Here is a 57671-nt window from a genome sequence, read left to right on the forward strand (position 1 = left end):
CTAGGGGCTATTTAATCGCGGCGCGAGGTTTGTAACCTAGTGGGCTCGATAACTGCTCCTGCGTTATTCTAATGACTTACATCCATGTAGGAATAAGTAAAAGCCGAGCAAAGCTTCCGCGTCCTGCTCACGCCCTTTACCTACATCCATGTAGGCAACAAAGAGTAAATAGCCCCTAGGAAGAACCCTTTGGGCAGCGCCTGTTTGGCATTAATGCTACGTTATCGCCTATTTGTGGGGAACAACCACACTATATAGGCTCTGCCTTGCCTAAATACCAAACAGACAGCTGCAAATTTAACCTTAAAAGATCAACAGACCCTAGTATTAAGTAAGAAAGTACAAGTAAGGAATAAATTTCAGTAAAAGCCACTTTATATAAATATAAAATGGCTTTGTTAGGTTGGATTTAACGCAGGGTGAGCTGCTGGTTTATTTCTTCAAAAATGCCGGCATCGTCTATGGTTGAAGGAATTTGTAGTTCGTCGCCATCGACCAGTTGACGTAAATTTTTGCGTAGTATTTTACCTGAACGAGTTTTTGGTAATCGCTCTACGCTTACTATCGTTTTAAGGCACGCTATAGCGCCTATTTGGTTGCGTACTGTTTGCACAAGCGCTTGCTCTACATCGGTAGGGGAGCCGGTAAAGTCGTTTTTAAGTACGATCATGGCCATCGGTAATTGGCCTTTTAGTGTATCGGTAACCCCAAACACCGCGCACTCTGCAACGGCAGGGTGGGATGCGACTATTTCTTCCATTTCGCCAGTTGAAAGCCTATGGCCTGCTACGTTTATAACATCGTCTGTGCGGCCCATTATAAATAGGTAACCATCATCATCTATGTAACCACCATCGCCGGAAAGATAATACCCCGGGTACTGAGTCAAATAACCGGTTTTAAAGCGCGCTGTGTTTTGCCAAATGGTGGGTAAGCAACCTGGCGGCAGCGGCAATTTTATAGCCACCACGCCTTGCTCGTTTGGTGCGCATTGCTTGCCTTGCATATTCAATATTTGCACATCAAATCCTGGGGTTGGCACGGTTGAGCTACCTGGTTTTGTTACTAATTCTTCTATGCCTACGGGGTTACATGCTATAGCCCAGCCAGTTTCTGTTTGCCACCAATGATCGAGTATGGGCAGCTTTGTTTTTTCTTTAAGCCAGCTATACGTTGGCGGGTCGAGCCGCTCGCCTGCTAAAAATATGCGCTTTAAACTACGGGTGTTGTATTGTTTAAAGCCCTCTGCATTTGGGTCTTCTTTTTTAATGGCTCTAAAGGCGGTGGGCGCTGTAAATAATGCATTTACTTGGTACTGCTCTACTACACGCCAAAATGCACTGGCATCAGGTGTGCGAACTGGTTTGCCTTCGTATAATATTGTTGTACAGCGATAAATTAGCGGGGCATACACTATGTATGAATGCCCAACTACCCAGCCTATGTCTGAGGCAGCCCAAAACACGTCGCCGGGCTGCATACCGTAAACGGTTTCCATGCTGTAGTGCATAGCAACGCCATGGCCGCCGTTTTCGCGTACTACGCCTTTGGGCGTACCTGTGGTGCCTGATGTATATAAAATATAAAGTGGATCACTGCCACTTACAGGCACTGGCTCCACTGCAGTGGCTGTTTGCATTGCTTCATCCCAGTTAATATCCCTTAAGGGAATAAGCGTGGCAGCTACTTGTTCGCGTTGGTAAATAACGCAGTGATCTATTTTATGATTGGCAAGAGCTATGGCGTGATCAATCAGCGGTTTATATTCTATTACGCTATCTATCTCTACACCGCACGAAGCGCTTAGTATGAGTTTAGGCTTTGCATCGTCAATGCGTATGGCAAGTTCATGTGCTGCAAAGCCGCCAAATACCACAGAATGTATAGCACCTAATCGGGCGCAGGCCAGCATGCCAATTACAGCTTGGGGGATCATGGGCATATAAATAACAACACGGTCGCCTTTACTAACGCCTAACGATTGCATTACACCGGCAAATTTAGCTACCTCTTGCTGTAGCTGGTAGTAGCTATACTTTTGCTGCGTGTTGGTAACGGGGGAGTCGTAAATAAGCGCGGTTTGCTCGCCAAAGCCGGCAATAACGTGTTGGTCGAGCGCTAAAAAACAGGTGTTTAGTTGGCCATCATCAAACCAATGGTAAAGGCCGTCAGTGTCTTGTGTGTAGGCGTGTTCAGGCTTTTTATACCAAGGTAGGCGCTTTGCTTGTTCAAGCCAAAATTGTGCTGGGTTTTGTTTAAAGCTTTCGTATTGTTGTTTATATGGGCCTAACATCATGGGCTCCTAATACTAAATGTGTGTGAGAGACCTTACAAAATGTAGGCTTTTTTTTAACCGATAGGTATTCGACTATGGTCGGCTAAAAGTTAATCAACAATTTGGGGTTAAAAATACAAAATTGACAATACAAAGCGTGTAGCTCAGCATGGCGAGCAATTAAAATAAGTGAAAATAATTTATGAGTAACACAGTACGAGTAGGCGTGGCGGTTATTATTATGCGCCAAAACACTATTTTATTAGGTGAGCGAATAGGTGCACATGGTGCAAATACATGGGCAACGCCTGGCGGGCATTTAGAGTTTGGCGAAAGTGTTGAGCAATGCGCAATACGCGAGGTATTTGAAGAAACAGGGCTAAATGTGAGTAAAATTACTAAGCTTGATTTTACTAACGATATTTTTAGTGCTGACAATAAACACTACATTACTTTATACGTAAAAGCCGATTACGAAGGCGGCGAACCTGTGCTAAACGAGCCAAATAAATGTATGCAGTGGCGTTGGTGCGATATTAATAATTTACCATCGCCACTGTTTACATCACTTAAAAACTACTTAACGACAACAACCCTTACGGCTTAGTTGACGGGCTTAATACTAATTTTTTAAAGCTCACTTGGGCATAATCACCATTTTGTTTGTCGGTGGCCCAATCGCCAGTGCCTAAACAACCTGGGTACCAAATACCTTTAGCACTTTTGGTGCTACATTGGTTATAAGCACCCGCTTTAAAGTAATGCCAATCGGCAGCATAGCCATTGGGGTGATCTTTTTCATCTACTTTGCCATAGGCATCTATGTTATTGCCCAAGTTAATTGCGTAGTTAACGTCTTTTTTGCCTTGTGCGCTAAAGGTTAAGTACATCACGTTTTTATGTACGTTTACTGTGTAGCTAAAGTCTTCGCCAAGCGCGATGCCCGCCACACCGGGATCGTTTGGGTTTTCCCACGTGTTACCCCAAACAGGGTATGTAATGTCGGTACGGTTAGGATCTTTTTTTGGTAAGTTACGTTCGTAGTTCCAAAAAACAGATCCGGTTTTATGGCCAGGCCATTTTTTATAATAAATTTTAAGCGGTTCGTTACCCCAGCCAAAACCCAGTTTTGTATCTATTAGGGCTTGATCCTTACCTGCGTGAATTTGCCCTACTACCACAGAATAAGCGGCTTTTTTATTAGGATCGTTAGCGCGAAGTGCAACATGATCAACCTTTAGGGTGGCTTCCATTTTCCCGCCTACCGAGCCAAAACGCTCCGATAGCGGGTGTACAGCTAAGGCAAAGTTATTTTTTGAATTTTTAGTTTTTATTTTGGTATTTGTGCCGCGGATCATTTGTCTTAACTCACTGCGGGTATTGGTTGAGTTGGCGCTAGTAAGCGCTTTATTTGGCGAGGTAAATACCATATAGCCTTGATCATCAAGGTAGAAAAAATCAGGGTGTGCGTAGGTTTGAATCTCTTCAACATCGATTGTATCTATTTTTCCATCGTTATTAAGATCGACAGGAACGTTAATTTTCCATTGTGATAAATCAAATTTTGACGCAGGTACTGCGACATTACTATCAACAGGTGTAGTAGTACTGGCACAGCCCATAAATAACAAAGGGGTAACAGCAGCCAGTGCTGTGAGTTTAAAAGTAGATGTTAGATTTTTCATTGTTGTCTCTGTGTGATGATTTTAAAATGAACGATATTAACGTCGCTTAACTTTAATCTAACATACCAATTTAAAATATCAACATTACCAATTTTGTATTTGTGTAATTTTTATGGTGCTATTTTGGTTATACCAATGTGGTTTTTTGTTGATTTTGTTTTTTACGTTTTTTATTTAGGTGTTTGCGCTGCGCTTTTTTTACATGTTTAACTATGCACTTTGTCATAAGGGGCATAAGTTCTGGCGCAAAGTTATGACCCATCCCCGGAACTACTCTTAACTTGGCTTTTTTTATAAGGCTTGCCGTTTTTTTGCCTGCACTTACGGGTATTACCACATCGTCGCTGCCATGAATTACTAAAGTGGGCGTTTTAATTTTACGAATTAAATGTTGTCTATCTTTACTCGCGGCCATAGCAATCAGTTGGCGTTTGTAGCCATTTGGATTATGCGCGCGTTCTACAATTTGCGTTGCATGATGGCGAAGTGCGTCTTCTGATTGAGGGTAAGCGGGGCTGCCAATAAGTTTGTTAAGTTTAATGTTGTAGTTTATTGCCTCATCACGGCTGGATGTTTTGGGCTTTAATTTGGCAAGCTTTATAAATAGGCCAATGCTTTTGGCACTCAGCCTTGGCAGGCTAGAGCTTGACATAATCGTGGTTAAACTTAGCACCTTTTTTTTATGTTGAGCTGCAATTAGCTGAGCAATCATACCGCCCATAGAAGCACCTACAAAATGCGCTTTTTTTATTTTAAGCGCCGCCATAAGCGCCAATACATCGTTTGCCATATCATCAAGTAAATAGGGCGTTTGCGTGCGTATGGGCAGGCGTTTACTTAACCACGATTTAAATAAACTCGGGCTAGGGTGATGCTCTAAATGGGTAGATAGGCCAGTATCGCGGTTATCAAAGCGTATAACCCTAAAGCCTTTTTTTACTAAGGTGTAGTAAAGCGAGTCTGGCCACACGGTCATTTGTGCGCCTAAACCCATAATAAGTATGATTGCGGGGGCTTTTTTATCGCCTTCGTCTTGGTAACTGAGTTTTATACCCTGAGGTGTTTTAATTAATCGCATAGCCAACTAGCAATGTTTACGTTGCTAAAATTATAGACCCTGTTTATTACAACTTGTTGGCAGTAGCCGGAAGCGGTAGCTGCCACTTGGTTAAAATAGCTTGGTATTCACCGTTTTCTTTTAGCGTGTTAAGTGCATGGCTAATAGCGCTTGCGGTCTGTTTATCTAAGGTTTTGTTGGCACTAAAATATAATTTTGAAGGGTAGTCAGTTAAATGAATTCGCTTAGTTATTAAATTGGGATTTAGGCCTGAGTGCTTTAGCTCGTTTTTTAACGTAAGTGTGTTGGTTAATACAAAATCGATGCGTTTTTTATAAAGCATTTGCCATAGTTGTTGATAGTAGCTTACAAGAACTAGGTTTTCACCTTCAACAAAACCGGCATTCTTTAAATAGTTTGCACTAGAATAGCCACGTATGGTGGCTACTTGGTAAAATTTTGCGTGGTTGAGGTGGGTAACTTCGTCGGTACGGTTTTTTAAACTAACTAAATACGCATCAGCGAAGTATGATTCACCTAACCAGGTGTATTGGCTTGCCCTAATGGGGGTTTTCAAAAGAGACAACGCTATTGCATTTGGGTTGTTTTTAAGCATTGTAAAAATACGCGCCATCGGGATTATTTCAAACTTGGCGGATAGCTTTGTGTGTTTAATGGTGGCTTTGGCTAAATCGATTAATGCGCCGTCAGGTTGGTTATTTTCATTTATAAAATGATAAGGCGGCAGGTCTTCTGCGATAAAGGTAATGGTCTGTGCGTTGCACATAACGCTATAAAGCATAAACATACAAATACTTATAACAACACGCACAAATATAACCCACATTTTTATTATTATGTGCTCTAGTTTAAAGAGTGTTGATTAAAAGGTATACCATTAATGTTTATTTATTGTGAGTGGCTATGCCGATTATTTACTTTTTATAAACTGTGTGGGTGTGCAATAGTGCCAACGTAAAAAGGCGCGATTAAACGAGCTTTGATCTTTAAAGCCTAACAGGTTAGCGAGTTCGCTAAGTGGGAGCGTGCCAATTAACGTGTGGGAGCGGTTTTTTCTTTCTTGTTCGAGCAATTGCGCAAAGGTTACATGTTGTTTTTTTAAATGACGTTGTAGCGTGCGCGGTGTTACGTTTAATGTGCTTGCAACACTCATAAGCTGGCAATTTTGTAGCGTTGTTTTAGTAGAAAGTATTTGTTTAACTTTTTCTACAAGGCTTTGATGGCTTTTAAAGTGCGATAACTGCTGCTGTGAAAGCTGCTTAAATGTAGCATTTACAATGGCGTTGTCGGTTTTAAAGGCAAGCTTTAAATAATTGCTCGGAAAATTTATTTGATTGTGCGCTTCACCGCTTATAACGGGGCATTTAAACCATTCTTCTAACTGTTGTGTGTGCCTTTTAGGCCAATTATGTATAAAGCTGATACTGCTTGGACAAAGCGATGCGTTTATTAACTGGCGAATAACGCTTACCCAAGCACTCATGTTTCGTAGTACAACTTGTTCATTACAATGAGGATGGGCATGCCAGCGAACCGTGGCGGTGTCTGCAGTTTGCAAAAACTGCGCTTTACCAATATCTGCCACTAAGCTGTCGTAATTTAACAGTGCCTTTATAGCGCTACTTAGGGTATTGCTCGATTCTATTAAATAGCCCAATATACCGTAATCTGCGGGGCGAATGTGCATACCTAAAGTAAAACCAAACAGCGGATCGTTTAGCACTTTTTGGCCGTACACAAGCAACGCATTGTAACTTTGTAAGCTAATACGCGGTGCTAGTTGCTGACTACGCTGGCGACTAAATTCAGTAAACCCGATGGCATTAAGAGCTGTATTAGAATCAATGCCTTGGGTTTGCAAGTAATCTAAAATGCTTGAAAAGTAATGATCAGCCAGTGTATGCATTTGTCGTCTAAAGCTAAAAAATGGTCGTGTATGAGCAAGCTTGCCATGTTCAATTTTTATATGCTAGTTACATGAGTAATTATCTTCGCTGTAACCAATGATCTTTATATCAATAAAACAAACGCTTAATGCAGAACCTTTGCAAATAATAACCACCTTGTTGGATCATCAGCAGTTAGATCGTTTTTTTAATGCCAAGTTTGAGCTAATACAAACACAAAATAGTGGTGAGCTAAAAGGTGGTAAAGGCGCCATTAGGCAAGTAAAAATGGCAAATGCCACGTTTAATGAGCGTATAATAATGGCTAACCCCAGCCATATTTGCTATCAAATAATCGGTGATAAGCCTGTGGCACACCATCAAGGTGATATTTATTTAGTTGCTAATACAGGCGCTAAAAGTAGCACTACCGAGCTTACTTATTGTATACGCTGTAAAGCGCCGTGGTGGCTGCCAAATGCTTTGCTAAAACACCTAATTAGTAAAGATATAACCCAGGCATTAATTAAACTGCAGTATTACTTTATGGCGGGCAAAGTATGAACTCAGAAATTATTTTACTTGCCCTAAGTCCTGTGTTTTTAGTATTTGTGTGCTTTGAATTTGGAAAATTTAAGCGCTATTACAATATAAAAGATAGCCTAGCAAACACTGTTTTAGCCTTGCTGCACCAAGGCGCGGATGCAATAGCATTGCTGCTACTTATGCCATTTTTTTATATGCTTTACGAATACCGCTTATTTGATATAAAGCTAAGTGTATTAAGTGTTGCTTTTGCATTTTTGCTGCAAGATTTTTTGTACTATTGGTTTCATCGTGCATCGCACCATATTCATTGGTTGTGGGCGGCCCATGTGGTGCACCACAGCTCCACTAAAATGAATTTTACCACTGCATTTAGGCAAAGCATAATGTACCCAGTAGCCGGCATGTGGGTATTTTGGCTGCCTATGATACTGCTTGGCTTTGACCCTTTAACCGTATTTAGCGTAGTGGCCCTTAATTTGGCGTATCAATTTTTTGTGCATACGCAAATCGTAGGCAAGTTAGGCTGGTTTGAAAGCGTATTTAATACGCCATCGCACCACAGGGTTCATCATGCAATTAATAAGCATTACCTTGATAAAAACTTTGCCGGTGTGCTTATTATTTGGGATAAATTATTTGGCACATTTGTAGAAGAAGCCAAAAATCAGCCCTGTAAATACGGCATCGTAGGGCAGCTAAATAGCAATAACCCACTAATAATAACGTTTCATCAGTGGGCTCATTTATTAAGAAGTACCTATACGGCGAAAGGGTTAAAAGCTAAATGCAAAGTGCTATTTGGCTACCCAACTAGTAGTGTTAAAGTTAAAAACGAGTGATTTAGCCAAGTGGCTTTTTACTTCTTGGCGCGCCGAGTAAAATAAACATATGGCAAATACAAATAGATAAAAACGCACTTACCCCTAGCGCACCGCCATAACCATCAAGCTTTGGGACTAGGTATTCAAATAAAAACGAAAATAAAATAGATGAGCTGGTAACGGTATAAATACCAAACCTATGTGGGGCACTCATGCCTATAAATGTGCCGCCAAAAAATACGACTGAGTATAAGTCAGGGTTTAGGTTTAAAGCAGTTAATAGTAAATAAGCAATAATAGAAAGCGACGCCGAGGCTCGTATGCCGTCAAAACGATTATGTTTGGCTAAGTAAAACGTTAAAAATGCACCTAATAAGGCTATAAATGGGTATTCTAAATTCATAAAACCACTCCTTTAGCCAACATAAATAAAGCCACGCTTGCAAAGGCAACACTGCCAAGCTTACCGCCAAATCCGGTAAACATATTTATGGTAAGCACATATAAACTGGCGCCAATAACTGAAATTATGGCTATCTCCCAATAACTTGTAATCAAGTGCGTAGAGCACATGCCGGCAAAGCTACCTGCGTAAATAGCCGCATAAGGGTGGTTTTTATAACGCGCAGGAAAAGGAATAAACGAGCCAATAAGCCCCGTTAGCGCCGCCGAAATAACTAAAGGCAGAGCAAAAGTAGTGTGCATGGCAAAGCAGGCAACAAAGCCTAAAAAGAAAGTTATAAACTTTAAAAATAAGAATTTAATCATAGTGGCGCATTTTAAACTAATCCTTTTACGCTTTCTAACTATCTCTAATAAATAAAATGTGGGAGCTAGCGTTAATTGTTATTAAGACTATTTTTTAAGCTTTGGTGGTATTAACTATGCTTATTTTTGGCTGTTAATGTTTCATAAATTATATTTTATGTATAATAGAGGTTATTAATATACAAATTTAAAAGATTAAAGGTAATTTATGTCTAACTGTTTGCACTTGGCTATACCCGCGGGCGATCTAAAAGTGGCTAAAACGTTTTACTGTGATGTGCTTGGCTGTAAAACAGGGAACAGCGAAGAAGGGCGCTGGGTAGACATAGACTTTTGGGGTAATGAGCTCACATTACACCAAAGCGAAGAGCGCCTACCCACTGTGCGCCATGATGTAGATATGGGGGCTGTGGCGGTACCGCATTTTGGTATTCACTTATCAGAAGACGAATTTAACGGTTTAAAAAAACGTATAGAAGATGCGGGGCTTGAATACCTAGACAAACCTTATCGTCGTTTTGTTGGTGATGAGTTTGAACAAGAAACCTTTTTTATCGAAGATCCAAACGGCAACGTGCTTGAAATGAAAACCATGGTAAACCCTGAGGTTTTATTTAAAAAAGCATAAGCAATATTTATTTAAAAAAAGGCCACTTTTGTAGTGGCCTTTTTTGTACCTATAGGTGAAAATAATTACACCGTATGAGTGATATTTATTCACTCTACAGTACGGACTTTAAAACGTAGACTAACACGCAACTCTCATACTTTATGGTTGTTTATGTTGCTGTTAAAACTCACCTTTGCGCCGATACTTTTATTTTTTATTCACTATGCCCAAAAACGCTTTGGCAGCTTTGTAAGTGGTATTATTCCTGGGTTACCTATCACATCAGGCCCTATTAGTTATTTCATTGCGCTTGAGCAAGGTAAGCTATTTGCGAGTAATTCAGCTGTTGCGTCGCTGTATGGCATGAGCGGTATTGGCTTATTTTGTTTTTGTTATGCCGCCATGCTTGCAAAATATGGGGTCGTTAAAGCGCTGTTTGCTGCATTAATACTGTGGTGTACTTTTAGTGCATTTACCTTGTTATTCCCGGTGAGTATTGCCTTTGCATCGCTGCTTTCGCTAGGAACATTATGGGTGCTTGCGCTGGCCTCAAGTAAGTTAAAGTTTGCGCCCGATGCTAAACCTTTTATCGCGGCCTGGGAGCTGCCTGTAAAAATGCTATTGGTCAGTTGCTTTATTGTTTTAGTTACGTTTTTATCAGCAAACATAGGCGCTATGTGGAGTGGCTTGCTATCTACCTTCCCGGTGATATTAGCGGTAATGGGCAGTATTGCGCATGCTAGTAATAAAAAATACTCAGCGTATAAGGTGCTTAACGGTGGCATTATTGGCTCGTTAGGTGGTTGCGTTTTTTTTGCTGTAATTGCACTGGCGCTTAAGTTTGAATTTGTGATTTGGCAGGTATACGCTGCGGCTGCAGTGTGCTCAACTTTGTTTACCATTATTATGAGTCACTATGTAAACCGTAAACAATTTGCAAAGCCGGTTACGGTTTAATAGTAATAAGCTATATCGCTTAAAATTAGCCATCTACTAATGTGAGTGGCTTAACTTTTCGTTGTAACTTTTCATGGTACATGGCAGTGTCGCCCGCTTTTAAAATTTCATCAATAGAGTGGGGCGGTTCACTAAATACGGCGGTTCCCACGCTGGCTTTAATGGCAATAGGGTCGTTGTTGTGATTTATTGTGAGCCTATTTAAGGTGGTTTTTAAATGATGAGTTTTAGGGCTTACCTGCGCATTTTTATAAAAGTGCGCTAGCACTACAAATTCATCACCGCCTAAACGCCCTACAGCATCGTTGCTGCGAACACTACTTTTTAAGCAAGTGGCGACTTTGCATAAAGCATCGTCACCTACGGCGTGGCCGTAGGTGTCATTTATTTGTTTAAAGTCATCTAAATCTATATACATTAAGCACAATACACCGCCTTTTTTAGTGTGTAAATCTATAAGCGAAGATGATTTTTTAGCCCAGCCTCTGCGGTTTAAAATACTACAAAGAGGGTCGTAGTCGGCTTCGGTCTCGGCGCGCTTTTGTGCGATTCGCATTCGGCTAATACGCCTTGATACCGCAACGGCTAACAAAAATGATTCAACCGCAAATGCTAACACAAACCCATAACGCTGCATAAACGGGCTTTGGTTAATAAGCAGCACCCTAAAGATCATACTGACTAACACAAGGCTAAGCGCTACAAAAACGAGTGTTGCTTCACGTACCCCCTTGAGAGCTTGCATAGCTGCCAGTGTAAAAATAACAGCCACAATAAAGAGTGAACAATAAGACATTACATACCCTGCTATTGTCCAAAAAAACAGGTTCGTAAATAGCATTTTAAGTACTGCACTTAGCATGACAGCACAGGCTAATGCTTTGAGTAACTTAGTTAATTTAGGCCAGCGTTTGTTTGTTTCTAGCAAAGCGAGCATAAACCATGTGGCACTTAGCACAGTTAAACCAATACTGAGCAGATATAAATTAAAAATAACGCCAGATACATGCTGTGTTACAAATAAATACAGTTGCCCTTCTTGTAATAAAATAAAGCTGCCAATACAAAAAATATAAATGCTGTAGAGCTTAAATACACTTTCGTTAAGCCTGTGCCCCATTATTAATACATAAAAAATAAGCGTTATGCATAGCCCATAAAATGATCCCATAATCAGCGAATGTTGCTGCGTTTTTTCAAAATAAGTATGGGTGTGTTGCCATTTAAATCGCGGTGTGTAATTAAGCTTTGACTCTAATGTTATTGTGGCTGTAAAGGTACCTGAGTCCATTAAATAGGCGACTTGGCCTGATTTTAATGGCGCTTTTATCGTATTTTTTTGCCGCCAAGTAAAGCTATCAAGTCCTGGGCGCAAAAAACTGAGTACGCCAGCGTTTTCAAGTGAGCAATTAATTTGGTATTGATTAACACCGCGCTGAGCTGTCAGTTCAGAAGGAGTATTTACCTTTAGCACAGAGGCCGGCGTGGATGAATTTAAGTGCTTTATTTTGCATACATCGGCAGCATGAGAATCAAAAGTAATAAATAATGCGAGCAAAAGAATAAAAATAAAAAAGAACGCTTCTTTATTTTTAGGTGGGAAAAAAGTCAATCTATTACTTTCATAGCTCATAAGCGGATCCAATTTTTTACTACTTTTTTATACTAGCAGAGCCGCACTATTTAGCTATTAGTTTACTGTTTAATAAGGTTTAAAACTGCGCGATTAAAATCACTCTTACATGTGTAAGTGCTCTATGTACAAAATAACACGCTCAACAACTCAACTTTAAACGTAGTGTTTATAATTAACCAATAATATCGATATTAATGTTTTTAAATGATGATAGTAAACTGTGTTCATCGGTTAGCAAAACTAACACCTTATAAATTTACACAGGATAAAACGCATGACACTACTACAAAAAATATTAAACTCTAAAGCAGGCGCAGCAGCACTTATTTTACGTGTACCAGTGGGTTTAATTTTAGCAGCGCACGGCGCGCAAAAATTATTTGCTTGGTTTGGCGGTTACGGCCTTGAAGGCACAGGGCAGTGGATGGCAAGTATTGGCTTAGAGCCTGGATACTGGTTGGCTTTAATGGCAGGCAGCGCTGAATTTTTTGGCGGTATTGCATTAGCACTTGGTTTATTAACACGCCCAGCAGCCATAGTTACGGCGTTTACAATGTTGATTGCTATATTTAGTGTACACATTAACAATGGTTTATTTATGGCTAACAATGGTTACGAATACGCACTTACTTTATTAGTTGTAACTGCTGCGCTTGCTGTACAAGGGGCTGGTAGCTTTTCGGTTGATAGTGTTATTGCTAAAAAGCTAGCTGATAAATAGCTCCAGGAATTTATAGTTAAAAAATAGCGGCTAATTTAGCCGCTATTTTTGTTTGAGTTGAGGGTTATATTATTTAGTCAAAAAAGTTAAAGAGTAGTTGTACTGCTTTTGCTCAAGTAAATATTCTTTATGGGTACTAGGGCTCCACGAATCATCGCCGCCAACACCCATATGTTGATGATCAATATGGATATGTAAGCAATCATCAGCTACTAGCTCATTAGTGTGCTTTGCTTGCGATAACATATTTTGTGAGTACTCACTGGCCGCAAATAAAAACGCACCAGTTACGGTTAAATTATTAACGCTTAGTAATTGGCAATCACTACGTACGCCGTTATCGGTTGGGAATATATACGGTGTATGTAGCTCATTTAAGCATAAGCTGTAATAACCTAAACGCGCAGCTGCTTTGCGATCTGGGTAGTTTTCAAATGGGCCTAAACCAAGCCAATCTACTAGAGTATCGCTTTGTTTATTAAGCGTTGTGCTTAACCCTATACGCGGCATGGGCGGCAAAGCATCGTTTAGTTGCACATCAACATTTAAGTTAATTGCACCTGTATTATTAAGCGTATAAAGCCATGTAGTTTTTGCTTGTACTGCGCCATTAAATCCATAACTAAATACACAGGTAATACGTATATCTACTTTTGATTGCACAACTTCAAACAAGTGACATGTACGCTGCCACTGGCCAAGACCCGCTCTTAGCCAGCGCGCTTCCCATGCGTTAGGGTCTAAGTTGTCTACTTCGCTTACGCCTATGTCGTTATCAAGCGCTGCGCGGTAAAAATTATCAACTAATGGGCTTTTAATAACTGGGGTTTTATTGTGTAGCCATTGCTCAATAAGGCCTGTTTGACTATTAAACACTAGTTTAAAGCTATCGCCTTCAATACTAAGCTGTGTGTTAGTTTCGCTAATATTTAGAGCACCATGTGCTGAGGCTACAAAAGTGGGCTTAAATGTATCAGCGTTTAAACTTTGGCTATTTATAAGCTTAAATTGCTCGGTGTTTAATACATGCTCGGCACTTGCAAAGCTTGAGTCGTTAATCAATGCTACATCTAAATTAAGGTGATATTGCGCACCGGCTTTAAACACCGTTTTTGTATTAACAGTGATTGTTTGCGTGCTTTGTGGAGCAATATTAATAACTTGCTCGCCTTGCTCTATACATCGCCCATTTTCTATTAACTGCCAAACCAGCTTTTCGTTATCTGTGTGTCTAAATACATAATCGCTAAATACATCAATGCTGTATTGGTTTTTAGCTTGCTCACGCAGCGTAAATTGTAAATGCTGCTGGCTGTATTTAGCTTCAAACAAGCTTGGATGCGGCGTGCGATCTGGAAATAATAAGCCGTTAATACAAAATTGGCGGTCGTTTTGTTCATCACCAAAATCGCCGCCGTAGGCCCAGTAATGCTCTCCGTTTTCATCGGTTTTAGATAAACCTTGGTCTACCCAATCCCAAATAAAGCCACCTTGCAAACGCGGGTACTCTCTAAATGCTTGCCAGTAATCGTCAAAGCTACCTAGGCTGTTACCCATTGCATGGGCGTACTCACATAAAATGAGTGGGCGCGTTTCACCTGGAAGGCTTAACCACTTTTTAATAGAGTATTTAGGTACGGCGTCATCGGCAACATGCGTATCTACACGGGCATACATGGGGCAGATAATATCGGTTGCGGTGGTATTTGCGCCGCCACCTTCGTATTGCACTGGGCGCGACGGGTCAAAGCTTTTTGACCAGCCATACATAGCATCGTGATTTGCGCCGTGCCCGCATTCGTTACCCAATGACCAAATAATAATAGAGGCGTGGTTTTTATCGCGCTCAACCATTTGTGTATAGCGCGACATAAATGCACCAGCCCATTGCGGATCGCTGGCAAGCCTACCCATAGGAAACATGCCATGGGTTTCTATGTTTGCTTCGTCTACTACGTATAAACCTAGTTCGTCACACAGCTCGTAAAAACGCGGGTGGTTAGGGTAGTGAGCAGTACGTACAGCATTAAAGTTATTTTGCTTCATCAGCTTAATATCTTCAATCATGTTGGCGGTGCTAACTGTGTGGCCGTTTTCAGGGTGGTGTTCATGGCGATTAACACCGCGAATAAGCAGCGGTTTGCCGTTTAAGCAAAGCTGCCCGTTCAGCATTTCTACTTTTCTAAAGCCAATGTTGTAGGCTTCAGCCTCTACGGTGTTGCCTTGTTCATCTAACAGGCTTACAACACAGCGGTATAAATAAGGGGTTTCAGCGGTCCATTTTTTAGGGTTTTGTATATCAATTGTTTGAAATACAACATCGCTCCAGCCGCCTTTTTCATCAACACGTTTATTGTTAGTGCTTTGGATTTGCGGCTCACACAGTGCTTGTTCACCATCAAAAACCTGTACGGCTACTTGGTAGTTATTTGGCGCATCTATTGCCGTTTTTATATGTAGTGTTGCATCGCGATAACAGGCGTCTAAATCGGGGGTTATAAATACATCGCGTATTTGGTGCTGGGGTTTAGTAAGTAAATTAACATCGCGGAATATACCGCTTAGCCACCACATGTCTTGATCTTCTAGGTAACTGCCATCGCTCCAACGAATTACCATAACCGCAATGCGGTTAGTGCCTGCAACTAGTAAATCGCTTAAATCAAATTCACTGGGTAAGCGGCTATCTTGCGAGTAGCCCACCCATTGGCCATTACACCATAGGTGAAACGCCGAGTTTACGCCTTCAAAAATAATATGATTACGCTGCGCTAATTGATCTTCCGTAATAGTAAACTCAGTGCGGTAGCAACCTGTTGGGTTATCGCTTGGTACAAATGGCGGGTTTACGGCAAAGGGGTATTTAACATTACAATAAATAGGTTTATCAAAGCCATGTAATTGCCAGTTAGAAGGCACTGGAATACGTTGCCAGCCGTTGGCGAGTGTTTCACTTAGCAATGACTCATCAACCGCTTCGGGTTTATCAAATAATTTAAAATCCCACTGACCGTTTAAATTTTGCTTTTGTGATTGCGTGTTTGTAAGGGCATGCTCAACCGTTTTAAAACCATTAAGTGGGCTGTGCGCTTTTACTTGATTAACTTGCACCGAAATTGGATTTTCCCAATCGCGACGGTTAATTATGTGCTGAAGTGAGTTCATTTGTGTCCTATTGCATGTGTGGCAATTGTAGTGGCTTAAATATAGCTAAAATAATGCATTGAGGTTATGCTTAAAGCTCTCTTGTATTTATCCAAAACTATCATTTAAATTATGCGCAACACCATTGTAGATGTACTTGATATTGGCCCCGAGTGTACAGAGCGGTTTATTGATGTAGCGGCGCTCGCTCAAGCCCCAGATCTGCACATAACACTAGCAGGGTGTTCTAATTTATCGGGGCGATATTGTGTTGCGCGCTCATCGCCTTTAGAGCACACCCTGTTTTATACATTGTCAGGCCAAGGAAAGCTTACAACAGAACATAACAAATATACGTTGACAGAAAATACGCTGATTGTGTTACCTGCTAAGCAAGGCTTTGAAGTGAAAATTGATGCTCCGCATTGGGATGTTATTTGGTTAAACCTTGCAAATACTCATCGTTGGAAGCACTTAAATTTGACTGAGGCGCTTGTACTTTATGAACAAAAATTAGAGTCATTGCATTTAGCTATGGAGCTTTTATACAGTGAGAAAAGCGCTACTTTACGTGAAGGCGTTATGCCTATTTTAAGCCATTATTTAAACACTACGTTGCAAAGCGAAGCGCAAATAGGCGGGCAAAACAGGTTAACCAGCTTGTTTTTAGAGATAGAAGAACGCTTACAGTTTGATTGGACAATAGAGGCTATGTGCGAACACGTGCATTACTCAGCGCCGCATTTACATAGGTTATGCCAAGCACAATATGGCAAAAGCCCAATGCAGCAGCTAATTTATTTACGTATTAAACGAGCTAAAAGCTTACTACTAAATACCCGCTGGCCAGTTGCTCATATTGCCGCTTATGTAGGGTATCCTAATATATTTAATTTTTCTAAACGGTTTAAAAAATCAGTGGGTGTATCACCAAGCGAATTTAGAAAATAACGTGAGCGGCTCTCTACATTTGAATAAATTTAATGTATTGTGCGCTTTCTTAAATTGCATTTTATAGTTTTAGGTAGGTAATGCGCTCAAACTACTTTTTAGTTGTGATACTTTTAGTGCTTGTGCATAGCTTTATTAGCTGTGACGCTGCTGCGTATCATTTACAAGAAGAAGTAGATCATGCCACGCATATTCACGCTCATAGCGATACCAATGACGATGATGCGCAATCACCTACTGAAATTCATGCCCATCAGCACTGCCACTGTGGCTACTACAGTACAATAAATCATTCTATAAGTCCTGAGCAAAGCCAAGCCACAAATACTGCCTGTTACAATGGTTTAAATTACCCACCAGATGTTCCGCCACCCAATTTTTATAGCTAGATTCTAACTTTAAATACTTTTGTACATTACAGTCTGCGCATAAGCGTTGTTAGGCTAGTTGTGTGCATATTTAGGTTGCTTGATTGCGCTTGTTATTAAAGCAAGCACTGTGATTAAGCCAACTCTGTTTGTTAAAAACGGACCTGCTATATGAATAAAAAAACACTAATGCTGGTGGCGCTACTGTGCGCACTACCAGTTCATAACGTTTTGGCAAAAAAAGCGCCTCAAAACGTATTAACGCTACAACAAGCGCTTAAAAATACCGAGCAGCAAAATGCCCTGCTTAAACGTTACCCGTACCATCAAAAAATATTAACAGCGCTTAAAAACCAAGCTGCGCTTTCGCCAAACCCTGAGCTGAGTTTTGAAGCTGAAAATTTTTTAGGAACTCACAGCTTTAATGCCTTTTCGGGGGCGCAGTACACACTGGCTTTAAGCCAATTAATAGAGCTGGGCGACAAACGCCAAAACCGTATTAATTACGCTACTGCAAATATTAAAGCGCAAACAATTGAGTATAAAAACACTCGGTTAGCACTTTTAGCCACCACCGCTGAGCGTTATTACCAAGTACTAAAATTTCAGGCGTTAATTACGTTAAACAGTGAGCGTAAACACACTGTTGAGCAGGCGCTTAACGCAATTGAAAAGCGTGCTAAAGCAGGTGCTGCCTCAAGTGCTGATGTAACTCGTATGCGCTATGCATTAAGCCAAGTAGATCTAAATATGCTCATGTTAAAAAGTGAATTTGAGCGTGCCCGTTTAGCGCTTAATGAGCTTTGGCAAAAACAGGTATATAGCGATTATTATGCAGGTGATTTAAGTTTCATTGCCCCTCTTAAAAGCGAGCAAGCACTGCTTGATGCGGTTAATAGTGCCCCTGAGTTTGCATTGTTACAACAACAATATGTGCAACAAACTGCCAACTTGGCACTGCAAAAATCTACGGGTCAAAGTGATTTAACGCTAGGCGGCGGTGTGCGTTATAACCAGCAAGCTGACGCCAGCTCGTTTGTGTTTTCGTTTTCAATACCGCTGCAATTAAGCAATTCTAATAGCGGTAATATTGAGGCGGCGCAGCATCAACTTACCTTACTTAATGAGCAACAAGGGCAATTGCGTATACAGTTGCGCCAACAAATACGCACGCTGTATGCGTACTACCAAGGTAAAACTGAGCAGGCACAACTTTTAGCGCAGCACGTTATTCCTCAAGCGCAAAAGCTTATAGAACAAAGCTTAAAGAGCTATCAACAAGGGCAAATATCGGTATTGCAATTGCTAGACGCGCAGCAAGCTTTATTTGATTCTAAACGCGCTCTTATCAACACCCATAGCGAACTATATCAAGTACTACTTACTCTTGAGCGCTTAACTGGCCAATCTTTAATTGAGACTCATCAATCATGAACAAAACACTTATCGCATTATTAGTTACGCAATTTTTTGCATTCCCATTATTAAGTAGCACGGCTATGGCGTCGGCTAATCATCACGCAGAAGGTCATGAAGAAGGCCATGAAGATGAACACCAAGTAAAAGGCCCTCATGGCGGGTTTTTACTCACCAATAACGCGCTTGATTTAGAGCTTAAATTAACTCAGTTTGCTGGTAATACCGAGCTACGAGTATACGGGTATGATAACGAAGATGCTGTGGATATAAATCAGTTGGACGTAACCATAAACGTACAGCGTTTAAGTGAAAAACCACAGCTTATTCGCTTTAAAGCCGAAGATGACTATTTGGTCAGTACCGTAAGCGTGAATGAGCCGCACTCGTTTAAGCTTGATGTAATGGCAAGTTATAAAGGGCAAAAAATTAACTACCACTATGAGCAAGAAGAGGGGCGTACAACCCTAAGCGAGGCAGCAATTGAACGTGCTGGTATTAAAACCGAGATTGCAAAAGCGGGTAGCGTTGAACTAACCGATACTTTATTTGGTGTTATAGCACCCACTGCGCAAGGCAGCGTTGAAGTAATGGCGCCTTACATAGGTTTAGTTAACGATATATTTGTAAGCATTGGTCAACACGTTAAAAAAGGCGATAAACTCGCAAGCATTACCAACCGTGAAACACTGCAAAATTACATCATAAAAAGCCCAATGACAGGCGTTGTTACCGAGCAATATTTAAAGCGTGGTGAGCTTGCTAGTAGCGCGTTAATGCAAATAGTCAATCTTGAAACGGTATGGGTTGAGCTGTCGGCGTTTCCTGAAAATATTGAAAAACTTGCCATAGGACAAAGCGCCAAAGTATACGACCTACATCATCATTTACACGCACAAGGTGAGGTGTTTTTTATCGCGCCTATGATGACGGGCGGACATATTGCACGTGCGCGTATTGCGCTTAAAAATCCTGACGGCCATTGGCGCCCAGGCATGCACGTAAATAGCGACGTTAGTATCGCAAATGTAAATGCTGCAGTGCGAGTAAAGGCTACTGCTGTGCAAGAGTTTAACGGTAAACCGAGTGTGTTTATTAAAAGCGGCAATGTGTTTGAAGTACGCCCTGTAAAACTTGGTGCTAAAAACAGCGAGTGGGTAGAGGTACTTGAGGGGCTGTCGTCAAACAGTGAGTATGTAACGCAAAACAGTTATGTAATTAAAGCTGATATATTAAAAAGCGGCGCAAGCCATTCACATTAGGAGGCAGCATGATTAACTGGATAGTTTCGTTTGCGGTTAAACGCCGCATGATGGTGCTTGCGCTCACGCTTTTATTTGCAGGCTTTGGCGTATATAACACCCAAAATTTAGCGGTGGATGCCGTACCTGATATAACTAATGTGCAAGTGCAAATTAACACTAAAGCACCCGGGTTTACCCCGCTTGAAGCAGAGCAGCGTATAACCTATTTAATTGAAACCGCAATGGCAGGTATACCCAAGCTTGATTACACCCGCTCGATTTCGCGTTATGGGCTTTCGCAAGTAACTGTTATTTTTAACGAAGGTACCGATATTTACTGGGCGCGCCAGCAAATATCAGAGCGCATTCAAAGTATTCGCTCAGACTTGCCTGCCAATATTGAGCCAAACTTAGGGCCAATTGCGAGCGGCCTTGGGGAAATTTTTACTTATTCTGTGCATGCAAATAAAGGTGCGCTCAAAGACGATGGCACGCCATTTAACGCAGAAGATTTACGTACTTTGCAAGATTGGGTTATTCGCCCGCAGCTTTTAAAAGTAAAAGGTGTTACCGAAATAAACAGCCAAGGCGGCTTTGAACGCCAATACCAAGTAGCGCCAATACCTGAAAAGCTACTGGCTTATAAGCTTACGCTTAGCGATGTAATTACAGCACTTAAATTAAATAATAGTAACCAAGGCGCAGGGTTTATTGAGCGTTTTGATGGGCAATACTTAGTACGCTCGCCAGGACAGTTAAAAACCATTGATGACATAGCCAACACCGTGGTTGCAAAGCGTGATGATGCGCCTGTACGCATAAAGGATGTTGCTAGCGTCCGTTTAGGCAAAGAGCTTAGAACAGGGGCTGCCACTTATAATGGCCAAGAAACTGTACTTGGCACCGCTATGATGCTTATTGGCGAAAACAGTCGTGTAGTGGCAAAAGCCATGGCCAATAAACTCAAAGATGTACAATTTAGCTTACCAGCAGGTGTAGTGGTTGAGCCTGTATATGACCGTACAAGCCTTGTAGATAAAACCATCGAAACCGTAAAAACCAATTTGTTTGAAGGCGCAGTGTTAGTCATTGTTATTTTACTGCTATTACTGGGTAACGTAACCGGTGCGCTTATTACGGCAATGGTTATTCCGCTTAGTATGTTATTTGCCATTACCGGTATGGTTGGCAATCGCGTGTCGGGTAATTTAATGAGTTTAGGCGCAATCGACTTTGGTTTAATTGTTGATGGTGCTGTAATTGTGGTTGAAAACTGTTTAAGGCAACTTGGCCTTGCGCAGCACAAACATGGCAGGCTACTTACATTAAATGAGCGTTTAAGTGTGGTAACCGCCGCCACTAAAGAAGTGTTCAGTCCAGCAGTATTTGGCATTTTAATTATTATGCTGGTGTATTTACCGCTATTTGCATTAAGTGGTGTTGAGGGCAAAATGTTTCAGCCAATGGCGTTTACAGTGGTTGCAGCATTAGTTGGCGCACTTATTTTTGCAGTAACCTTTGTACCTGCCGCTATTGCGGTATTTGTACGCGGTAAAGTGAGTGAGAGCGAAAATACGGTTATGCGCGGTATTAAAAAAGGCTATAAACCGTTACTTGGCTTATCGCTTAAGTTACCGTGGGTAATGCTAAGCATTGCTGCTGTGCTTGTAATTACACTTGGCTTTAAAGTGAAAAATATGGGTGCTGAATTTTTACCACAGCTTGATGAGGGCGATATTGCTATGCATGCACTGCGCATTACCGGCACCGGCATTGAGCAATCGGTAAAAATGCAAAAAGAGTTAGGGCAAGCCATTTTAGACATACCTGAAGTTGAAAAGGTATTTTCAAAAATTGGTACGCCCGATGTCGCAAACGATCCTATGCCACCTAACGTTGCCGATACATTCTTAATGTTAAAGCCACGCGAACAATGGCCTAATCCTGCTTTACCTAAAGAAGAACTGGTTAAGCAAATTCGCCATTTAGTAAATGAAGTGCCTGGTAATAACTATGAGTTTACGCAACCAATAGAAATGCGCTTTAACGAGCTAATAGCAGGCGTGCGGGCCGATGTAGCAGTACGTATTTATGGTGATGACTTATCAACATTAAAACAGTACGGGGAAAAAGCTACAACGCTTGTGCGAAGCATTACGGGTGCAACTGATGTACGCCTTGAGCAAATGGAAGGCTTGCCTACGCTTTCGGTTACGCCGCTTCGCGACCATATGGCGCTGTTAGGCTTAACCGTAACCCATATACAGCAAAGTGTAAGTGCTGCAGTAGGCGGTGTACAAACTGGGCTTATTTACGAAGGTGATAAACGTTTTTCGTTATTAGTGCGTTTAGATGAGCGTTGGTCTAGCGATGTAACACAGCTGGCTCGTTTGCCTGTGGCTGTGCCAAAAAGTGCTAATCCCGACCTTGCGTTTGTTCCGCTTGGCGAAGTAGCAACAATTAGTATTGATAAAGGGCCTAATCAAGTAAATCGTGAAAGCGGTAAGCGTAACGTTGTAGTCACTGCAAACGTAGAAGGGCGTGATTTAGCAAGCTTTGTAAGCGATGCACAAACAGCTTTAAATTCAGAACTTAATTTACCAAGTGGTTATTGGATTGAATATGGCGGCACGTTTGAGCAGTTAGAATCGGCAAGTAAGCGTTTATCGCTAGTGGTGCCGGTTACTCTATTGCTTATATTTGGCTTGCTTTATAGCGCGTTTAATTCACTGCGTGATTCGTTAATAATATTTAGCGGCGTACCACTTGCTCTGACAGGTGGCGTGCTTGCGTTATTGTTACGCGACATGCCGCTGTCAATATCGGCAGGCGTTGGCTTTATTGCGCTAAGCGGTGTAGCAGTATTAAATGGTGTGGTTATGCTGTCGTTTATTAAACAGTTAAGAGCCGACGGCCTTAGTTTAATAGATGCGATACAAACAGGTGCACTTTCGCGCCTGCGCCCAGTACTTATGACCGCTTTAGTGGCAAGTTTAGGGTTTATTCCTATGGCGCTAAATACTGGCACTGGCGCTGAGCTACAAAGGCCATTGGCAACGGTAGTGGTGGGCGGTATTATTTCATCAACTTTACTTACGCTATTAATATTGCCTGCACTTTATAAGTTAGTGCATGCAAAGTTTACTAGGCATCAAGCTGTTTAGTTCATAACGTAAAAAGCAGCTGAAACTTCAGCTGCTTTTTTGTTGTTAAGTAAACCATGCAGGTTAATTATATTGAAAAAGATTATCCCAGCGCTTATCCAAAACGGTTTTTGCTTGCTCTAAACTGATTGCGTTATACACCTCATTACTGCACGTGACTAAATGCATACGCTCCAATTTTGCAAGTGCATCGCTAATTTCAAAGTCGAGTTCGCATTTATACTTTGTTTTAAACCACGCCTCTATTTGCTCATCAAGCATTTGTGCGCTTAGGCCATTTGTAGATTTAAGTAAAAACGTATAAGCAAGCAGGGCTTCTTTTATGTCTTCTTCTTCAGCGGCGTCTATAAGGGTATGAAAAACACCGGCGTTATTATCGAGGTTTTTAAAGTAAAGGTTATCGCTAAGCGCTTTCATAAATTTAATTTTACGATTTTTAAATTTACTCCACTCTTTAAAAATAAAGCTGCCAAATACCCCCATACCAATAGCAAAGGTAATAAAGTGCTGCTGGGTCATTTCTACGGCCTCATTTCTAAAACCACCCCAATAAGCAATCAACGCAAATAACAATAAAATGGATGCGCCTAGCTTAGTAATTAAAACCACGGCACCGCCAATTAAAGCCGATGAGCCAATAATCACTTTATCAATAGGGCGCATACGTACTTCGCTATTAGGGAATAGCATTTCAAGGTCGGCTTTTGGTACATTTTGAAACAGCTTTACTATGGTCGAACTTGGTTCAAACCCTAAAGGTATTTTATTATTAGCTTCAAAGTGGGCTTTATCTTTAAAACGAATGAACACCGCCACGCGGTCGTAATTAGTAAAATGCAGCTTTTTTTTACGAAGGCCCCAAAAGCTGGTTATGGTTTCAGTGAGTTGCGACTCGCCACGGCGATAAAAAACCACTTCTTCAAAGTCGTCAAACTCTACCTCAAGGCGCACTTTAAATAGTGACTCTTCGTTTAATGCATCTTGTAAATCTTGATTAGTGATCACTTCAAAGTTAGCGGCGTTTAAAACCTTTGCAAAATCTTTTGCAAAATCACGTTGGCACTGCGCTTTTTGAACATGTGAAACCGGCGCTAAAGATCGCGTGTCACTATTAGGATCAAAAGGGGCGTAGTTATTTTTAAGCGACTCAAGTGTTGCGTGATAATCGTAATGGATAAGGCTTGCTAATAAATCACAAAATTGTTTAAACGATGTTTGCTCTGAGCCGTTGGCCAACTCATCACTACACATATCAACAATATCTTGTTTTCGAAAGGGAATAAAACGTGCATTTTGCATAAGTTTTTACTGCTTTGGTAGGTATTTAACTGCATTGCCACATAATAAAATATCCTTATAAATATTGCTAATTTGTTAACGGCTAAGTGGCTATTAAATCATTAACTGTTTTCAGCGTGTATTAACATAAATATGTAAGAATTAACTCATTGAGCAACGGCTTATCATCACAAGCAAAAAAGGATTTACATGGCTATTCAAAAAAAGCTAAAAGAAAAAACACGACACTTTATTGACTCAAAGCACATGCTTACAGGCATTACGGTGGCGTCGTTTTTAGAGTCCACGATAGTGCCTATCCCGCTTGAGGCTGTGCTTGTTCCGCTTATGCAAGCGCGTCGTGAGAAGCTGTGGTTAATCGCCCTTATGGCGACATTAGGCTGTATTATTGGTGCTTTATTTGGTTATGCACTGGGTTATTATTTATTTGACGCGATAGGTGACTGGGTTATTGAAATGTTTTCGAGCCAAGAGCAGTTTGAAAATGTGAAGCAGCAAATGCAAAATCAAGGGTTTTGGTTTGTAATGACGTTGGGAATTGTGCCTATTCCGTTTCAAATTGCGATGCTCGCTGCAGGCGCTACAAAGTACTCTATAGCTTTGTTTTTATTAGCTTCTGGTATTGCTCGTTCAATTCGCTATTTTGGATTAGCAATAGTGGTGTATTACGCAGGTAATAAAGCTGAGCAAATAATCAGTAAACATAAAACTAAAGCGATGGTTGCTATTACTATTTTAGTATTGGCATTGTGGGGTATAAGCACCCTAATATAGCTTTTAAACTCTAAAGTTAACTACACTACGCCATAACTGCAGCTTGATACCAAAGCTGCAGTTCTATAGTTGAGCTGTGTATTTTTTTGCATTGCTTAGCTTTAGTCTCAGGTCATTTTTATGCTAAAGGACCAAAGCAACAAATACTTTAAGGTACACTTTCATAACGGTTTTTTCTTATATGCTATAGTTTGTTAATAACGTACCAAATAACTACAGCATATGATTGAAACTGTAAAACTTACTGTTAGATTGTCAAACTTTTATAAAATGAGTTGGGTAAATAAGGCGGTAAGTATAGCATTATTGCTTTATATCATTACCTTCTCGCTTTATGCTTTAAATACTTTCCCCCCTTTAAACGTGCAAAACAATGTGTATGGTTTTACTACCGATTTTTGCAATCTCATCGTGCTCGTATTTTTATTTTGGATAGTGCAATGCTCTGAGCTTTCAAAACAAGCGTACGTGTTTTCTACTTTAGGTTTATTGCTATGGAGTATGGGTACAACGGCTGATGTAATAGATGAATTAGTTGTGCAGCCTTATTGGATGAGTGTTTATTTTGAAGACTTATGCAGAACCATGGGAATGCTTTTTACCGCCTATGGGTTATTTAAGACCATGCGTTTTGTACAAAGTATTCATAACCGTTTAGCGCACGAGTTGATAACGGACGATCTTACACAAGTACATAATAGACGCTATTTTTATCGGCATGTTAAAACCGCCCCTAGTACGCCTTACGTTATTTTAATTATCGATATTGATCATTTTAAGGCTATTAATGATGAGTTTGGTCATGATGAGGGTGACTTAGTGCTACAGCAGTTAGCTACTAAGTATAATAGTGCATTTGTTAATAATGCAGTATTTGCTCGTTTAGGCGGTGAGGAGTTTGGCGGCTATTTGCCTACCGGTAATATAAGCCAAGCGTCTGAATTTTGTGGGCAACTAATAGACATTGCACACAATATTAAAGTTAAACAGGTCAAACAGCTTACCGTAAGTATTGGTATGGCGCTGCAAAGCGCTAACGAGCCCCTCGACAAGGTAATGAAGCGGGCAGACATGGCTTTATACGTTGCTAAAAATAATGGCCGAGATCAATATAAAATAGCCCCTTAAGCTTTCTACGCAAATATCCTTATTATTTGCACATTTATTACACTTTTAAACGTTTTCGTAAAGAACTGTCAGCGAGGGTAATACTTTGTAAACTATGAAATTAAAATGCAGCAAAGACGTCATAATAGTGATTTTAATAATAAGGAAACTTTAATGACCAACTCTCTGTTGAAAGCTGCTTTACCTCTAAGTTTAATGTCTATTTTAGTTGGTTGTGGCGGCAGCGACGGCTCAAGTGATACAGGCTACGTACAATTATATAACGGCTCATATAACAGCCCATATACGCGTTTATTTGTAGATGAAACAGAGCGCTCGGGCACCGACTTTGCAGATGTAACCACGCGTCATAATTACAGCACCGGTACTTACGATTTAAGTTTTGAATACTTAGATGCAAACGATAGCTATATTACAATTAGCGAACAAGAAGTATCAATCAAAGGTGATAAAACCGAACTTATTGTTATGAGTGGAAACTTTGATGAGCCGACGTTCACAGAGCTAAGTGTACCCATTTCAAGCGATACAGATGAGTTTAACTTAGGTTTTTATAATATTACCAGCGAAGAGACCAGCTACGATGTTTACCTAGCAACCGATGATGGTGTATTTGAAAGTGCTGAGCTATTTACATCAACACAGTACTTAAGTGAGCTAGATTTACAAACCCTTGATGAGGGCTACTACACAATTTATATCACTGAGGCAGGTAGTACAGATGTAGTGTACGAGTCAGAGTCGGTTTATTTTTATGATGAAGAAAGCTACGTAGCCATGATCCGCCCAAGCTATGCAACAGAAGAAAACGGTATCACGCTTGATATTGTGACTGACAATAACTACGTTACAGCACTAAAACATCAATCAGCGCTTGGACAGCTGCGCTTTATAAATACCGTTGACGATTACTCGCCAGTTAGCTTTAGCACAACCCGTGGCACCACAGTTAACAATACAAATACAGTAGCAAGCGATACCTACACCGATTACGTTGAGCTTTCGCCGAATAGTTACAGCGTTGCAATGTATGATCAGGAAGGCACCAAGCTTGCCGATAACTTTTTAATGACCTTAGAGCGCGAGCAAAGTGCGGTAGGCGTTTTTTACAACGACATCGATAATGGTTTACGTATGATGAGCGTTGAGGAAAACCTAACACCGAGTAGCTACAGCCATACAATTTCGGTTATTAACCTAATTGAAAGCTACGCTGGGCAAACCGTAAGTGAAGTTGACGTGTACTTTACCTTAAATGGCGAAACCGTTGATGATGCCACCAATGTAATTGATGGCTTAGATAGATACGACCAAGAAGAAATTGACGTAGATGATGAAGCTTACACTGTGTATGCCGTATATGAAGATAACGGCCAACAAATAGTGTTAATTCAACAAAGTGATATAGATTTTACCGAAGAAGGTAACTACATCTTAATTTTAGAGCACGATGAGACAACAAGCTCTGGCTTTAAAATGAGTGTAACGCGCACAATTACAGACAGTGTAGACTAAGTAACATGTAACACGTTCTAGAAAGTAAAAGCCCTAAGCATTATTGTTTAGGGCTTTTTTTGAACAAAAACTTACGTAAACTTAAAGAGTTTTAGGTACACTCATTACAAAATAAATAAAAAGAGCGTGCCATGGATGAGTTTTTAGGAATAGTAGGTTTATTTGCATTTGCAATAATGGCCGGTGCAGTTTGCGGTATTATAGCAATTGCACAACTAAGTAACTTAAAGCAAGAAATTGCTCAATTAAAAGCAAAAGTACTCAGTTTAGAACTAGCTAATAACAAGCTAAGCCACAATGAAGGCGAAGATAAAAGCGTCGATTACTCCACAGCCCCAGCAAATAGCAATGAGCCGACTTTTAATCAAGTTAGTCCTAATCAACCTAAGCAGTCAAATCAGCCTCGTGAGCAGGTAAAAACACCAGCTACATCAATAAAGCCTCCCGCTAATGTTTCTAAACGTAAACATAAGCTAGGTGGTAAAAATCACACTCCCTCATTTTTTACTTCTCTTTTTGAAAAATTGCGTAGCGGCTTTGAACAAAACTGGATGACCTGGATAGGCGCAATTGCACTGGCGTTAGGCGGTATATTTTTAGCAAAGTACAGTTTAGAAGCTGGGTTGCTCTCTCCTACGATGCGTTTAACCTTGGGCGGTCTATTTGGTGGTGGCTTAATTGCAGCCGCGGCTTATATGCATTACAAAAATAGTGTATTCGAAGGGTTTAATAACTATATACCTGCAGCACTTGCCACTGGAGGATTTATTACGTGCTTTGCACTGACCTTATTAGCGTATAGTAGCTATAGTCTCATCAGCCCCTTATCAGCCTTTGTTGTACTAGGGGTTATTGCCATAAGTGCGAGCGCTATGGCAATAATGCTTGGCCCGGTATTAGCCGTACTAGGCATTATTGGTGCTTATTGTGTCCCTGTACTGGTCAATACTGGCAGCAATAATTTATTTGCGCTGTATATGTATATTGGTTTTATTAGCTTATCAGCGGCGTTGGTGGCACATAAAGTACAGCGAGCATGGTTGTGGTATCTGCTGTGGGCGGGGCATTTAGGCTGGTATATTGTTGGCTTTACCATAGCTAACAGCAGTACCATTTGGCTTATGGGCACGTATGGGCTATTAAGTGTTATTGGTTTAATTGCCGTACCGCGCTTAGGGTTAAAGCTAGCGGTGGTTGAAACGCGCCCGCATAGTTTAAAACGCCTGATCAACGCACTCCCTAGTCACCCTTTAATGCTTGCCTGTATTGTCCCTTTGCTAATAGCTATGCTTTTTGATAGTGATAACTACCTTCAATGGCAAATAATAAATGCATTGGGCATATTAATCTTATTGTTTTTAGTAATTAAAAATAGCCGCTGGGATTTATGGCTGGGGGCAGCGTTAATTATTGCTGCACTAATACTACTAAGCACGCCGTCATATTATATTGATTTTTCAGACTCTTTATTTATTTTTAAACACCCATATGGGAGCGCTTTATTTTTAGGTTTAGCACTGAGCGCATATGGACTTTATTTTGGTATAAAGTGGGCGCCTAAACGTTTGGCTTTTCATATTACTGCCTCGTTTAGCGTATTTATAATGATTGCCACCTTATACGCTATCATCCCAAACCATGCCTTGGCCGCAGCCTATCCGTTGTGGGCAGTGATACTACTTATAAGTAGCGCCATTTTAATTAAGTGCGCAATGAGTGGCGTAACGCTTTTTCAGCGCTTTTCATATTGGGTGGGAGCAAATGCCAACATCACGCTTGCTATCACTATGTTATTAAATGACAGCGGGTTAACCATTGCATTGGCGATTCAGGTTTTACTTATTAGCGTGTTAATAAACCGCTATCGCGTGCCTATGCCACATTGGCCAATTAAAGCGCTGGTGGCTGCATTATTACTTCGCCTTACACTGTCACCGTGGACCCCAAGTTACGAGGCGCTTAGTGTATTGGGTATGCACTGGAGTTTAGTCGTTTATCCTTTGTGCGTAGTGTTATTTTACGTGGCAGCCAAATGCTTTAGCGCATCCCAGTTAAAAGTTTGGCTAGAAGGCGCAGCGCTGCATTGCTTAGCGTTATTTATTACCACCGAAACCAGCTATCAACTGGTGGGGCATTACCCGCAGTTTGGCTCTTTAAGCTTTTACGAACAAGCTTTACTCACCTGTAATTGGCTTGCACTGGGTTGTGTATATTTACACCGTGCTCGTATTGCTGGTAGCTTAGCTAAATTATACCAAGTGGCAGGTATGGCATTAGCTGGCGCTGCGGGTATTACGGCACTGAGCACCTTACTAAACGCCAACCCATTTTTAAGCTCTATTTATATTGGCGAATATTTTGTATTTAATTGGCTATTTTTGCTTTGGTTAGTGCCCGCGGGTCTCGTGCTTTGGCTTTATACGTTAATTAAGCCGCTGTATACAAAAGCTGCGCCATTTATACTCACAGTAGCGGGTGTATTGAGTGTGTTAGCAATTAATGGCTTTATACGCCAATACTGGCAAGGCCCTTATATTTACATATCAACAGGAGCAAGCAACGCAGAACTTTATAGCTACTCGGTTATTTGGCTCGTATTAGGGGCTATTACTGTGGTGCTAGGGCATTTAAAAAATCAGCTATTAATCCAAAAAATAGGTTTAGGAGTATTAGCTGCCGTTATTTTAAAAGTGTTCTTGGTGGATATGGCTAATTTAACGGGGCTTTTAAAAGCGCTGTCGTTTATTGGCTTGGGTTTATCACTAGTGGGGCTAAGCTGGTTGTTTCAAAAGCTTAGAAGCCGCGTAAAACAAGCATAATTGTAGCTATAAGCTATAAACAAAAGCCCAGCAATTTGTTGGGCTTTTGTTTTACACTTTTGAGCTCAGCCTAAGTACTGTGATTAAGCAGTGCTTTTAGCTTACCTGGCTTAATAGGCTTACTTAAATAATGAATATTAGCGGCTTTCGTTTCTTGTTTAAGTTCCGTATCGCGTACGGCTGTTATAAGTATGGCCGGCACTTCGCTTTGCCATATACCTCGCAGTGTTTTTATAAGCGAAATACCATCGTACTCATTACCTAATTGATAATCCATTAAAATTACATCGGGCGCTGCGTGTTGTTTAGCATGCGATAGTACGTTATCAACATCATCAAACAAGGTGTAATTGGCTTGCCACTTTTTAAGTAAACTGGCCATTGCAGCTAGGTTTTCGGGGTCATCGTCAACGGCCATAATATTAATTGCAGCGCGGTTCTCTACCAAGCTGTTGGCCTTAACTTTTTGTTGTACAAACTGCGTATCACCGTAAGGTACTTCAATACTAAAGCGGCTGCCTTTACCAGGCTCAGAGTGCACATCTAGCTCTAAGCTCAGTAAATCGGCCATACGTTTTACAACGCCTAGCCCTAAACCTACGCCTTTGTTATCACCTGCTTCTATACGGTAAAAGTCGTTAAATATTTTAGCTTGTTCTACTTCGCTAATGCCAGGGCCCGTGTCCCATACTTCTATACGTAAATTATGTTTACGGTTTCTGCACGCTATTAAAACTCGCCCTGTTTCGGTGTATTTAACCGCATTAGACACCAAATTTTGTATAATTCGGCGCAAGTAGGTAATGTCGCTATGCACAATTTGTGCATTTGAACGCACCGTAAGCTTTAAGCCTTTATCGCTTGATAAAATAGCGTACTCGCTTTGCAGTGGCATAAGTATATCGTTTATACAAAAGTGGCGTGGGGTAGGGGTCATTGCGCCTTGCTCTAATTTAGCTATTTCTAGTAAAGCCGACATTAAATGCACGGTCGAGTCTAAACTGTGGCCAAGCTTATTAAAACTATTTTGATTAGTGGTATCAAGTTGTGTTTCATCAATGGCTGCAAGGTACAAACGCGCCGCGTTAAGGGGCTGTAAAATATCATGGCTTGCTAATGCTAAAAATCGCGTTTTACTATCGTTAGCCTGCTCTGCTTCGCGCTTAGCTAAAGTAAGTGCTTGCTCTGTTTTTACTCGGCTATCTATTTGGGCTTGTAAGTCTTTATTGATGGTTTGTACTTCTTGAGTTCGCGCTTCAATGCGGTTTTCAAGATCCATATTAATTTCTTCAAGCGCATTTTGCGTACTTATATGGTTTGTAATATCAGAAAAGCTTGTTACAAAACCGCCATCGGGTAGGGGGTTACCTATCATTTCGTACACTTGGCCGTTACGGCGGTGGCGAATAAAGTGATGCGAGCTGCCATTTTTTAAATGCTGAACGCGTTTTTCTACTTGGCGCTCTATTTCGCCAGGGCCACATTCACCGCGTACTGCGTTGTATCTAATTATATCTTCAATGGGTTGCCCCACTTCTAAAAAGCCATCTGGGTAGCAAAACATTTGGCTGTAGCGTTTATTCCATGCCACCAGTTTTAAGTCTTTATCTACCACCGAAATACCATGGCTTAAATTTTCGAGCGAGGTATACAACAGGTTTTGGTTAAACTGCAGTGCTTGTGTGGTTTCGTCAAAAAAGTTAACCACCTCTTCAAAGGCCATACGCTTACCCGATGAAACCGTACGTATTAGCGCCTGCGCTGAAGATGCCCCTAACACCCCAGTTAACGCACGTTCGCAGTAGGCTATAAATTCGGGTTCGGGGTGGGCATTATTGTCACTTAGCTGGTGCGAAAGTGAAAAGTGCGCCAGTACTTGTTGGCTGCGTTGAATACCTAAAAAGGTTTGCAGCAGTATTTTAAAGTCGTAAACCGTGGCTTTAACATTTTTGTTTAAACGGCGCGATAAAATAGCCTGATCTTTAGGGTTAACAAACGCAGCTGCTTGAATTTTGTCTATCAAGCGCTCCTCTGCCCCTAACGAAAAGCTAATATAACAACCAATGTTAGCAAATAAGGCAATGAGGGTGCCGCGTGTAATAAGTGTTTGCTGAAGCTCGCTATTAAGGGCACTGCCGGCGTCTAAAATTGGTATCATCAAAAACAGTACCCAACAAATAAACCCTGCAAGCAAACCCGCATATACACCATAAGCATGCCCTTTACGCCAATAAAGACCGCCTACAATAGCTGGGAGCAGCTGCGTTACTAACGAAAACGCCACCAGCCCCATACTTGCAAGCGCGCTGCCGTGGCCAAACCATTGCTGATAAAAATAAGCCAATATTAAAATGCCGGCTATGGTAAAGCGCCTGACTAATAAAATTTGCGATTTATAACTGCTGGTAATTAAGTTGCGCTTAAATTTACGGCGTAGCATAAGCGGCAGCACTACATCGTTAGAGATCATGGTGCTAAGGGTAAGTGTAGCTACGACTATCATAGCGGTGGCTGCGCTTAGCCCGCCAATAAACACAAAGGTGCTTAAAAAAGCTTGGTCGTGAATAAGTGGAAGCGCTAATACAAAGCTGTCGGGTGAAAAGCTACTACCAATGCTGGGGTGAATTGCGGCAGTAGCAATAGGAATTATCATTGCGGCGGTGAGTAATAAATACAGCGGAAAAGCCCAGCGAGCGGTAAATAAATGGCGTTTGTCTTGGTTATCTACCACGGTGACATGAAATTGCCGTGGTAAACATATTATGGCCGCGGCAGCCATAAGTGACTGGCCAATAAAGTTAAAACTAAAAAAGTTAAAGTCGCCCCAATGATGCCACATCGACTCTGTGACTTTATCGCCCGTAAGGCTAGGTAAATTAAATAAGGTGTACAGAGCTAATCCAGCAACAGCAACAAGCGCGATGAGTTTGATCATGGACTCAAAGGCAACTGCTAGCATAAGCCCAGAGCGGTATTCGGTAACATCTACCTTACGGGTACCAAAAAATATTGCAAACAGCGCCATAATTAACGTGGCGGTGAGAGTAAGCATTTCGCCAGAGATTTGATTGCTGTTTTGCAAAAGCAAAAAGCTGGTACTGAGTGCTTTTAACTGCAGTGCAATATAGGGAATGGTAGCAAGTAGAGCAATAACAGTGACCAGTATTGCACTGGTTTGGCGCTTACCGTAACGCGCAGAAATAAAGTCGGCAATAGTGGTAATGTTTTGTTTTTTGCTTACTAATACCAGTTTGCGTAAAAAACCTTGGCCAAAAACGAACAACAATGAGGGCCCCAGTAAAATAGGCAAATAGCTCCAACTGCTGGTGGCAGCTGTACCAACCGACCCATAGTACGTCCACGAGGTACAATAAATCCCTAACGATAACGAATACACAAAAGGATGATGGCTAATCCGTTTAGCCAGTGGTGTTGTTTTATCGCCCCAATTAGCAAGCCAAAACAGCACGCCAATATAGCCCAGTGCTACAAAAATTAGTACAGCAGTCATGTTGTTATTAAACCTTATTATTTATACCCATACACAATACCAGAGATAACTTTAAGTGTGCGTGCACAATTTTATTCAAAATTTCAATGCTGATTTTATCTAATTGATTTTAAATGGCTATTTATAGTTTTGTTGATTTATTAGACTAATGTCGCATTTTTACAAAAATGCACTTAAGTTTTGTGATTAACATCCTTTTTTTAAATTAAGTTATTGAAAAATAGTTATTATTTGGTTTTTAAATACAGTTTGACCTGCAGTTTACGTAAACGTTAATAAGCTGTTACGACTATGGTCTCACTTCACTCTTTACGCCGCGTTGCTAAATTAATAACCGACTATAAAAAAACCACTCATTGCAATTATGCAATGCTTAAAGGGGAAAATAAAAATGGCTTTTAAAGATGAAGAACAGGCAAAAGCTTATTGGGCAGAAAACATTTCACTACTGTTTAAGTTACTAGCAGTGTGGTTTGTGGTCTCATTTGGCTTTGGCATATTACTGGTAGATGTACTCAATGAAGTACGTTTTTTTGGGTTTAAACTTGGCTTCTGGTTTTCACAACAGGGCGCTATTTACACCTTTGTAGCTTTGATTTTTGTTTACGTTTTCAAAATGAACACGTTAGATAAAAAATACGGCGTAGACGAATAGGAGCTAGGTAATGGATGTTCAAACACTCACATTTATAATTGTTGGTTTAAGTTTTGCGCTTTATATCGGCATTGCAATTTGGGCGCGTGCAGGCTCTACAAATGAGTTTTACGTGGCAGGGGGCGGCGTACCTCCGCTGGCTAATGGTATGGCAACCGCAGCCGATTGGATGAGCGCAGCGTCGTTTATTTCAATGGCGGGTATTATTTCGTTTGCAGGTTACGATGGCGGTGTTTACTTAATGGGGTGGACTGGCGGCTATGTATTACTCGCTATGTGTTTAGCGCCTTACTTACGTAAATTTGGCAAATTCACTGTACCTGACTTTATAGGCGACCGTTACTACTCACAAACAGCACGTGTTGTTGCTATTTTGTGTGCGATCTTTATTTGTTTTACTTACATTGCTGGGCAAATGCGTGGTGTAGGCGTGGTATTTTCGCGCTTTTTAGAAGTAGAAATTGAAACTGGTGTTTATATTGGAATGGTGATTGTATTCTTTTATGCGGTACTTGGCGGCATGAAAGGCATTACCTACACGCAAGTGGCGCAGTACTGTGTGCTTGTATTTGCCTACCTTGTACCCGCTATCTTTATTTCAATGATGATGACAGGCCACATCTTCCCACAAACCGGTTTTGGTGCCACATTAAGTGATGGCTCAGGCATGTATGTACTTGATAAGCTAGACGGTTTAAGCGCAGAGCTGGGCTTTGCACAATACACCGAAGGCTCTAAAAGCATGATTGACGTATTCGCTATTACTGGTGCTTTAATGGTTGGTACTGCCGGTTTACCGCATGTAATTGTACGTTTTTTCACTGTACCTCGCGTTAAAGATACCCGTATTTCTGCAGCTTGGACACTGGTATTTATTGCCATTGTTTATACTACGGCACCTGCAGTTGCTTCGTTTGCACGCGTAAATATGATTGACACCATTAACGGTAAAGATGGTAGCGGTACAGAGTACGCTCAAGCGCCTGCGTGGATCAAAAACTGGGAACGCACAGGCTTAATTACCTTTAATGATAAAAACGGCGATGGAAAAATGTTTTACACCGCCGGTAAAGTAGAAGATCCGACTAGCGCAAACGAAGTAAAAGTAGACCGCGATATTATGGTACTGGCTAACCCTGAAATTGCTGATTTACCAGCATGGGTAATTGCACTCGTTGCGGCCGGTGGTATTGCTGCTGCGCTTTCAACCACAGCAGGTTTATTACTGGTTATTTCGACCTCGGTGTCGCACGACTTACTTAAGCGGACTTTTAAACCCAACATAAGTGATAAACAAGAGCTATTGGCTGCTCGACTAGCCGCGATGATTGCTATTGTAATATCAGCTTACTTTGGAATTAACCCGCCTGGGTTTGTGGCATCGGTAGTGGCATTTGCCTTTGGTTTAGCGGCAGCGAGTTTCTTCCCTGCAATTATTATGGGGATATTCTCTAAAACAATGAACAAAGAAGGCGCCATTGCCGGCATGATAACCGGTATAGGCTTTACCGCTGCGTATATTATCTTCTTTAAATTTGTAAGTCCTGAGCTCAATAGCCCAGAAAATTGGTTCTTAGGTATTTCACCCGAAGGAATCGGTTTAGTGGGGATGGTCATCAACTTTGTGGTTGCCGCAATAGTGCTTAAATTAACAAAATCGACTCCGCTTGAAATACAGCAAATGGTGGAGGGTATTCGTAATCCAAAAGGGTCAGGTGAAGCACACGCACATTAATGTGTTAAGCCTACTTAAAAATAAAGCACCAAAAGCCCGACTTTAGTCGGGCTTTTTATTTGTTTAAATAATGAGTACATTAGGTTTCGTGTATACTTTTTAATGAGTACAACAATGAGTGTAGAGCAGCAGGAAGTTGCCCAGTTTGTGTGTATGCAGGCGCCGTTTAGCATGCTGCACGACAGTGCGTGTGAGTATTTTGTAGGGCATATTGATAGTGTGTATTTAACCCGAGAAAACCAAGCGCAATGGCTGCAAACGCAAAGTCCAAAGCTATTTTTAATTCGCTCAGGCTTATATGACCTTGTTGATGCAAAAGGCGATGTAGTAAAACGTTTAGCCCAAGGTGATTATTTTGGTTACCCCTCTTTGTTAACAGGGGAAGTGATTCAAAACAGGTTGCAGGTACAAAAAGAAGGTATAGTGTATATGCTCTCCCAAGAGCACTTTGACTTTTTACGCCGCCAATATAAACCGTTTGAGCAATACTTTGTGCGAGCACACGCTAACCGTTTGCTTTCATCGCATTATAAAAGTAAAAACGATAGTTGGTCTGAGCGAAGAATATCTGAGCTAATGACCCGCACTGCAATTACCCTCGCGCCCGATGCAAGCATTAGGCAAACCGCTAAAAAAATGAAAAAGCACGGTGTATCGTCAATTATGATCACCGAACACGCAATATTAGTGGGTGTTGTTACCGACCGCGATTTACGCAACCGCGTACTGGCCGACGAAGTAGACCCGCAAGATGCAGTGAGCACAATAATGAGTGCTAAGCCTAAATTTATATTTGAAAACAATCGCGTGTTTTCTGCGTTGCATTTAATGCTTAAATATAATATTCATCATTTACCCGTGCTCGACGAAAATCATAAACCATTGGGCATGCTTACTAGTACCGATTTACTGCGCCAGCAAAAAAGTGACCCAGTGCAGCTTATTGGCCGCATTTATAAAGCGCATAGCATTGCGGACTTAAAACGTTATGCGGGCGAAATTCCTGAGTTACTGCGCAGCTTTTCATACAACATAGAAGACATATCGTTAATTGGTAAATTACTCAGCGGCTTAACCGATGCGTTAACCTCGCGCCTTATTCACTTATTTCAAGAAGAAAACGGTGCTGCCCCCACCAGTTTTTGTTTTATTTGCTTTGGCTCACAAGCAAGGGAGGAGCAAACCCTACACTCAGATCAAGACAACGGCTTACTACTGCCCGATGACTTAAGCGATGAGCATCAAGCTTACTTTAAACACATGGGGGAGTTTGTTTGTGAACAGCTCGTAGAGTGCGGAATTAGACGTTGCCCAGGTAATATAATGGCCAGCAGTGATGAGTGCAGAATGAGTGTAAGCCAGTGGTGTGAGCGCTTTTTTAAATGGATAAAAAGCCCAACCCCAAGTGCCATGCTTAACTGTAAAATATTTTTTGATTTGCGCTTTATTGAAGGCTCAAACGCTTTGTATAGTGGTTTTTGCGAGCAGCTAAATAGAATATCGCGCGATGAGTTATTTTATGCTGCTATGGCAACCGATATAAGAGCCAGCTCAGTGCCTATAGGTTTATTTAATAAGCTTAAAACGCAAAAAAGCGACAACAACCATAAGTACATAGATTTAAAAAAACGTGGCGTGGTTATTATTAACGACATAGTGCGTTTATATGCGTTAAAAGCCGGTATAAAACGGGCTAACACACAAGAGCGCCTAGATGCTCTACTTAAACATAAACTATTAAATAAAGACGACATATATAACTTAAAAGATTGCTGGCGATTTTTAACTCAGCTACGCTTTAGCACGCAAATAAACGAAGAGGGTTTACCAAGTAACTGCATAAACCCTGATAAACTTACCTCACTTGAACGCCACCAATTAAAAGAAGCCTTTTACTTAGTAAAACAAGCCCAGCAAGCCGCCGCATTTAAATTTGCCCGTGGCAGTTTGTAACAGGAGGTAAGCGCTGTGGTAAAAAAATGGCTCAGTAAGTATATAAAAAGGCGAAATTTATTAAGTCAAAACGCGTTAACGCAACGCTATTTAGTGATTGATTTAGAGCTTACTGGGCTTGATGTAAACCAGCATGAAATTGTATCGGTGGCTTGGGTTAAAATAGACAACCAATGTATAAAAATGAGCGAGTCGCAGCATTTAATAAACAAGGATGTAAAAAGCCTAGATCAAAGCCCTATTTTTCACGGCATTATTGACGACACTGTGGCTAAAGGGCAAAACTTAGAAAGTATATTAATGCAGTTAAGCCGTCATTTTAGTGACCATATTTTGGTGTTTCATAACGCGATACTCGATTGGGGCTTTTTAAAAGCAGCCCTTAAAAACGCTAATATAAGTGCACAACCAAAGCTAATACTCGACACCCTACACATAGAAAAAAAACGCCTTATTTGTCAAGGAGCAGAAATAAAACAAGATGATTTAACCCTAAGTGCGTGTCGCACACGTTATGAGTTACCACGCTATCATTGTCATAACGCACAGACAGATGCACAAGCCACCGCCGAATTATTGCTAGCGCAATGCCACCAAATAAACCTCGGTAAAGAGCTAAAAATTGGTGAGCTAACGTAGGTTGGACAGATGACAGCGAAACCCAACGATTAATGCCTTATTATATAGCACGGCGCTTTATGACCGAGTATTTACTTTTATCATCTGTATGATATAGGTACATTGTGCAATTTATAGTAATCATTATTTAACTAATTACTTTAAGGAACGACGTGAAACTCATCATCACTATTTTTCTACTCTTTTTACCACTCATCACTTTTGCTAATTCAAGCTTACCAGGCAATCGCCACATAGCAGTACAGGGCACTGCTGAGATATTGGCTGTGCCTGATATGGCTCAAATATCTTGTGAAGTTATAAGCTTTAAAGACAAATCACTTGATGCTAAACGTGATGTTGATAACCGAGTGAATTTGTTACTTAAAGGTTTAAGCAAGTATGGTGTTAAGGAAACTGATGTTTCCGCTTCAAGCCTGTTAACTCATAATGATGACGATATGTTTAATATTGAGAGTGGTGCAGCAATTGATACAGGATATGTAGCAACAAGAACACTTAAAGTAACATTAAGAAATATTGAAAAAGTAAATGACTTTATCGATTTTGCACTAAGTGTAAAAATTAATGAAGTGACGAATATTGAGCTTATGTCTTCAAAAGCTGCGCAGTTAGAAGCTGAAGCAACACAAGGCGCAATAGAAAACGCTATAGTTAAAGCAAGCGAGCTTGCTAAAGCGTTTGGGGCAAAACTTGGAAAAATTTACAGTATTAATTCAAATTCTAACCGTTCAAGTTATGGTTATGGCACAGATAGTTTTGAGCGAATAGTTGTGACTGGCTCTAAAGTTACTAGGAATCCATTTGAGCAAGGTAGATACCTGCAAGAAGCTATTACATTTAAATCATCTATAAACGTGGTGTTTGATTTAGAAGTAGATGATTAAGCAAATATTTTTATTCCAAATACACTTTCGTACTGTAAGCTAGCTTTACGTTTTTGATAAATTTGAAGGTAGCCATACTATGAGCGATGAAAGCAACACACTAAAAGCACAAACAGAGGCTAAAGTAGCAGCAGGGCGAAAGGGTAATCCTGACTTTATGAAAGGCGTTGATGAAACCATTGCGCAGGCAAAAGCGTTTCAAGAGGGGGCAAATGCACTTAATTTAGACCAAAAAGCCCCACGCTTTGAACTGCCTAACCAACACGGTGAGCAAGTTTTATTAGATGAGCTACTTGCAAAAGGGCCTGTGGTTATCACTTTTTATCGTGGTAGTTGGTGCCCTTATTGTAATTTACAGCTAAAGGCGCTTCAATCACGCTTACCTGAAATTCACGCATTAGGTGCACAGCTGGTGGCTATTAGCCCACAAGCGCCTGATGGAGCAATGAGCGAAAACGACATACGTAATATGGATTTTGTTGTGCTGAGTGACCAAAATGCGGATGTTGCAGCAAGCTATGGCGTAGCGTGGCAAGTTCCTGAATTTTTACTTGAGCATATGCGTGTAGACCGCGGTCTTGATTTGGAGTCGCTTAATAACGGCAATGGCAGCATTTTACCGATCCCTGCCACGTTTGTTTTAAATAGCGAAGGTAAAGTGACGTGGCGCTATGTCGATGTTGATTACCGCACACGCTCAGAGCCAGAAGATATAATTAATGCGTTAAAAGCACTGTAGTAAGCAATAAAGTAAGCTTGCTTTATACCCAAAAGTAGCCAAGTTAATTAGCTACTTTTGGGTTAATTTAAAGTTTCTAATCGCTCCCTCTTATAAAAATGTTCAAGGTCGATTACAATACAGCCATCTAAAAGGCATTGATGCCTTTGTCTGCACGTAAAGAGAGTGGATTTTATATTTCATGGCAATCAAACTTGCAATAAATGGTTTTGGTCGTATTGGTCGAAATATTGTCCGCGCGTTGTACGAGTCAGGTTTGAGCGACGAGATAAAAATTGTTGCGATTAACGAACTTGCTGACCCTGAAGCTATTGCTCATTTATTAAAATACGACACATCCCACGGTCGTTTTTCTTTTCCTGTAAAACTTGGTGAAGACACCATTAGCGTTGCAGGCGATACCATTGCACTATTTTGTGAAGAAAACCCAGTAGAATTACCTTGGCAAACCCTAGATGTAGATGTTGTGCTGGAATGTACCGGTGTTTATCACTCGCGCGAGCATGCACAATTACACATTACTGCGGGTGCTAAAAAGGTGTTATTTTCGCACCCAGCTGATAACGATGTAGATGCCACCATTGTGTATGGCATTAACGACGATGAGCTCAAGCGCGAGCACACTATTGTATCTAACGGCTCGTGTACTACAAACTGTGTGGTGCCTGTTATTAAAGTGCTAGATGATGCGTTTGGCATTGAGTCGGGTGCTATTACCACTATTCACGCGTCGATGAACGATCAGCAAGTGATTGATGCGTACCATCATGATTTACGCCGTACCCGCGCTGCAAGTCAGTCTATTATTCCGGTAGATACAAAGCTTGCACGCGGAATAGACCGCATTTTACCCAAATTTGAAGGGCGCTTTGAAGCCATTGCGGTTCGCGTGCCGACAATTAACGTAACGGCAATGGATTTAAGTGTTACAGTAAATGCCGATGTAGATTTAAACGCGGTAAATACGGCTCTTAAAGCCCAAGCAAAAGACCGCTTAGAAGGTATTTTAAGTTACACCGAAGAGCCTTTGGTATCGGTTGATTTTAATCACGACCCACATTCTTGTATTATTGATGGCACGCAGACACGTGTTAGTCACAAACGCCTGATAAAGTTACTTGTCTGGTGTGATAATGAATGGGGTTTTGCCAATCGCATGCTAGATACAGCACGTGCGATGATGGCTAAGTAAGCATTTTATAATAATTTAAAAATTTATTTTTCAGGTTCAAGTATCGTTAACTAAGGAGATGTTATGTCGGTCATAAAAATGGCAGATTTAGATTTAAACGGCAAGCGCGTATTAATTCGTGAAGATTTAAATGTACCAGTTAAAGCAGGTAAAGTGACCTCAGATGCGCGTATTCGTGCTGCACTGCCTACTATTAAGCTAGCCCTAGAAAAAGGCGCTAAAGTAATGGTTATGTCGCACCTTGGCCGTCCAACAGAAGGCGAGTACGATGACGAATTTTCACTTGCCCCTGTAGCCGATTACTTAAACGATGCACTTGAGCAAAATGTACGCCTTGAAAAAGACTACCTAAACGGTGTTGAAGTTGCCGATAACGAAGTGGTTGTATTTGAAAACGTACGATTTAATAAAGGCGAGAAGAAAAACGACGAAGCCTTATCTAAACAACTTGCTTCACTGTGTGATGTGTATGTGATGGATGCATTTGGTACCGCTCACCGTGCGCAGGCCTCTACGCATGGCGTTGGCTTATTTGCCGATGTAGCCTGTGCTGGTCCGTTGTTATCAGCAGAACTTGAAGCACTAGGCAAAGCACTAGATAATCCAGCTCGCCCATTAGTTGCTATTGTTGGTGGCTCTAAAGTATCAACTAAATTAACCGTTTTAGAATCGCTTTCTACAATTGTTGATCAGCTTGTAACTGGTGGCGGCATTGCTAATACCTTTATTGCAGCTGCGGGTCACCCGGTTGGTAAATCACTTTATGAAGCTGATTTAATGGATGAAGCAAACCGCTTGTGTGCAGCAGCTAAAGCAAACGATGGCGAAATTCCGGTACCGACTGATGTTGTAGTAGGTAATGAATTTTCAGACTCTGCAGTTGCTACGCTTAAAGATGTAAGCGAAGTAACCAGCGAAGACATGATTTTTGATATTGGCCCAGACACAGCTAACCAGCTAGCTAAAATTATAGCAAACGCCGGCACTGTAGTTTGGAATGGCCCAGTTGGCGTATTTGAGTTTGATCAGTTTGGTAATGGCACACGTGCTATTGCACAAGCCATTGCTAATTCTAATGCGTTTTCAATTGCAGGCGGTGGTGACACTTTAGCGGCAATTGATAAATACGGCATTGCCGATAAAGTATCTTACATTTCTACCGGTGGTGGTGCGTTCTTAGAGTTTTTAGAAGGCAAAAAACTTCCAGCAGTAGAAATGCTAGAGTCGCGCGCTAAATAAATAATTAATTATTTAGCCGCAGTAGGTGAGGGGAAACCCTCACCAACGATTAATTATTAAATACCTCTCACCCTTATTTAATAGTTAATTAAGACGAAACTTTGCAGTTTTAGTTGCGATGGTTCGTGACGCAGTGATTGCGTCAAATTAACACATCCGTTCAAACTAGATGGCAGGAGACTGCTGTCGATAAATTGGAGAATACCCAATGGCTTTAATCAGTATGCGACAACTTTTAGATCATGCAGCTGAACACGGTTACGGCGTTCCAGCCTTTAACGTGAATAACCAAGAGCAAATGCGCGCAATAATGGAAGCGGCTGACAAAACAAACAGCCCAGTAATTGTTCAAGGATCAGCAGGCGCACGTGCTTACGCTGGTGCTCCATTTATCCGTCACATGATTTTAGCAGCCGTTGAAGAATGGCCGCATATTCCAGTCGTAATGCATCAAGATCACGGCACCTCGCCAGGTGTTTGCCAACGCTCAATTCAACTTGGCTTTTCATCAGTTATGATGGATGGCTCACTAATGACAGACGGAAAAACCCCATCAAGCTATGAATACAATGTAGATGTAACACGCGAAACCGTAGCTATGGCGCATGCCTGTGGTGTATCGGTTGAAGGCGAGTTAGGTGTACTTGGCTCACTTGAAACCGGAGAAGCGGGCGAAGAAGATGGTGTAGGCGCAGAAGGTAAACTAACTACTGACCAAATGCTTACCGATCCAGAAGAAGCTGCTGACTTTGTAAATAAAACCCATGTTGATGCGCTGGCTATTGCGTGTGGTACATCGCATGGCGCTTATAAATTTACGCGCCCGCCAACAGATGACATTTTAGCAATTGATCGTATTAAAGAAATTCACGCACGTATCCCTAACACGCACTTAGTAATGCACGGATCGTCGTCGGTACCACAAGAGTGGTTAGAGATCATAAATCAATACGGTGGCGAAATTCCTGAAACTTACGGTGTGCCAGTTGAGCAAATTGTAGAAGGGATCAAATACGGTGTACGTAAAGTGAATATTGATACTGACTTACGTTTAGCCTCTACCGGTGCTATTCGTCGTCATTTAGCGCTTAATCCTTCTAACTTCGATCCGCGTAAGTACCTAGCTGAAGCAACCAAGGCGATGACGGAGATTTGTGTAGCACGTTACAATTCATTTGGTACTGCTGGGCAAGCGAGTAAAATTAAGCCAATTTCACTGGACGACATGCACCTTAAATACTTAAGCGGTGAGCTAGACCCAAAAATTAGATAACGATCTTTGACTAAGTCATAATGCAATAAAAACCAGCTGGCGTGATCTAGCTGGTTTTTTTATACCATAAAGCACGGGATCACTGTTATACCCACACAGTAAAATGGGATCACGGTTTTACTAACCACGCAGTTTTTGGATCATTCATTTACTAACTAGTGCATAGATTTACGCTAACTTTGGCGCTCAGTTAATCAGATCGTATTTTATTTATACAATAGATCAGGTAGTTAGTTATTTGACTAAGTATAACCATGATCCCAAATCCGATCGGCTTAGTAAAAACCTGATCTTTTTTAGGCTACTTAGTAAAAAACAGATCTATTTTTAACCACGCAATGATGTGTCCTAGGGCCTGTTTATCTTTCGAGGTTAAATTTGCAGCAGTCTGTTTGGTATTTAGGCAAGGAAGAGCCTGTGTAGTGTGGTTATTTCCCATAAATAGGCGCTAACGTCGTATAAATGCCAAACAGGCGCTGCCCGAACGGTTCTGCCTAGGGAAAATTTACTCTTTGTTACTCGGTTTTTACTTAGCCCACTAGGTTACAAACCTCGCGCCACGATTAAATAGCCCCTAGATTAAACAAATTATAATCCTGAAAGGTCAACAGGCCCTCGTGTAAACTCAGTTTCGTATGTGGTTTTGCTGCTGTGTTAGTAAAGTAATGATCCCGCCATTATTATCTACCCAGTAATAAAACGGTCACTTTTTATAAATATGTTTTGATTAACCGTAATTTACAAAATAGTTTTAAAAATATGATGTTAATGCGACTTTTCTGTCAGTATTTTGTGTTTTTTTTACCAGGTTTTTAATTTACACGTTACACTTTCATAAAAATGTCATACTTAGTCATAATAATGAAAACTAATTCGATAGCGTAAGAGATAATTTGGAATGTCACGTAAAGTACTAGTCGTAGATGATGAAGCTCCTATCAGAGAGATGTTAGTTTTTGTTTTAGAGCAAAATGGATTTCAAGCAATTGAAGCAGAAGATTACGATTCTGCGATTGCAGCTATGGTTGAACCCTACCCAGATATGGTTTTACTCGATTGGATGTTACCCGGTGGTAGCGGTATTCAAATAGCAAAGCAATTTAAGCAAAGTGAATATACACGCCAAATACCAATTATTATGCTTACAGCCCGCGGCGAAGAAGAAGACAAAGTACGCGGACTAGAAGTGGGTGCAGATGACTATGTCACTAAACCTTTTTCTCCTAAAGAGCTGATGGCACGTATTAAAGCGGTTATTCGCCGCGTATCACCTACCTCATTAGAAGAAGCCATTGAAGTACATGGCTTGCGTTTAGACCCAATATCGCATCGCGTTACCTCAGAGGGAAGCGAGCTTGATATGGGGCCGACCGAATTTAGATTATTACACTTTTTTATGACTCATCCAGAGCGTGTTTATAGTCGCGAGCAGCTGCTAGATCATGTGTGGGGAACAAATGTGTACGTAGAAGATCGCACAGTTGATGTGCATATACGCCGCTTACGCAAGGCGATTGCACCGTTGGGGCACGATCGCTTAGTACAAACAGTACGCGGAGCTGGTTATCGTTTTTCTAGTAAATTATAAGGTAGCGCAGCTAGAGCGAGAGTGCGCATAAATTACTACTCAAAGGTAAAGTGAGTGTATGTATCGAGTTATTAATAAACAGGCGTTAATAAAACGTCTGTTTATCTATTTTTTACCCCTATTACTTATTGGTGTGCTTGTAGGTGCACCATTTTTGCTTTTATTTTTAGGCACATCTTCTCTTTTAGTTTGGCATTATCATCAACTTTATCGCTTAAGTGATTGGCTTTTAAATCAACGTAGCTTTAACCCGCCAGAGGGCGAAGGTGCGTGGGAACAAGTATTTGAAGGCATTTATCATTTACAGCATCGTAATCGTAAAAAGCGCAATGAACTGGCTGATTTAATTCGTCGCTTTCGCGATGGCGCTGAAGCTGTACCCGATGCCGTAGTGGTGCTGCAAAGTGATTTAAGCATTGTGTGGTGTAACCAACTTGCACTTAAGGTATTGGGGCTGCAATGGCCAACCGATCATGGCCAGCGACTTGATAACCTAATACGCGAACCTAAATTTGCCAAGTACATGTTGCGCGGTGAATTTGAAGAGCCACTTGAGCTTGATAACGGGCATATTGTTGATCAAGTGCTTGAGTTTAGGGTAATGCCGTATGCCAACACACAGCTTATGGTGGTCGTACGTGATGTAACACGCCTAAAACAGCTAGAGCAAATGCGTAAAGACTTTGTTGCTAACGTATCGCATGAGCTGCGTACGCCGCTAACGGTCGTTACTGGCTATCTTGAAATGATGGATGGCGATATGATGCCACCGCCTGCAATGTGGAATAAAGCCCAAAATACCATGCTTGAGCAATGTAAGCGTATGGATAGCTTAGTCAATCAGCTTTTATCTCTTTCGCGTATTGAAGGATCGCGTAGACAAGATAACGATAAAGCCATTAATGTACCGCAAATGCTCAATTATATTAAAACCGAAGCGCAATCCATAAACCAAGATAAAGGCCATGAGCTTATTTTTAATATAGATAATCAGCTTGATATTAAAGGCGCAGAAGATGAACTACGCAGTGCGTTTTCTAATTTAGTGTTTAACGCTATACATTACACTAAAGCGGGCGGAAAAATTATTGTCACCTGGCAGCGCAAAGAAGGGTATGCGCACTTTAGTGTGAATGATAATGGTGATGGCATTGCACCAGAGCATATAAATCGTCTAACCGAGCGCTTTTACCGCGTAGATAAAGCAAGGAGCCGCACAACTGGCGGTTCAGGTTTAGGCTTAGCAATTACAAAACATGTGCTAACACGTCATGATAGTCAATTAAATATAACCAGTGAGCTTGGGAAAGGTTCGTGTTTTTCTTTCGCTTTTTCAAAGGATAAGCTTGTTAAGTTGGCAAGCTAAAAACAATAAAAAGTAAAGTCATAAAAGTGTCATTTAAGGGTAATGTAACTGTCATCTACCCGCTTTACAGTAGATGACAGTTAGGAAATGGGACGAACAAATCGGAGAACCCCGCATGAAATTTAAAAACTTAGTTGCCGCAATGGGTGTGGCTGTTACAACATTAGTATCTGCGCAGGCTGTTGCTCTTGACGAGGCAATGCCTGAATATCAAAAAATTAACGGCGTTTCAGGTAACTTTTCATCTGTAGGTTCTGATACTTTAGCCAACATGATGACTTTTTGGGCTGAAGAGTACAAACGTATTTACCCAAATGTAAATATTCAAATTCAAGCGGCAGGTTCGTCTACTGCGCCACCAGCGCTTACAGAAGGCACCTCTAACATGGGCCCAATGAGCCGTAAAATGAAATCAAAAGAAATCGAAGCGTTCGAAAAACGTTACGGTTATAAGCCTACAGAAGTACGCGTAGCAATTGATGCCTTAGCAGTTTTTGTACACAAAGATAACCCAATCGAAGGCTTACGCATTGACCAAGTAGATGCTATTTTTTCATCTACACGTAAATGTGGTGCATCTGAGCAAGTTAACCGCTGGAGCGATGTTGGCCTAACGGGCGACTGGGCTGCAAAAGACATTCAATTATACGGACGTAACTCTGTGTCAGGTACTTACGGTTACTTTAAAAAGAAAGCACTGTGTAAAGGTGACTTCCGTAACAACGTAAATGAGCAACCTGGTTCTGCCTCTGTTGTACAGTCAATCTCATCTTCATTAAACGCGATTGGTTACTCAGGCATTGGTTACAAAACATCAGGTGTACGTACGGTTCCTTTATCTAAAAAAGGCACTAACTACGTAGATGCAACGCTTGATAATGTTGCTAAAGGTAAATACCCACTTTCTCGTTTCTTATACGTTTACGTGAACAAACACCCTAATAAGCCGCTTTCACCAATTGAAGCTGAGTTCTTAAAAATGGTACTTTCTAAAGACGGTCAAAAAATCGTTGAAAAAGATGGTTACGTACCGCTTTCTGCAAAGTTAGTAGAAGCAGAGCTTAAAAAGTTAGGTTTATAATTTAAACCCAACTACAAAAAAACCGCTCAATGAGCGGTTTTTTTGTGTGTAAAATTTTAAAGCGTAAAAAGACTAATTTATTAAAAAGCGATTATAAATCAGTCAGCTTTTGCGCTTGTTCTTTACACTGATTGTAGCTTTCTACACATTTAGCAGAGCACACTTGCTGTTTTAAACCTTTGTCAATTGATTGCTGATCGCAACTATTTTCGCACTGATAGTTTTGTTGTGCGCATTGGTTTAACTCAGGGTTTTTCACTTGATTTTGGCAAGCTGCTAACAATGAAAATGACAGGGCGAGGGCACTCGTTTTAATAAATGTTTGCATGCTTATCCTTAACGTTGAACTGCGCTTTTGTTAAATCTCAACTTGTAAGTTGTCGATTAATCTAACATTGCCTAAAAAGGCGGCAGCTAAAATAACTAATTGTGTATCATCAAGTGTAGCAGCTTTTAATGTATCTCGTTGAGCTATCTCAAAATAATCAGGCTTTAAGCCGGCTTGCTCTAAACTAAGCTGTGCGCTTTGCTCAAGTGCTTTGTAATCGGTATTGCCTGCTTTGATCTGCTCAGCGCAGCTGTTTAGTGTTTTAAATAATGCGGTAGCCGTGGCTTTTTGCTCTGCAGATAAATAGCCATTTCGCGAGCTCATAGCTAAGCCAGACACTTCGCGCATGGTCGGTACACCGACAATTTCAACTGGAATAGATAAATCGCGTACCATGGTTTTAATTACTTGCAGCTGCTGAAAGTCTTTTTCGCCAAAGCAGGCATAATCAGGTTGTACTAAATTAAATAACTTAGTCACTACCGTGGCAACGCCTCTAAAGTGTCCTGGGCGCGTGCCGCCGCAATACCCCATAGATACGCCCGGTACATCTACAAAGCTCTGCTCACCAAGCCCATTTGGGTAAATGGTGTCTACGCTTGGGGTAAACACTATATCTGTGCTTAAGTCGGCTAAGCCTTGTTTGTCTTCGTTTAGCGTACGCGGGTAGCTATCTAAATCTTCGTTGGCACCAAATTGCATTGGGTTAACAAAAATGCTCACAACCACCTTGTCGGCCATTGTTTTTGCCTTTTCAACTAACGAAAAATGACCCTGATGTAAATTGCCCATGGTTGGCACTAAAGCCACGCTTAAGCCTGCTTGGCGCCACGCTTTAATTTGACTACGTAATGATTTAATTTCAGTAATTGACTGCATTATTTAAACTCATGTTCGGCGCTTGGAAATGCGCCACTTTTAACGTCTGTACAATATTTTTTAACTGCATCTGGCATGTTGCCGGTTTCGAGTAAAAAGTTTTTAGAAAATTTAGGAATGTATCCTGCCGAAATACCGACTAAGTCGTGCATTACCAGTATTTGGCCATCCGTTACATTACCTGCGCCAATACCGATAGTAGGGATAGTGACGGCATCGGTAATACGTTTAGCAAGCGCACTTGGGATACACTCAAGCACTAATAATTGGGCGCCTGCCGCTTCTAGGGCTTTTGCATCATCAATCATTTTTTGCGCTTTGTCGTCTTCACGGCCTTGAATTTTAAAGCCACCAAATACGTGCACTGATTGCGGCGTTAATCCTAAATGACCACAAACAGGAATACCTTGCTGCGTTAAACTTTTAATACTGTCGTAAAGCCATTCACCGCCTTCAAGTTTTACCATATTAGCGCCTGCACGCATTAACTCTGCTGCATTTTTACAAGTGTCGCTAACGCTTGAATAGCTCATAAAGGGCATATCGGCTATAACAAAAAGCTCACGGCTGCCACCGCGTACGCAACGGGTATGATAGGCTATATCTTGATTGGTTACGCCAAGGGTATCGTCGCCACCTTGCAGCACCATGCCCAAAGAGTCGCCAACTAAAATAACGTCCACACCGTTATCATGAAATAACTTAGCAAAACTAGCATCGTATGCGGTTAATGCGGTGATTTTGTTATTTTCTGCTTTCATTTTATTTAAAGTAGAAACGGTTATTTTAGACATAATATCCTCGCAGGCATAAGCCTTGGTTAATTACAGAGGTAATTGTTGTAAGTCGTTGAGCGGTAAATCTTGTGCAATAGTTTTTAATGCAATGCCGCTAGGTAAAATCAGTTCTGGGGCAAGTTCTAGTAAAGGGTAAACTACAAACTCACGTTCGCACAGGCCATAATGAGGCACCGTTAAGCGTGGGGTACTAATAATTTGCTGCCCAAACAATAAGGTATCTATATCAAGCGTACGTGGCCCCCAACGTTCGGCTTTTCTTACTCGCCCATGTTCAAGCTCTATGGCTTGTGTTAAATCAAGTAATTGCTCTGGTTCAAGCGCGGTTTTAATACACGCTACGGCATTTACATAATCGGGTTGGTCTTGTGGCCCCATGGGTTTGCTCGCGTAGTAATGCGATACACTTACAAATTCACAATGAGGCAGCTTTTTAAGCGCACAAATGGCGTTATCAAGCTGCTCTTTGGGTGAGTTTAGGTTGGCACCTAAACCCAAATATACACACTGCATACAATTACTCAGACGGCTTTTTAGTGGTGCGGCGGCGTGAGCGCTTACGTGGTTTTGGCCCACCTTGATGACCTAGATTCTTGACCATGTCTTTTTGGCCGTTTATATCTTGGCTTAAGTACTGGGTCCACCACTGGGCAAGCTCACTATGTTGTTGCTCACCGGCATCAACGCGTAATAATAAAAAGTCGTAAGCGGCTTTAAAGCGTGGTTGCTGGGTAAGTCTGTAAGCACGTTGGCCGGCACGTTTATCTAGACGTTGCTGTATATGCCAAATGTCGCGAGCGCCTAATGTAAAGCGTTTTGGTACTGCGATATGCTGGGCATTTTCGCTCAGTACTTTATTCATGGCTTGCGCAAAGGCGTCAAAGTAAGACAGCTGTTCTTGTTGTTTAATTTTAGTTGTGCGCTCAAGCAGCGGAAACCACAGTAAAGCAGCAAATATAAACGCAGGGGTGACTTTTTTATCAGCATTAATACGTTTATCAGTGTTTTGAAACATTTGTTGAATAAACGCGGCTTCTAAACCGTCGGGGTTTTTATCTAAAATTTTATCAAGCACTGGAAATAACGACTTAAACAAGCCGTATTGGCGTAGCATTAAATAGTTAGCTTCGGCTTTACCGTTTAAAAACAGCTTTAAAACTTCTTCGAATAAACGCGCTGGCGGAATATTATCAAGTAGGCTGGCAAGCGCGGTAATTGGCTTTTCGCTTTTTGGCGCTATGCTCATATCAAGCTTGGTTGCAAAGCGTACCGCACGCAGCATACGAACAGGGTCTTCGCGGTAGCGTGTTTCGGGATCGCCAATTAACTCAATTTGTTTTGCTTGAATGGCCGCTAAGCCATTGGCGTAATCGTATATACAAAAATCGTTAATCGAGTAGTACAGTGCGTTAATAGAAAAATCACGGCGCTCGGCGTCTTCTTCAATGCTACCAAATACGTTATCACGCAATAACTGTCCATGTTCGCTTGATTGGCTAATTTGGTTTTTGGCTTCTTGCGCTTCGTGGTGCCCGCGCATGGTAGCTACTTCTATAATTTCGCGACCAAAAACAATATGTGCTAAGCGAAAGCGGCGGCCAATAAGGCGACAGTTTCTAAATAGTTTTTTAACCTGCTCAGGGGTGGCATTGGTAACTACGTCAAAGTCTTTAGGTTGTTGACCTAACAATATATCGCGAATACAACCACCTACAAGGTAAGCGTCGTAACCACCGTCTTTTAAACGGTAAAGTACTTTGATTGCATTTGGGCTAAATTGTTTACGTGAAATACCATGTTCACCGCGTGTTATAACAACCGGTTCATCACTTGTTTGAGTGCTTTGCACATCGGCATTTGGGCCGATTATTTGCCTGCAAAATTGAAAAAGCTTGGAAATAATAATCTGTCTCCTACAGAAATGATGATTGGCTGGTCATCGCAATAAAAAAGCACCTAAATTAGGTATTATAGTGCGGTGCTTTAAATGTATTGTAAATAGCCTCTATTTAGGCGGCTATCATATACCAGCGCGGTATAAAAATTAAGTTGATGGACTGAAATTAAGCCGTTTTTAAGATTTTTATTTGCTTAAATGCGTAAATTTAGTGCTGTTTGGGTGCTGACCTTGCGAAATTTGAATTTCGGGTATGTTGGGCACTGCAGTTAAGCTAAATTCGTTAATAGCCCATGCAATTAATTGCTCTACAGACAAATCGTGCAATTGGCTATGCACAGGTAAATTTAAAAATTCAAATGCATCAATCAGCGCAGGCTTTGGGTTGTCTGTGCTAATAGCGGGCGCGTAATTTTGTTTAGAGAGTTTAAAGCCAGGCTCGGCTACCGCAAGGGGTAAATGCGCGTATTGGGGAATGGGTGCATTAAGCTGTTTAAATAAACTGATTTGCCGTGCTGTGGGCTCGATTAAATCGGCGCCACGCACTACACGGTTAATACCTTGCTCAATGTCATCAATAACCACCACTAGCTGATAAGCAAATAAACCGTCACTGCGCTTTATTATGTAATCTTCATGGGCTAAGGCACTATTAACAGTAATGCTTCCTTGAATTAAATCATTAAAATGGCATGTTGGATGCTGTTGTCTTAGGCGAAGAGCGCCTTGCTCTGTTGATAAGTTAAGCGCTTTGCAGTGACCTTGGTAAATGCCACCTATAGCTTTTATTTGTTTGCGAGAGCAGCGACAACCATATACACAGTGTTGTTGTATCAGTGAGTTTGTTATCTCTTGATAAAGGGATAGTCGCTGTGTTTGATAAACAACGGTTTCGTCCCAATATAGGCCGTAGGCTTGTAAGGTATTTAGAATATCGGCGTCGGCATTTTTTACCACACGAGTGGTGTCTATATCTTCAATGCGGACTAACCATTTACCCTGATTTACTTTAGCATCAAGGTAGCTGCCCACAGCCGCCACAAGTGAGCCAAAATGAAGTGGCCCAGAAGGAGACGGTGCAAATCGACCGCGATAGTCACGCTTTGGCGTGGTAACGGCTGTAGGAGACATAGTTAACTAATTTTAATTAACCGCGTCCAGCTTGTTTTTCTTTTATTTCTGCAAGGGTTTTACAGTCTACGCATAAATCTGCAGTTGGGCGCGCCTCTAAACGACGAATACCAATCTCGATTCCGCATGACTCACAAAAGCCAAAATCATCTTCTTTAATTAAGATAATTGTTTTTTCAATTTTTTTGATCAGTTTACGTTCGCGGTCGCGAGTACGAAGCTCTAAAGAGAACTCTTCTTCTTGCGCAGCGCGGTCAACTGGATCAGGAAAGTTGGCAGCTTCGTCTTGCATATGCGATTTTGTGCGGTCAACTTCATTACGTAAGTCGTTACGCCACGCTTCTAAAATCGCTTTAAAATGAGCACGTTGTGCTTCATTCATATACTCTTCGCCCGGCTTTTCTTGGTATGGTTCTAAACCGGCTTGAGCCAATAAACCATGTCTTTGTTGGTCTGGCATAACTCTCTCCTAAATCCTTAATTTAATGCCTCAGCATTAGCCGGCGGTATAAATAGCAGAATCTTATACCCTAGGCAAATTTATTTTTTAATTAATCGAATTAGCTTCAACCAGTGTGTTGACTAAAAAGGCTCATATTTTAATTTTGATGCTTTATTAATCGTTATTTCGGTATTTAAACTTGCCTAGTTATATGGGCATAAAGTTTAAAAGCAAGTTAATTTTTTATTTAAAGGCCACTTTCTCACTGAGCGTTACTTCACTTGGCGAAATAGATGCCTTGTAAGCGTATACTTCCACGCCTTTTTTAATCGCCTGGTTTAGTAAATCGCTGTATTTTTTATCTATATGGCTTGCGGCACTCACGGTATTGATACCTTGGTGTAAAACAGCGAACAATAATACTGCTCGGTGGCCTTGTTCGATCATTTCTATTAATTCGCGAATGTGCTTTTGCCCACGCACGGTTTGTGCATCGGGGAAGTAGCCTTGTCCACTGTGGGGATCGGTTTCGCTTAGTAAAGTGACTGACTTTACCTCTACATAGCAAGCGGGTTTATTGTCACTGGTAAGTAAAAAGTCGATACGGCTATTTTCGCTGCCGTATTTTACTTCACTTTGTAGCTGCTCATAGCCGTTAAGCTCTGTAATAACTTGATTGTTGATAGCCTCTTCAACCACTTTATTTGCCACGGCGGTATTAACACATATTAACTGTGAGAGGGTGTTTTGAGTAAGCTCTAATGAATGCGGGTATTTTCGTTTACTGTTATCGCTGGTTGAATAAAACGCATTAAAGCCAGGCTCTGCGCAACCTGTCATTTTACCGGTGTTGGCGCAGTGGGCGGTAAATTCAGTTCCATCGTTAAGTGCTAGGTCGGCTAAAAAGCGTTTATAGCGTTTTAATAACGTGGCGGGCTGTAAAACGGGGGTGTATTTCATTTAAATTCCAATGCTAAACGCGGCTAGCACGCTGGTTTATGTTATTTATCTCAAGCTGTTGGGAACTTGTACTCACTATAGTAAACTCGGTGGCACATTTAAGTGTAAGGGTATTCTAACATGAGTGAAAAATTTGTTGTTCAACTGAGCGAACAAGCAGCACCAAGCCATTGGGGCGAAAACGCGACATTATCTTTTAATGAGCAAGGTGCCACGGTTCATTTATCTGAACAAGAAACATTAAAAAATGTTCAAAAAGCAGCGCGAACAATCGCAAATCAAGGTGTTAAACAGGTTGAGCTTGCGGGCGATACTTGGTGCACTGAAAGCCAATGGGCTTTTTATCAAGGCTTTGTAACACCTAAATCACTAGACGGGGTTAAGTTTGTTGATAACGCACAATCAGATCTAAAAGAGCTTGCGCATTTAAAAGCCTCAGCTACGTGGGCAAGAGAAATGGTTAACGGTACTGCCGATGACATTTACCCTGAGAGCCTTGCCGAAAAAGCCGCAGAATTTATACAATCGTTAGCGCCTGAGCACGTAAGTTACCAAATTATTAAAGGTGATGCGTTATTAGAGCAGCAATGGATTGGTATTCATGCAGTAGGCCGTGGTTCTGAGCGTCCACCCGTTTTACTTGAGCTTGATTACAACCCAACAGGCGATGAAAACGCGCCGGTAAGTGCCGCGCTTGTAGGTAAAGGTATCACGTTTGATTCTGGCGGTTACTCAATTAAATCGAGCGAAGGTATGCTAGGCATGAAGTGCGACATGGGCGGCGCGGCAACCGTAACAGCGGGTTTAGCGCTTGCCATTAACCGCGGCATAGAAAAACGTATTAAGCTGTTTTTATGCTGTGCTGAGAACTTAATTTCGGGCCATGCTTACAAACTAGGTGATATTTTAACCTATAAAAATGGTACTACGGTAGAAATTGTTAACACCGATGCTGAAGGGCGCTTAGTACTTGCCGATGGCCTCATGGCTGCGGGCGAAACTGGCGCAGAGCTAATTATTGATGCGGCAACACTAACCGGTGCTGCATTAGTGGCTGTAGGTCAGGAGTACAATGCTTTATTTGCCCTTGATAAAGAGCTGGTTCGCGAAGTAGAAGACTTTGCCTCGCAAGAAATGGAAGCCGCATGGCCTCTACCTCTTGAAAAATGGCACCAGCAAAACTGCCCATCACCATACGCTGATACGGCAAATAGCCGCGCTCAAAAAGGCGGTGGTTACGGCGGCGCTTCAAATGCTGCAGGCTTTTTATCTCGCTTTGTACCAAACGATGGTAAAGGTTGGGTACACATAGATTTAGCTGCTGCATTTAATATGGGTAGCACTAGTCAATGGGCAGCCGGTGCAACAACGCAAGGAATGCGTACAGTAGCTCGTACATTGTTAGAAAAAGCTTAATAGTACGTAACTAAGCGTTTAATACATAAAATAGGCACCCATTGGTGCCTATTTTGCTATTTGCAGGCAAGCAATTTATTTTTATTTACGGTAAAATCCTTCGCCAATACCTGTTTGGGTGTTTAATTATTGGCTAAAGCGCCTACACTCAAATGTTATACTCACCACTGGGGTTCTAAACTATGTCAGATAAGTGCTACATCACAGCTCAACAGCTACTTGAAGATTCATTCCGCGTAGCGGCACAAGTTTATAAAGATGGCTTTCGTCCAGACTTTATTATTGGTATTTGGCGAGGTGGTGCACCTATTGGTATTGCTGTGCAAGAATACTACGATTATAAAGGCATTGAGACGGACCACATTGCGGTGCGTACGTCGTCTTATTACGGTATTGGCAAGCAATCTAAAGAAATAAAAGTACACGGTTTACATTACATTGTAGAAAACGCAAATGCAGGTGACTCACTGCTTATTGTTGATGATGTGTTTGATTCTGGGCGCAGTATTTTTGCATTAAAAGAAAAGCTTTCTGAACTTATGCGTTTAAATCTACCTCGTGATATTCGCGTAGCATGCCCTTACTATAAGCCAAAAAACTCAAAAGTAGACATGGTGCCAGATTACTTTATTCATGAATCAGAAGAGTGGTTAGTGTTCCCGCATGAGTTATCGGGTTTAACGCCAGATGAAATCATTGAAGGTAAATCTGATTTAGTAAACATCCAAGATATTTTATTAGATAAGTAATCGCGACAGGGCTAAGTGGCGAATTAAACTACACTGATGTAAGTATTTTCGGCCAGAGTTAACGCTTAACTAATTAATATTACAAAAAGGCCCTTAGGGCCTTTTTTTCTGATTGATTTTTAAAAGGTTGCGTGTTTTACAGCTGCGCAAAACTGTCTACATAATCACTCAAGCTTTGCGTATCGACCGCTTTTAACCCGTGAGAGCTGCGTTGTACTAAGCCTTTTTCGACCAGTTCAGTCACTACGCGGCGATAAGCTCGCTCAGTGGTTGCAAAACGCTCTGCTTCAGCGTTAACGGTTGGGTATGCGCGCAATAGCGTAGGATTATTGTTCTCAGCTCGTAATAAGCAGTCTTTAGCAATGTTGTAGCTTAAAGGTAGTAGTAGCTTATCTAAATTAACTTT

Annotated in this window: 49 protein-coding genes (1 of these 49 running past the window's edge); 29 read left to right on the top strand and 20 right to left on the bottom strand. The window is 41.2% G+C overall.

Annotated elements, in window-relative coordinates; genetic code table 11:
* Positions 1–409: 409 nt before the first annotated feature.
* Positions 410–2293, bottom strand: a complete 1884-nt coding sequence (locus AN391_RS08815; protein ID WP_055015073.1) for an AMP-binding protein — start codon at positions 2291–2293, stop codon at positions 410–412.
* A 184-nt stretch (positions 2294–2477) separates the two neighbouring features.
* Here AN391_RS08815 and AN391_RS08820 point away from each other — a divergent pair, with 184 nt between their 5' ends.
* Positions 2478–2882 (top strand): NUDIX hydrolase, encoded by a 405-nt coding sequence (locus AN391_RS08820; protein WP_055015074.1) that lies wholly within the window; start codon positions 2478–2480, stop codon positions 2880–2882.
* Here AN391_RS08820 and AN391_RS08825 read toward each other — a convergent pair.
* The 4 genes from AN391_RS08825 to AN391_RS08840 all read right to left on the bottom strand — a co-directional run bounded on the left by AN391_RS08825 (position 2872) and on the right by AN391_RS08840 (position 6944).
* Complete coding sequence (locus AN391_RS08825) at positions 2872–3960, bottom strand: polysaccharide lyase family 7 protein (protein ID WP_055015075.1); 1089 nt, start codon at positions 3958–3960, stop codon at positions 2872–2874. The two genes, AN391_RS08820 and AN391_RS08825, sit on opposite strands and share 11 nt — an antisense overlap.
* 127 nt (positions 3961–4087) lie before the next feature.
* The gene (locus AN391_RS08830) at positions 4088–5038 is read right to left on the bottom strand and encodes an alpha/beta fold hydrolase (RefSeq protein WP_055015076.1); all 951 of its coding nucleotides are present in this window, start codon (positions 5036–5038) and stop codon (positions 4088–4090) included.
* A gap of 46 nt (positions 5039–5084) precedes the next feature.
* On the bottom strand, positions 5085–5825 hold the full coding sequence (locus AN391_RS08835; protein ID WP_408003232.1) for a substrate-binding periplasmic protein: 741 nt from the start codon (positions 5823–5825) through the stop codon (positions 5085–5087).
* A gap of 123 nt (positions 5826–5948) precedes the next feature.
* The gene (locus AN391_RS08840; protein WP_055015077.1) at positions 5949–6944 is read right to left on the bottom strand and encodes an AraC family transcriptional regulator; all 996 of its coding nucleotides are present in this window, start codon (positions 6942–6944) and stop codon (positions 5949–5951) included.
* 97 nt (positions 6945–7041) lie between these two features.
* On the opposite strand from AN391_RS08840, the gene AN391_RS08845 reads away from it, so the two are divergent.
* Both AN391_RS08845 and AN391_RS08850 read left to right on the top strand, forming a co-directional pair.
* Positions 7042–7488, top strand: a complete 447-nt coding sequence (locus tag AN391_RS08845; protein WP_055015078.1) for an SRPBCC family protein — start codon at positions 7042–7044, stop codon at positions 7486–7488.
* Complete coding sequence (locus tag AN391_RS08850; protein ID WP_055015079.1) at positions 7485–8312, top strand: sterol desaturase family protein; 828 nt, start codon at positions 7485–7487, stop codon at positions 8310–8312. Before AN391_RS08845 ends, AN391_RS08850 begins: the two co-directional genes overlap by 4 nt.
* A 1-nt stretch (position 8313) precedes the next feature.
* Here AN391_RS08850 and AN391_RS08855 read toward each other — a convergent pair whose 3' ends face one another.
* On the bottom strand, positions 8314–8697 hold the full coding sequence (locus AN391_RS08855) for a hypothetical protein (RefSeq protein WP_055015080.1): 384 nt from the start codon (positions 8695–8697) through the stop codon (positions 8314–8316).
* Complete coding sequence (locus AN391_RS08860; protein WP_055015155.1) at positions 8694–8999, bottom strand: hypothetical protein; 306 nt, start codon at positions 8997–8999, stop codon at positions 8694–8696. The genes AN391_RS08855 and AN391_RS08860 overlap by 4 nt, the downstream gene beginning before the upstream one ends.
* A 271-nt stretch (positions 9000–9270) precedes the next feature.
* On the opposite strand from AN391_RS08860, the gene AN391_RS08865 reads away from it, so the two are divergent.
* Together AN391_RS08865 and AN391_RS08870 are read left to right on the top strand one after the other, a co-directional pair.
* Complete coding sequence (locus tag AN391_RS08865; RefSeq protein ID WP_024033213.1) at positions 9271–9690, top strand: VOC family protein; 420 nt, start codon at positions 9271–9273, stop codon at positions 9688–9690.
* A 153-nt stretch (positions 9691–9843) separates the two neighbouring features.
* Positions 9844–10629, top strand: coding sequence for a hypothetical protein (locus AN391_RS08870; RefSeq protein WP_235575981.1), 786 nt, complete (start codon positions 9844–9846; stop codon positions 10627–10629).
* A gap of 25 nt (positions 10630–10654) precedes the next feature.
* On the opposite strand, the gene AN391_RS08875 is transcribed toward AN391_RS08870, so the two are convergent.
* Positions 10655–12262, bottom strand: coding sequence for a diguanylate cyclase (locus AN391_RS08875; RefSeq protein ID WP_055015081.1), 1608 nt, complete (start codon positions 12260–12262; stop codon positions 10655–10657).
* Between the two features lie 277 nt (positions 12263–12539).
* Between AN391_RS08875 and AN391_RS08880 the strand changes: the two genes are divergently transcribed.
* Entirely contained in the window at positions 12540–12986 is a 447-nt protein-coding gene (locus AN391_RS08880; protein ID WP_055015082.1) for a DoxX family protein, read from the top strand.
* 69 nt (positions 12987–13055) lie between these two features.
* On the opposite strand, the gene AN391_RS08885 is transcribed toward AN391_RS08880, so the two are convergent.
* A complete protein-coding gene (locus AN391_RS08885; protein ID WP_055015083.1) occupies positions 13056–16151 on the bottom strand; it encodes a beta-galactosidase in 3096 nt (1031 codons plus the stop codon).
* 111 nt (positions 16152–16262) lie between these two features.
* Here AN391_RS08885 and AN391_RS08890 point away from each other — a divergent pair, with 111 nt between their 5' ends.
* From AN391_RS08890 to AN391_RS08910, 5 genes are all read left to right on the top strand, one after another.
* Positions 16263–17081 (top strand): helix-turn-helix transcriptional regulator, encoded by an 819-nt coding sequence (locus AN391_RS08890; RefSeq protein ID WP_055015084.1) that lies wholly within the window; start codon positions 16263–16265, stop codon positions 17079–17081.
* A gap of 80 nt (positions 17082–17161) precedes the next feature.
* Positions 17162–17470, top strand: a complete 309-nt coding sequence (locus AN391_RS08895; RefSeq protein ID WP_055015085.1) for a hypothetical protein — start codon at positions 17162–17164, stop codon at positions 17468–17470.
* 150 nt (positions 17471–17620) lie between these two features.
* The gene (locus AN391_RS08900) at positions 17621–18883 is read left to right on the top strand and encodes a TolC family protein (RefSeq protein WP_055015086.1); all 1263 of its coding nucleotides are present in this window, start codon (positions 17621–17623) and stop codon (positions 18881–18883) included.
* Entirely contained in the window at positions 18880–20127 is a 1248-nt protein-coding gene (locus AN391_RS08905; RefSeq protein ID WP_055015087.1) for an efflux RND transporter periplasmic adaptor subunit, read from the top strand. The genes AN391_RS08900 and AN391_RS08905 overlap by 4 nt, the downstream gene beginning before the upstream one ends.
* A gap of 8 nt (positions 20128–20135) precedes the next feature.
* Positions 20136–23273: an efflux RND transporter permease subunit gene (locus AN391_RS08910; protein ID WP_055015088.1), complete on the top strand. Its 3138-nt coding sequence runs from the start codon at positions 20136–20138 to the stop codon at positions 23271–23273.
* A gap of 63 nt (positions 23274–23336) precedes the next feature.
* Here AN391_RS08910 and AN391_RS08915 read toward each other — a convergent pair whose 3' ends face one another.
* The gene (locus AN391_RS08915; protein WP_055015089.1) at positions 23337–24572 is read right to left on the bottom strand and encodes a TMEM143 family protein; all 1236 of its coding nucleotides are present in this window, start codon (positions 24570–24572) and stop codon (positions 23337–23339) included.
* Between the two features lie 189 nt (positions 24573–24761).
* On the opposite strand from AN391_RS08915, the gene AN391_RS08920 reads away from it, so the two are divergent.
* The 4 genes from AN391_RS08920 to AN391_RS08935 all read left to right on the top strand — a co-directional run bounded on the left by AN391_RS08920 (position 24762) and on the right by AN391_RS08935 (position 30808).
* Positions 24762–25346 carry a YqaA family protein gene (locus AN391_RS08920; RefSeq protein ID WP_055015090.1) on the top strand — a complete coding sequence of 195 codons (585 nt, stop codon included), beginning with the start codon at positions 24762–24764 and terminating at the stop codon, positions 25344–25346.
* A 270-nt stretch (positions 25347–25616) separates the two neighbouring features.
* On the top strand, positions 25617–26474 hold the full coding sequence (locus AN391_RS08925) for a GGDEF domain-containing protein (protein WP_055015157.1): 858 nt from the start codon (positions 25617–25619) through the stop codon (positions 26472–26474).
* Positions 26475–26627: 153 nt separating this feature from the next.
* A complete protein-coding gene (locus AN391_RS08930; protein ID WP_055015091.1) occupies positions 26628–27989 on the top strand; it encodes a hypothetical protein in 1362 nt (453 codons plus the stop codon).
* Between the two features lie 131 nt (positions 27990–28120).
* Positions 28121–30808: a DUF2339 domain-containing protein gene (locus AN391_RS08935; protein ID WP_055015092.1), complete on the top strand. Its 2688-nt coding sequence runs from the start codon at positions 28121–28123 to the stop codon at positions 30806–30808.
* 70 nt (positions 30809–30878) lie between these two features.
* On the opposite strand, the gene AN391_RS08940 is transcribed toward AN391_RS08935, so the two are convergent.
* Positions 30879–34319 (bottom strand): PAS-domain containing protein, encoded by a 3441-nt coding sequence (locus AN391_RS08940; RefSeq protein WP_055015093.1) that lies wholly within the window; start codon positions 34317–34319, stop codon positions 30879–30881.
* Between the two features lie 391 nt (positions 34320–34710).
* On the opposite strand from AN391_RS08940, the gene AN391_RS08945 reads away from it, so the two are divergent.
* The 12 genes from AN391_RS08945 (at position 34711) to AN391_RS09000 (ending at position 48666) form a co-directional block, all read left to right on the top strand.
* Positions 34711–34974, top strand: a complete 264-nt coding sequence (locus AN391_RS08945) for a DUF4212 domain-containing protein (protein ID WP_004586074.1) — start codon at positions 34711–34713, stop codon at positions 34972–34974.
* A gap of 10 nt (positions 34975–34984) precedes the next feature.
* Positions 34985–36709 (top strand): sodium:solute symporter family protein, encoded by a 1725-nt coding sequence (locus AN391_RS08950; RefSeq protein ID WP_055015094.1) that lies wholly within the window; start codon positions 34985–34987, stop codon positions 36707–36709.
* A 114-nt stretch (positions 36710–36823) separates the two neighbouring features.
* On the top strand, positions 36824–38662 hold the full coding sequence (locus tag AN391_RS08955) for a DUF294 nucleotidyltransferase-like domain-containing protein (protein WP_055015095.1): 1839 nt from the start codon (positions 36824–36826) through the stop codon (positions 38660–38662).
* 15 nt (positions 38663–38677) lie between these two features.
* Positions 38678–39301: a 3'-5' exonuclease gene (locus tag AN391_RS08960; RefSeq protein ID WP_055015096.1), complete on the top strand. Its 624-nt coding sequence runs from the start codon at positions 38678–38680 to the stop codon at positions 39299–39301.
* 152 nt (positions 39302–39453) lie between these two features.
* The gene (locus AN391_RS08965) at positions 39454–40188 is read left to right on the top strand and encodes an SIMPL domain-containing protein (protein ID WP_055015097.1); all 735 of its coding nucleotides are present in this window, start codon (positions 39454–39456) and stop codon (positions 40186–40188) included.
* Positions 40189–40267: 79 nt separating this feature from the next.
* Positions 40268–40927, top strand: coding sequence for a peroxiredoxin-like family protein (locus AN391_RS08970; RefSeq protein WP_055015098.1), 660 nt, complete (start codon positions 40268–40270; stop codon positions 40925–40927).
* A 181-nt stretch (positions 40928–41108) separates the two neighbouring features.
* Positions 41109–42119, top strand: coding sequence for an erythrose-4-phosphate dehydrogenase (gene epd / locus AN391_RS08975; protein WP_055015099.1), 1011 nt, complete (start codon positions 41109–41111; stop codon positions 42117–42119).
* A gap of 63 nt (positions 42120–42182) precedes the next feature.
* Entirely contained in the window at positions 42183–43358 is a 1176-nt protein-coding gene (locus tag AN391_RS08980) for a phosphoglycerate kinase (RefSeq protein WP_055015100.1), read from the top strand.
* 208 nt (positions 43359–43566) lie between these two features.
* On the top strand, positions 43567–44631 hold the full coding sequence (gene fba, locus AN391_RS08985) for a class II fructose-bisphosphate aldolase (RefSeq protein ID WP_055015101.1): 1065 nt from the start codon (positions 43567–43569) through the stop codon (positions 44629–44631).
* A gap of 898 nt (positions 44632–45529) precedes the next feature.
* Positions 45530–46219 carry a phosphate regulon transcriptional regulator PhoB gene (gene phoB / locus AN391_RS08990; RefSeq protein ID WP_004586083.1) on the top strand — a complete coding sequence of 230 codons (690 nt, stop codon included), beginning with the start codon at positions 45530–45532 and terminating at the stop codon, positions 46217–46219.
* Between the two features lie 58 nt (positions 46220–46277).
* Positions 46278–47585 carry a phosphate regulon sensor histidine kinase PhoR gene (gene phoR / locus AN391_RS08995; protein WP_055015102.1) on the top strand — a complete coding sequence of 436 codons (1308 nt, stop codon included), beginning with the start codon at positions 46278–46280 and terminating at the stop codon, positions 47583–47585.
* Between the two features lie 115 nt (positions 47586–47700).
* Complete coding sequence (locus tag AN391_RS09000; protein WP_055015103.1) at positions 47701–48666, top strand: PstS family phosphate ABC transporter substrate-binding protein; 966 nt, start codon at positions 47701–47703, stop codon at positions 48664–48666.
* Between the two features lie 91 nt (positions 48667–48757).
* On the opposite strand, the gene AN391_RS09005 is transcribed toward AN391_RS09000, so the two are convergent.
* From AN391_RS09005 to sfsA, 8 genes are all read right to left on the bottom strand, one after another.
* On the bottom strand, positions 48758–48994 hold the full coding sequence (locus tag AN391_RS09005) for a hypothetical protein (RefSeq protein WP_055015104.1): 237 nt from the start codon (positions 48992–48994) through the stop codon (positions 48758–48760).
* 30 nt (positions 48995–49024) lie between these two features.
* Positions 49025–49873, bottom strand: a complete 849-nt coding sequence (gene panC, locus AN391_RS09010; RefSeq protein ID WP_055015105.1) for a pantoate--beta-alanine ligase — start codon at positions 49871–49873, stop codon at positions 49025–49027.
* Positions 49873–50667 carry a 3-methyl-2-oxobutanoate hydroxymethyltransferase gene (panB, locus tag AN391_RS09015; protein WP_055015106.1) on the bottom strand — a complete coding sequence of 265 codons (795 nt, stop codon included), beginning with the start codon at positions 50665–50667 and terminating at the stop codon, positions 49873–49875. The genes panC and panB overlap by 1 nt, the downstream gene beginning before the upstream one ends.
* A gap of 30 nt (positions 50668–50697) precedes the next feature.
* Positions 50698–51183, bottom strand: coding sequence for a 2-amino-4-hydroxy-6-hydroxymethyldihydropteridine diphosphokinase (gene folK / locus AN391_RS09020; RefSeq protein WP_055015107.1), 486 nt, complete (start codon positions 51181–51183; stop codon positions 50698–50700).
* A 4-nt stretch (positions 51184–51187) separates the two neighbouring features.
* Positions 51188–52519, bottom strand: a complete 1332-nt coding sequence (gene pcnB, locus AN391_RS09025; RefSeq protein ID WP_055015108.1) for a polynucleotide adenylyltransferase PcnB — start codon at positions 52517–52519, stop codon at positions 51188–51190.
* A 234-nt stretch (positions 52520–52753) separates the two neighbouring features.
* Entirely contained in the window at positions 52754–53698 is a 945-nt protein-coding gene (gene gluQRS, locus AN391_RS09030; protein WP_055015109.1) for a tRNA glutamyl-Q(34) synthetase GluQRS, read from the bottom strand.
* Between the two features lie 16 nt (positions 53699–53714).
* On the bottom strand, positions 53715–54158 hold the full coding sequence (gene dksA / locus AN391_RS09035; RefSeq protein WP_004586092.1) for an RNA polymerase-binding protein DksA: 444 nt from the start codon (positions 54156–54158) through the stop codon (positions 53715–53717).
* A gap of 225 nt (positions 54159–54383) precedes the next feature.
* Positions 54384–55100, bottom strand: coding sequence for a DNA/RNA nuclease SfsA (gene sfsA, locus AN391_RS09040; protein WP_055015110.1), 717 nt, complete (start codon positions 55098–55100; stop codon positions 54384–54386).
* A 120-nt stretch (positions 55101–55220) separates the two neighbouring features.
* On the opposite strand from sfsA, the gene pepB reads away from it, so the two are divergent.
* Both pepB and AN391_RS09050 read left to right on the top strand, forming a co-directional pair.
* Positions 55221–56516 carry an aminopeptidase PepB gene (gene pepB, locus AN391_RS09045; RefSeq protein WP_055015111.1) on the top strand — a complete coding sequence of 432 codons (1296 nt, stop codon included), beginning with the start codon at positions 55221–55223 and terminating at the stop codon, positions 56514–56516.
* 182 nt (positions 56517–56698) lie between these two features.
* Positions 56699–57265 carry a phosphoribosyltransferase gene (locus AN391_RS09050; RefSeq protein ID WP_055015112.1) on the top strand — a complete coding sequence of 189 codons (567 nt, stop codon included), beginning with the start codon at positions 56699–56701 and terminating at the stop codon, positions 57263–57265.
* 136 nt (positions 57266–57401) lie between these two features.
* Here AN391_RS09050 and AN391_RS09055 read toward each other — a convergent pair whose 3' ends face one another.
* Positions 57402–57671: the 3' portion of a Crp/Fnr family transcriptional regulator gene (locus AN391_RS09055; protein ID WP_055015113.1), read on the bottom strand. It continues 387 nt past the right edge of the window; only the last 270 of its 657 coding nucleotides appear in the window; its start codon lies beyond the right edge, outside the window; it ends in the stop codon at positions 57402–57404.

Source organism: Pseudoalteromonas sp. P1-13-1a, from assembly GCF_001401875.1.
In the GTDB taxonomy this organism is placed as follows: Bacteria; Pseudomonadota; Gammaproteobacteria; order Enterobacterales; family Alteromonadaceae; genus Pseudoalteromonas.

Excerpts from the sequence above, each read along its gene's own strand:
- AN391_RS08845 (WP_055015078.1), top strand. The coding sequence starts at position 7,042 with ATGATCTTTATATCAATAAAACAAACGCTTAATGCAGAACCTTTGCAA.
- AN391_RS08935 (WP_055015092.1), top strand. The coding sequence starts at position 28,121 with ATGGATGAGTTTTTAGGAATAGTAGGTTTATTTGCATTTGCAATAATG.
- AN391_RS08880 (WP_055015082.1), top strand. The coding sequence starts at position 12,540 with ATGACACTACTACAAAAAATATTAAACTCTAAAGCAGGCGCAGCAGCA.
- panC (WP_055015105.1), bottom strand. The coding sequence starts at position 49,873 with ATGCAGTCAATTACTGAAATTAAATCATTACGTAGTCAAATTAAAGCG.
- AN391_RS08835 (WP_408003232.1), bottom strand. The coding sequence starts at position 5,825 with ATGTTTATGCTTTATAGCGTTATGTGCAACGCACAGACCATTACCTTT.
- AN391_RS08870 (WP_235575981.1), top strand. The coding sequence starts at position 9,844 with ATGTTGCTGTTAAAACTCACCTTTGCGCCGATACTTTTATTTTTTATT.
- AN391_RS08940 (WP_055015093.1), bottom strand. The coding sequence starts at position 34,319 with ATGACTGCTGTACTAATTTTTGTAGCACTGGGCTATATTGGCGTGCTG.
- panB (WP_055015106.1), bottom strand. The coding sequence starts at position 50,667 with ATGTCTAAAATAACCGTTTCTACTTTAAATAAAATGAAAGCAGAAAAT.
- AN391_RS08885 (WP_055015083.1), bottom strand. The coding sequence starts at position 16,151 with ATGAACTCACTTCAGCACATAATTAACCGTCGCGATTGGGAAAATCCA.
- AN391_RS08970 (WP_055015098.1), top strand. The coding sequence starts at position 40,268 with ATGAGCGATGAAAGCAACACACTAAAAGCACAAACAGAGGCTAAAGTA.
- folK (WP_055015107.1), bottom strand. The coding sequence starts at position 51,183 with ATGCAGTGTGTATATTTGGGTTTAGGTGCCAACCTAAACTCACCCAAA.
- AN391_RS08890 (WP_055015084.1), top strand. The coding sequence starts at position 16,263 with ATGCGCAACACCATTGTAGATGTACTTGATATTGGCCCCGAGTGTACA.
- AN391_RS08945 (WP_004586074.1), top strand. The coding sequence starts at position 34,711 with ATGGCTTTTAAAGATGAAGAACAGGCAAAAGCTTATTGGGCAGAAAAC.
- AN391_RS09050 (WP_055015112.1), top strand. The coding sequence starts at position 56,699 with ATGTCAGATAAGTGCTACATCACAGCTCAACAGCTACTTGAAGATTCA.
- AN391_RS08895 (WP_055015085.1), top strand. The coding sequence starts at position 17,162 with ATGCGCTCAAACTACTTTTTAGTTGTGATACTTTTAGTGCTTGTGCAT.
- AN391_RS08865 (WP_024033213.1), top strand. The coding sequence starts at position 9,271 with ATGTCTAACTGTTTGCACTTGGCTATACCCGCGGGCGATCTAAAAGTG.
- sfsA (WP_055015110.1), bottom strand. The coding sequence starts at position 55,100 with ATGAAATACACCCCCGTTTTACAGCCCGCCACGTTATTAAAACGCTAT.
- AN391_RS09005 (WP_055015104.1), bottom strand. The coding sequence starts at position 48,994 with ATGCAAACATTTATTAAAACGAGTGCCCTCGCCCTGTCATTTTCATTG.
- AN391_RS08840 (WP_055015077.1), bottom strand. The coding sequence starts at position 6,944 with ATGCATACACTGGCTGATCATTACTTTTCAAGCATTTTAGATTACTTG.
- AN391_RS08915 (WP_055015089.1), bottom strand. The coding sequence starts at position 24,572 with ATGCAAAATGCACGTTTTATTCCCTTTCGAAAACAAGATATTGTTGAT.
- AN391_RS08900 (WP_055015086.1), top strand. The coding sequence starts at position 17,621 with ATGAATAAAAAAACACTAATGCTGGTGGCGCTACTGTGCGCACTACCA.
- AN391_RS08920 (WP_055015090.1), top strand. The coding sequence starts at position 24,762 with ATGGCTATTCAAAAAAAGCTAAAAGAAAAAACACGACACTTTATTGAC.
- AN391_RS08815 (WP_055015073.1), bottom strand. The coding sequence starts at position 2,293 with ATGTTAGGCCCATATAAACAACAATACGAAAGCTTTAAACAAAACCCA.
- epd (WP_055015099.1), top strand. The coding sequence starts at position 41,109 with ATGGCAATCAAACTTGCAATAAATGGTTTTGGTCGTATTGGTCGAAAT.
- dksA (WP_004586092.1), bottom strand. The coding sequence starts at position 54,158 with ATGCCAGACCAACAAAGACATGGTTTATTGGCTCAAGCCGGTTTAGAA.
- gluQRS (WP_055015109.1), bottom strand. The coding sequence starts at position 53,698 with ATGTCTCCTACAGCCGTTACCACGCCAAAGCGTGACTATCGCGGTCGA.
- AN391_RS08930 (WP_055015091.1), top strand. The coding sequence starts at position 26,628 with ATGACCAACTCTCTGTTGAAAGCTGCTTTACCTCTAAGTTTAATGTCT.
- fba (WP_055015101.1), top strand. The coding sequence starts at position 43,567 with ATGGCTTTAATCAGTATGCGACAACTTTTAGATCATGCAGCTGAACAC.
- AN391_RS08980 (WP_055015100.1), top strand. The coding sequence starts at position 42,183 with ATGTCGGTCATAAAAATGGCAGATTTAGATTTAAACGGCAAGCGCGTA.
- AN391_RS08855 (WP_055015080.1), bottom strand. The coding sequence starts at position 8,697 with ATGAATTTAGAATACCCATTTATAGCCTTATTAGGTGCATTTTTAACG.
- AN391_RS08825 (WP_055015075.1), bottom strand. The coding sequence starts at position 3,960 with ATGAAAAATCTAACATCTACTTTTAAACTCACAGCACTGGCTGCTGTT.
- AN391_RS08910 (WP_055015088.1), top strand. The coding sequence starts at position 20,136 with ATGATTAACTGGATAGTTTCGTTTGCGGTTAAACGCCGCATGATGGTG.
- AN391_RS08925 (WP_055015157.1), top strand. The coding sequence starts at position 25,617 with ATGAGTTGGGTAAATAAGGCGGTAAGTATAGCATTATTGCTTTATATC.
- pepB (WP_055015111.1), top strand. The coding sequence starts at position 55,221 with ATGAGTGAAAAATTTGTTGTTCAACTGAGCGAACAAGCAGCACCAAGC.
- AN391_RS08860 (WP_055015155.1), bottom strand. The coding sequence starts at position 8,999 with ATGCACACTACTTTTGCTCTGCCTTTAGTTATTTCGGCGGCGCTAACG.
- AN391_RS08950 (WP_055015094.1), top strand. The coding sequence starts at position 34,985 with ATGGATGTTCAAACACTCACATTTATAATTGTTGGTTTAAGTTTTGCG.
- AN391_RS08850 (WP_055015079.1), top strand. The coding sequence starts at position 7,485 with ATGAACTCAGAAATTATTTTACTTGCCCTAAGTCCTGTGTTTTTAGTA.
- AN391_RS08830 (WP_055015076.1), bottom strand. The coding sequence starts at position 5,038 with ATGCGATTAATTAAAACACCTCAGGGTATAAAACTCAGTTACCAAGAC.
- AN391_RS09000 (WP_055015103.1), top strand. The coding sequence starts at position 47,701 with ATGAAATTTAAAAACTTAGTTGCCGCAATGGGTGTGGCTGTTACAACA.
- AN391_RS08820 (WP_055015074.1), top strand. The coding sequence starts at position 2,478 with ATGAGTAACACAGTACGAGTAGGCGTGGCGGTTATTATTATGCGCCAA.
- AN391_RS08875 (WP_055015081.1), bottom strand. The coding sequence starts at position 12,262 with ATGAGCTATGAAAGTAATAGATTGACTTTTTTCCCACCTAAAAATAAA.
- AN391_RS08955 (WP_055015095.1), top strand. The coding sequence starts at position 36,824 with ATGAGTGTAGAGCAGCAGGAAGTTGCCCAGTTTGTGTGTATGCAGGCG.
- phoB (WP_004586083.1), top strand. The coding sequence starts at position 45,530 with ATGTCACGTAAAGTACTAGTCGTAGATGATGAAGCTCCTATCAGAGAG.
- phoR (WP_055015102.1), top strand. The coding sequence starts at position 46,278 with ATGTATCGAGTTATTAATAAACAGGCGTTAATAAAACGTCTGTTTATC.
- AN391_RS08905 (WP_055015087.1), top strand. The coding sequence starts at position 18,880 with ATGAACAAAACACTTATCGCATTATTAGTTACGCAATTTTTTGCATTC.